Genomic DNA, 57,333 nt, shown 5'->3' on the forward strand with positions numbered 1-57,333 from the left:
CTAAGGAAATTAGAAAGATCATTACAACAGTTTAAACCTTTACTTTCTCTGAAGCACCAATTCCAGCTAAACCCTTTCCGGCAAGCAACAGTTCAGCTGTGATTGTTTTGGTGTAAGCTTTTATCTCCTCTTTAAAATCCTGCACAGAGGCCCCCGAACGAATTTCCTCCAGTCGCTTTTCCCAGCTGCCGGTTAATTCTGCCTGTGCGATTTTTTTGTCTTTAACCACTTCGTAAACGGCTAAACCTTTTTCAGACGGAACGAGGTTCTTTTTCTCGCGAACAATATATTCCCTTTTTATTAGCGTTTCAATAATAGAAGCCCGGGTGGCAGGAGTTCCAAGCCCACCGTCTTTCATCGCATAACGCAATTCTTCGTCCTCAATTTCCTTTCCAGCGGTTTCAAGAGCTTTTAATAAACTGGCTTCATTAAATAATGGTTTAGGTTTTGTTTGTTTCTCCAACAGGGCTTTGTTTTCTACAGGAAGCAGTTCTCCTTTTTCTACTTTCGGTAAAGTTGCATTTTCATCTTCCGTCTTCTCATCATCTGTTTCATTATAAACAGAACGCCAGCCAGCAGAACGAATTACATTTCCATTGGCCACAAACTTAGACCCAGACTCAATACTAATTTTGGTTAACTCTTTAATACACTCTTTATGGAAGGCTTCCAACATCCGGCCGATGACCATATTATAAACAGCCTGTTTATCTTCCGACAGATAATTTGGAGTCTCGCCTGTAGGTAAAATAGCATGGTGATCGGTTACTTTCTTCGCATTTACGCTTCTTTTGTTTAAAGGATTACCAGATAAAAATTCTGCGTGTTTTCCGAAATCCGGGTGATTACGAAGCTTTTCTATCAACGCTGGAACTCCTGCAAAGACATCATCGCCAATGTAACGACTTCCTGTACGCGGATAAGATATCAGCTTGCCCTCGTAAAGATTTTGGAGGATATTTAGTGTCTGGTCGGCAGTATACCCTTTACGTTTATTGGCTTCCTGTTGTAAACTACTTAAATCGTGCAATAATGGCGGCGGTTCCTTTTTCGTTTTGGCCTCTACATTAACAATCGTCCCACCTTTTGTATGCCCTGATGCAACGTCCAATACTCTATCAAATACAGCTTGTGCTTTTTCTTTATCCTTATAGTTCTCAACTGAAATGGCTTTAAATAGCTGACCATTTTTGGACAATTGAATACTAACCTGGTAAAAAAGTTGAGGAACAAAGTTTTTAGTTTCAAGATAGCGGGCACAAATCATTGCCAGTGTAGGGGTTTGAACTCTTCCCAGCGAAAGAACACTTCGGTTTCCGGCAGAAATACTTAGTGCCTGGGTAGCATTCATGCCTACCAGCCAGTCAGATTCTGAACGGCAATGAGCCGAATAAAATAAAGTGTCATAATCTGTACCCGGTTTAAGATTTCTGAAGCCTTCTTTAATCGCCTGATCAGTTTGTGAAGAAATCCATAATCTTCTGAAAGGTTTTTTACATTTAAGATAGTAGTAAATGTATCTGAATATTAATTCACCTTCACGCCCCGCATCCGTTGCCACAATAATTTCTGTAGCAGAATCAAATAACGTTTTGATGGTATCCAGTTGTTTCCGCACCGCAGGATCTTCAACTATGCCATCTTTGGTTTTTATTTTTCTTACAGCAAGTTTAAATTTTTGTGGAAGCATTGGCAGGTGTTGTGCCCGCCAGCCATAAAAACCATAATCCTGGGGTGGTGCAAGTTGTAATAAATGACCAAAAGCCCAGGTAAAAGAATAGTTTTTGCCTTCAATAAATCCATCCTTTTTTGTTGTAGCTCCAAATACTTTAGCGAGTTCACGTGCTACAGATGGTTTTTCAGCAATAACAACTTTCATACTCCGGTTCTGTCGGTTTTAAATTTGTAAATAATTAGGCTTAAAATAAAGAATACTGAGATTGAGTATTCTCAACTGGCCTGCCCTGGCTAATACTGATGCCAGTCGTCGCACCTATCTGATAAAGCTTTGATTCCACATATCTTGACGCAACAATGACTTCCGTATCACCAGCGTGCTGTGTAAATAGTCGCTTTACCAATTCAGGACAATTATTATCTTTTGAAAGGTGAGACAAGAGTAAATGGCTCATGAAAGAAGGTTTATGGCTGGTAAAAACTTCCAATGCCTGTTTATTTGAAAGATGCCCTTTTCCACCCCTGATCCGTTTTTTAAGATGATAAGGATAATTACCTCTCTCTAATAATTCTTCATCATAATTGGCCTCTAAAAAAGCAGCATGACATTGTTTAAAATGATTGGTCAAATGGTCACATACCGAACCGATATCAGTAAAAACACCAACATTAATATCATTATATCTGATAACAAAACTATGTGGCTCAGCGGCATCGTGAAACTTGGGAAAGGCTGAAACACAAAGGCCGCCAATCATAATGTCCTGGTATTCCTTAAATGGCCTTACCAAATGCGGTTCTAAAGTTAAACTTCCATGCTCTAAAGTACCCGAGGTAATATATACGGGGATTTGATATTTTTTTGCAAGAACAGGTACACCGCGAATATGATCATGATGTTCATGAGAAATAAAAATGGCTTTCACTTTTTCTAAAGATAAGCCCAGCCGGCTCATTCTTTTTTCAGTCTCGCGACAGGATATGCCTGCATCAATTAAGATTGCTTCTTGCTGATTAGCAACATAATAGCAATTACCATTGCTTCCGGAATTTAACGACGCGACATTTAAAAACATGAAGGTTAAAGATAAGGGAATTTGATAGTAATAGAGGGAAAATTATAAGTACTAGCGGCTCTTTTTATCAACAAAACCGTTTTGCTAAAAACATAATTTTAACAAATATTTAACATTAAATTTTGCAATAATTATAATTATGCATATCTTTAATTTCCAAACTAACCAAATACAACCTTGAGCCTTGTCAATCGACAAGGCTTTTTTATTTTCCGTCAACAATGAATCCGAAATGTTAAAGAAATGTTAAATCACTTTGTATTACTTTGCCAATATCACAACTGCTTTATATTTGTGCCAGGTTTATAATTGGTTAGTAAAAGTCTCCATTCTCCCCGTTTGGAGACTTTTTCATTTTAAGACCCGAGTTTTAACCATAAAGCTCGTAAATAGTAAAATTAAGGTCTGTTAAAATATTAAGCCAGAATTTTTCCGATACAATCTACCTCTTCCAAACAGTATTCGCCAAAAATTCCATTCTCCCTATTAAGCAAAGACTAATGTTAAAAAAATGTTAAATTTTGAATGACTGGCATGCCAATTTAATAATTGATCTATACCTGTGCCAGGTTTATAAATGGTTAGTTAAAAAAGTCTTCATTCTCCCCGTTTGAAGACTTTTTTCTTTTAAGCCTTTTTTATTTCTTTTTTTTGGAATTTAGCAACAATACAGCCTTCTAAACTGTTAACATATCACTTCTGTTAACTTATAAACTCTTCCAAATATTATGAGAACAAAAACATCCTATAAACACACTCGCCTAGAGGAATTAGGCTCACATAAAATTTCGGAAATTGATACAGAATATGATTTAAGGAACTTTGAAGTTCGGGATGGACATGAGAAAGAAATAGGACGAGTAATTGAATTATTGTTCGATATACAGTCTAAAAAACTCAGATACCTTGTAATTGAACTGCACAGTCAAAATACGGATGAAAATTTGAGGCAGATTCTTGCCCCCATTGGCACTGCAGAACTGCATGAAGAAGAGGACTATTTGTACATCCCCGCTTTAAATTCGGATTTAATAAATGCCCTGCCTGATTATGAAAAAGGATCAGTAAATCCGGGAGTTGAAAATATGGTACGACTGGCTTATGCAGGAGAAGACTTGCTGGCAGAAGGTTCGGGACTTACAGGAAATGATGTATTAAATGAAGAAGAAGATTTTTATAGTCACCTACATTTTGATTTAGGAAAATTCTTTGGGCGAAAAAAAATTGAGCCCCTATACGTTAAAACTATTTGCGGTGTATTTGATGATAGTCTTGAAGTTGAAAACACGATAAGCGACCTGATTAAAGAAGGGTTTAGCCAAGACGAGATTGAGGTTTCCTCATGCAATCAGGCGGATGGCGATTCTGGTATAGATGAAAATGTGAATGGTGGCGGGTCTGTTGTTTGTATAAAAATCCATGATGCTGAAGCAGCTTTCAGAGTTTCTGAAATTATGAATATTAATGGAAGTGTATCAGTTTATGAGACCACCGATTAGAACATATAAAATTTAATTTTCAGGGCCCCAAAAAAGATAATCCTTAATAATTCAAGAATTATCTTTTTGAACTTTGGCCTAAATAACTCCATGTAATGAAGCGCCTTTCACCCCCAGGCGCTCAATACTTTTTTCAACTTTCGGATCTTTTATAAGCTCGGGCGCATGATGTGGCTTTTTACGAGCATCAATAATTAAAGGCCCTTCACAGCCCCAATGCTTATTCTCCGTAAAACTATTTATCCCATAAATATCGTGAGATGGGTTACTGCGAGTAAATGTTACCCAAACCAAATTATTAATATTATCAGCTGTAAAACCTGCATCATCACATAAAACGATCAAAGCAATGTTGCCTGATTTATGAGATTTTAAGTTTTTATTTAAGATCTTAATTTGTTCAAGCGTTTCTGCTGCCGAGACATAGACCGGAGATTCTACAGCTACTACTCCAGGTAGCGCCAGTTTAAAATTATTAAATGGTCTGGGTAGTCCGAAAATTCCAGGTAGCTCTTTAATTAACTCCCTTTTCACATCACCTGCCGCTGCAAAAATCACTTTCGAACCCGAGTTTAAATCGCTGCCGCTATAGTCAAGTGTATCAATAGTTGTTTTTGTAAAAAAATGCAGATCGCGTGAAAAATCAATACGCTCAAGCATATGAATCAAAAAGCCTTCAATATTATGAGTATGAAGTTTAGGGTCATCCTCTTTAGCAGCAATAAATAAATATTTTGCAAGGCTTAACTGATTCTTGCCCAGAATATGATTTGCTATAGTTAAAATCTCCTGGGGCCTTCTTCCCGACAAATAAGGAGTATAACGTTCACTTCCGATGGCAAACAGAAGGGGGTGAACACCGGCCGCGTCTACAGCATTCACTTCATGTAATCCATTAATTTCTTTAGGAATAGCAGACCCGGTTATTTCATGAATCAATGCGCCAAAACTGGTATCTTCCTGCGGTGGCCTGCCTACTACAGTAAACGACCAGATTGGATCTTTCCGGTGATATACATTATGTACTTTCATTAAGGGGAAGGGATGTGTTAAACTATAATATCCCAAATGATCTCCAAATGGGCCTTCCGGCTTATTTTCATTCGGATACAAAGTTCCTGTGATGACAAAATCAGCATCTGCGGAAATGCAAAAACCTTCACTATCATAAAAATACCTGAATCGACGGTTTCCTAAAGCTCCTGCGAAAGTCATTTCTGACAAGCCTTCTGGCAATGGCATTACGGCCGCCAAGGGATGAGACGGTGGGCCTCCAACGAAAATACTTACTTTGAGCGGCTGCCCTTTTGCATTCGCTTTAGACTGGTGAACTCCTATTCCTCTATGCAATTGGTAATGCAAACCGATCTCCTGATTCTGTATATAATCGTTACCACTTAATTGAATGCGGTACATACCAAGATTGGCATTCATTGCGCCTGGTCTATCCGGATCTTCAGTATAAACCTGAGGCATCGTCACAAAAGGACCGCCATCCATGGGCCAGTTGACTATCTGGGGCAATTCTGAAATGGATGTTTTTCCGTAAAGGATAGGTGTGTTCCACTTTCCTTTAAGAGGAAGTGCAGACATTGCCGTTAACGCAACATTCAAATATTTAAATGGATTTTTAACCGCTTTTATAGGGTCGGATTTCAAATCAACCAGCACCTTTATTTTATCCAGAGTGTCCCGAAAAAGAAATTTCGAACGATCCAGGGTACCGAAAAGGTTGGATACTGCCGGAAACTTACTGCCCTTAATATTTTCAAATAAGAGTGCCGGCCCTTTATTTTCATAAACCTTTAGATGTATTGCGGCCATTTCGAGGTATGGATCAACTTCTTCTTTAATCCGAATTAGATTACCATGTTTCTCCAGGTCGCATACACATTCAGATAAACTTTTATATCCCATGCTTCAAATGTAAGAATAAAGATATTTTGATCGGACGAGTTATTCATCAGATATAATTCTGAATATTTTATGAGCCTGATTTATTTACTTAGTTAAAATCAATCAGTCACCTCAGGAGTTTGCTCAATTGAAGTATTAATCTCTTTTTTACTGTACAATTCTATTCTATTAAGAACTCTTATAGCAATAGTAAGCCATATTACTCCCATACAAAACCCTGCAATTACATCGCTGGCATAATGTACTCTCAAATAAATTCGGCTTAAACCAATCGAAAGAATGAAAATAACCAGCAATGAAATCAGTAGTATTTTAATGGAAGGTTTAATCTGTTTGCGATAAATAAAGTATATAATTAAACCGAAAAAAGTAGCACTCATCATGGCATGTCCGCTGGGAAAACTTAATCCCCGGGCTGGCTCCAATAAGGGAATAAGGGGCCTTGGCCGGTTAAATAAATTCTTGAGTATCGACATTAACAATACGCTGCTTAAAGATATAGCGGGAATTTTAATAGAGTACCATCTGTGTTTCCTGATAAAGAGAAAATAGCAGATTAACAAAAGATTTGCCGCTATCATCACCTGATAATTGCCAATAATACTTAAGAGCCACATGGCATTAGTCACATCATCTTTTATAAATGACTCAAGGAAAGTAAATGCAGCCAGATCGAATTCGTGTTTCTTATCCCAAAAAACATATTTAGCAACAGCTAAAAAAGCTATCAGTGACATCAGAAATAAGATAACTGTCAGTATAGTCTCGGCAGTGAACAGCATGATGCCCGCAATTCCACGACGATATATTTTTTTTACTTTTCTAAGCATTCCTTAATATTAATCAGAATCCCCTTTAGGTTTTAAACGGCTATTTTTTCGCATCAGCGGATGACCATTCTATTGACCGCGAAAAAGAAAATCTACCTGATTCTGCTGTGCCCTCTTTATACCTATATACAATTGAGACCTCCCCAACAGATGTTAATTCCTCTTGAACAACCATATTTTATATTAATTGAATAATGGTTTCGGGAATGAAAAGTTTTATCTACAAGAAAAAAGCACAATACTAATGCATTGTTTAACTTTGAAATGTTTGCTTCCTTATTTAAAATACAATTTAAAAAGTATCGGGAAAGCGTTAATATAAAGCTATGGATTTTAAATTAGGTGAATTTGTTCGGTTTGTTGAAGAAAAGCGTGAAGGATATATTACGAGGATTTTTGATGATGTAATGATTGGCGTGACAGGCGATGATGACTTTGAAATACCTGTACCAGCGAACAAAGTCACTCGGGTTCATGGACATGTATATAAGGGAGTAGAAAATCAGGCACTGGAAGAAGCCCCAATATCTTTAGGTGAATTCAAAACAAGTGGTGTTTATTTGGCGATAGCGCCTGACGCCGCCAAAGGTTCTGTTGTATACTTTCATCTGGTAAACGAAACTTCGTTTCAATTGCTTGCAAGCCTCAGTACAGAAAGAGACAATCTGATCAAGGGAATATATGCTGGTATTGTAGCACCCAAATCTGTCTCCAAAATTTACTCAGCCTCACTAACCGAATTAAGCAACTGGCCCAAATTCAACATTCAGGCCCTCTTTTATAGTGCAATGGAAATAAAACCTAAAGAGCCGCTGCAATATGGTATAAAATTTAATGCCAAAAACTTTTCGGGTGCAAAAAAGCACATTCAGATTTTGAAACAAGAAGCATGGAATTTTCAAATCGATAAAGAAGAGATTGTAATTGATGCTCAAAAACTAAAAGAAAGTTTTTTCAGTACAACTGAAGAAAAGAAGGAAATTGAGAAACCCTCAAAGGAAATCGATTTACATATTGAAAAACTCCGGGAGGATTACCAGTTTTTAAACAAAGAAGAGATTTTAAAAGTACAGCTTAATCATTTTCAAAAAGCACTAGATGCCGCCATAGTACATAAACTACCCTCAATAATCTTTATTCACGGAGTTGGAAACGGAACATTGAGATACGAAATTCAAAAAGTTATTAGCAAGCATCCGCAAGTTAAAACCTATATGGATGCTTATAAAGACAGGTACGGATATGGAGCGACAGAAGTTATTTTGAAATAATTAATCTTCTTCGGTTAAATTTGCCTGATATGACTTAAAAGCCTTGCTAACAGTTTCTTCCAGCTGCTTAATATTAAAAGGCTTTTGCAGGATATAATCTGCACCTGCCTTTTCTGCCAAAGCATCAATATCGTCGCTTGCAGTAAAATATATTACAGGAATCTCAGAATAATCCACATGGTTTTTAATTATTTGAGTCGCAATAACTCCACCTTCATCCGGTATTTTATGATCCATGAAAATGACTGAAGGATTTATCGACTCAATTTTTTCTATTATGTTATTACAATCAGGAATAGTATAAACTTCCCAATCAGCATCTGTTAACACCAGGGCAACTATTTCTGAAATATTAACATCATCATCACATACAAGGACTCTTCTCATTGGCTAATATTACTATTGAAGAAACACATCATAAAACGTTGTGTTTTGAAATTTAATCATTTATCTGCTACTCTTCAATCTATCTCTGTGAACCGATATAAGAATACCATGCCGCAACATAAACATTAATTTATCATTTATTTAATAAAAATAATCTGAGATGATCTTTATAGTATCATAAAATCACGGGTTAATATTAAAGCTCAATTTCATTGCGTTAATTTATATTTCTATATAAATTGAATAGATATGAAACGATCCGGAAGTGCTGATTTACCTCTTCATTACGGTCATGTACCAACATGGTTGGCAGAACGTATGGCAAAACTTGGACTGGCCATTACTGAGACTATAATTTCTGAATATGGGAAAACCGAGGTATTAAGGCGGCTCAGTGATCCTTTTTGGTTTCAAAGTTTAGGTGCAGTGATGGGAATGGACTGGCACTCTTCAGGAATCACTACATCAGTAATGGGAGCTTTGAAACGGGCAATTAATCCACATTCAAAAGAGTTCGGCATTTATATTTGCGGCGGTAAAGGAAAATCGTCCAGAGCTACTCCTAATGAATTAAGAGCTATAGCTGAACGTACAGGAGTGGATGCGGATTATCTTGTAAAATGTAGTAAACTTAGCGCAAAGGTAGATAACACAGCAATTCAGGATGGTTTTCAATTATATATGCACAGCTTTATTGTAAGCGATGAAGGTTTGTGGACAGTAGTTCAGCAAGGTATGAGTTCGACAAATTCTACCGCCCGGCGCTATCACTGGCATTCTGCCGGATTTGAATCTTTTGTTGAAGAACCGCATACCGGAATTTGTGGGATTAACCAGGGGAATATTCTTAATATGGTTGCCAGAGAAGCCAGTCCTTCCAGGATCGGAATCATGAATCTGACCATGGAAATGCCCAATAAAATGATTGATGAAGCTCAGAATTTAATTCTGCCTTCGCACCATGACGTGCGTTCTAAAGATGTTGATTTAAAAAGGTTAGGAAGCATGTTATGGCTGGCACACGAAAAGCAACCCGCTGACTTTGAAGAGTTATTGTTGCTGGATGGTATGGGTCCCCGTACACTCCAGTCACTTGCTTTAGTAAGCGAGGTTATTTACGGAACTCCTTCGAGATTCAAGGACCCCGCACGTTTTTCCTTTGCTCATGGTGGAAAAGACGGACATCCCTTCCCTGTTCCTGTTAAGGTTTATGATGAAACAATCGGTATTTTACAAACAGCTATTGAAAAATCAAAAATTGGAAACTCAGACAAACAACAGGCGATTAAAAAATTAACCGAAATTGCACAGCGGGCGGAGAAAGATTTTATCCCAAATACAAACTTTGATGAAGTAATACAAAAGGAGCGTGACAATTCATGGAAATATGGTGGAAGAACTGTTTTTGGAAAAGCTAAACAACCACAAAATAAGCAGTTAAAACTATTTTAAATTCTGGAAGCTGGCCTTCTCACTCAATAATTTTAAGAGCCTTTATCATCCTGTTCTTCCCTTGTAAATCTTTTTTAATTTCGGCTTTAAACCCCGTTTTTTCTAACAATCCAACAGTTTCATCCCCCAGATTTTCATTGATTTCCAGGAACAGGTATCCTCCCTGCGACAAATAATCTCCTGAGAATTTTGCAATCGCATCATAGAAAATCAGTGGGTTATTATCCGGGACAAATAAGGCATCGTGCGGATCATGATCCAATACATTGGGATGCATATGTTCCTTTTCTCTATGTGTTATGTATGGAGGATTACTCACAATAATATTAAATCCGGAACCGGGGATTTTAAAATTTGCATCTAGAATATCTCCCTCCAGTAAATTAATTTTTACCTGGTTAAGGATGCAATTTTCATGTGCTACTTTTAATGCATCAATTGAGATATCCATTGCAAAAATTTCAGATGCAGGAACATTTTTTTTCAAGGCAATTGGTATGCAACCACTGCCGGTTCCAATATCCAAAATTCTGTCAGGTAAAATTCCTTCTTTAATACTGCTTAGAATCCAGTCAACAAGTTCTTCAGTTTCTGGTCTGGGTACTAAAACCGCTGAATTCACTTTAAAACGCAACCCATAAAAATCAGCCACTCCCAAAACATGTTGTACAGGTTTGCCAAATCTGAGCTCATCCAGTATTCGGATAAGGGAAGTTTCCTGGGCGAGTAACAAATCGCGGTTTTTATGAAGATGGTAATAACTATTGCTGATATTACAGACATGCTGAACTGCTAAAGAGGCGATAGCTTTAATTTCTTCATGGTCATAAAAGCCCGGCATCTGGTCTAAATATATTTTTTCAATTTCTGCGAATGTCATACCACCTTTTTTTGGTTTTATCTTAAGGATTCAGCCCCTTAAGATATGATTTTTGCTAATTTAGCCCTTAATTGCATAACACATAAACCTTTAATTTTGTTAGGACACGAAAAATACATGCAGCGTTGCATAGAGCTCGCACAATTGGGAACCGGAAATGTTAGTCCTAACCCAATGGTGGGTGCTTTAATTGTTCACAATGATATAATTATTGGGGAAGGTTATCATGAAAAATTTGGACATGCACATGCCGAGGTAAATGCTATTAAGTCTGTACTGTCAAGATATGATGATGCTGAAACACTTTTAAAATCGTCAACTATTTATGTAACTCTTGAGCCCTGTTCTCATTTCGGTAAAACCCCTCCCTGCTCTGACTTAATCATCAAACATGGAATCCCGAAAGTAGTAATTGGCAGTTCCGACCCATTTGAAGAGGTAAACGGAAGAGGTGTCCGCAAACTCAAAGAAGCCGGAATCGAAGTTATATTAGGTGTGTTGAATAATGAATGCAACTTTTTAAATCGCAGATTTTTTACCCGGGTAAAAAAACAGAGACCTTATATTATATTAAAATGGGCACAAACTTCTGATCATTATTTTGCACCGGGGAATGGATCGCAGCAATGGATAAGTTCCCCTCCTGCTAAAATACTTACCCATCAGTGGAGAACAGAAGAGGATGCTATTCTAGTCGGAAAAAATACAGCTCTCATCGATAATCCTCAATTAAATGTTCGCGAAGTGGATGGTCGAAATCCGGTAAGAATTGTTATTGACCGTAACCTGGAACTTCCTACCCATTTATATCTTTTTGATTTCAGCCAGGAAACTATAGTATTTAATGCTAAAAAAACTGCTATAGACAGAAACATCAAATATCTTGAACTGGAAGATTTCGATAACATTCTGCCGCAGCTTATTTGTTATCAATTATTTCTGATGGATATTCAATCAATAATAATTGAAGGTGGCGCCAAAACTCTGAATTTATTTATAAACGCTGGCTTATGGGATGAAGCCCGGATATTTACCGCACCTGATAGGTGGGAAAAAGGAATAGAAGCTCCCGAAATACAAGGAGAAATATTGAATAAACAAAAGATAGGTACCGATACCTTGCAAATCTTAATGCAAACCAGTCCTGATAATAGATCAATAAATAAATAATTTGCCCATATCTTATGCCAGTTCTACATTATAAAAACGCCGAAGTTCAGTATCCCGCAAAGGGAATAGAAAGAAGACTCGTGCACCTTGAGAAATTGCTTACCGCTGTTCTCGACTTCAGCAACGGTCCGCAGTCAGAGCCTGATCCTATGCATTCGCATCCGCATGAACAAACCAGCTACATCGCTGAGGGTGAAGTAATGTTTTTTATGGAAGGGGAAGAATCTCAGCATTTAAAGCCCGGAGATATGTTCTACGTGCCTTCGAATAAAATGCATTGTATCCAATTACTAACCGAAAAAGCAAGATTAATTGATAGCTTTTCTCCGGTTAGGGAAGATTTTATAAAGCCCGTGAGCTAAAAGATTAAAGGCAATCTGAGTCGATGATTAATGAAAGTTAAAACCTTCCCGGCAAAATTTTGTCTTTTGATAAAATACATATTATGCAGGCTTTTAAAACCCACTTCCCGATAAAAGGTGTGAGAACCGATATAACGGTGACACCTGTTGAAGCAAATATGTTCGCTATTGAACTGGAAAGTGCTGATGCTTTCGAAGAAGACCGGAATCCCAGAAAGGAAACAGTTTCCAGTAAGAATCCGCCAAATATGATTGTGCAAAAAACAAAATCTCAAGATTGGATCATCCTGGACGAGGGCACCTTTAACCTCAGTCAGGAAGATCTGCAGGAGCTTGGAAAAGCAATTGAAAGCAACTCGCCGGGATTGTTGTAATTTTATTTATAAAAAACTTTTCAGCGCCAGCTCATAGCTTTGTAAACCAAAACCGGTAATGATACCCTTACAGTTTTTCGCCATTAACGAAACATGGCGATAGTTTTCTCTGGCATAAACATTAGAAATATGCACTTCTACCACAGGTGTATTTATAGCAGCAATAGCATCAGCAATACCGATAGAAGTGTGTGTATAAGCCCCGGCGTTCATTACCACTCCATCAAAATTAAAACCAACTTCGTGTAATTTATTTATCAGTTCTCCTTCTATATTACTTTGATAGTAATGCAGCTCAATGGAATTATATTTTCCTTTCAGTTCATTAAAAAATGGTTCAAAACCGCTTTCGCCATAAATTGATTTTTCTCTTGTACCAAGGAGATTTAAGTTTGGGCCGTTAATGATTTGTATATTCATCGCTTCAAACTTAACTTTTTTTAACTTTATTTACTCTGAAAATTTCAAATGGCCGACTGGAACTCAGCATTAAAAGGTTTTAAAAGTTATATACGCTTGGAGCGATCATTGTCTGATAATACCGTGGAGGCCTACTTACGTGATGTTGAGAAACTTTATCAGTATACAGAAACCATAGGAAGCAAGTCACCGGATAAAATTGAGACAGAAGATCTGAAAAAATTCATTATCTGGATAAATGAACTGGGGATGCTTCCACCCACCCAGTCGAGGGTAATCTCCGGGATAAAAGCTTTTTATAAATATTTAATCATTGAAAATATTATTTCAAATGACCCGGCAATTTTAATCGAGAGTCCAAAAATTTCCCGGAAACTACCAGACACCTTAAGTATCATTGATATAAATAACCTAATTGCAGCGATTGATCATTCAAAAGCAGAAGGAATGCGAAACAAGGCTATGCTTGAAGTGCTTTATGGTTGTGGGTTAAGGGTTTCTGAACTCATTAACCTCAAAATATCTAACCTTCACCTGAATATTGAATTCATAAAAGTTACGGGAAAAGGTGATAAAGAACGTCTGGTGCCTATCGGAGCAGAAGCAGTTAAATACCTGAACATTTACATGAATGAACAACGGGTGCATTTAGATATTAAGCCCGGAAAAGAGGATTATGTATTTTTAAACCGAAGGGGGGCACCGTTAAGCCGGGTTATGGTTTTTATCATCATAAAAGATCTGGCGCAAAATATAGGCCTTAAAAAAAACATCAGTCCGCATACTTTTCGCCATTCGTTTGCCACACATTTAATTGAAGGCGGAGCCGATTTACGAGCGGTACAAGAAATGCTGGGACATGAAAGTATTACTACCACCGAAATTTACACACATTTAGACAGGGATTTCCTGCGCAATACTATTATTCAATTCCACCCCAGAAGCTGAGACTGATTATGTCTACACCGTTTTCACATCTTTAGTGTCGTAATTTTCTATATCAGTAATATAATTATTTCTGATTAAAAATTCAAAAAGAGGCTTTGCTTCTTCAGATACCGGCATATTACGGGTCGTAACAATTTCATTTGAAACCTTATCCAGATAAGGGTATGCGTATAGTTTTACATTCTTACTAAAAAGATCACTAACATATGCCAGTAATTCGTCCGTATAATTATCAGGGAAACTTGAGGAATCGAATATCCGTTTAAGGTTAGCAATGTTAGTTGATATTCCCACGCTATTAGGCCTGCATCTGGAAAGATACTGAGCTAATTTATGGTTCCTGGTAAAATTCGATACAATTACATTATTTCCGGTAGCGGTAAGCTCTTCTGCCTTTTGTGCAAATTCCTCCAGATCTTCTGTACTCAACTCTTTTACTTCACCAAGCATATTCGACATCAGCACCTCAATCATCACCACAATATTATTATCTGTAATGTTTTGAGAATGTTTGAATTGTTCTACGGCACTATTAAATAGGTCAAAGTTAGGAATTGACTTTTGCTTATACTTAGTCCTTAATATCATGATATCTTTTTTGTAAAGAAGATCATTTGACTGACAGGCGCTGGCATTCTTATCAAAGATCGCTGCACTTGAAAATCCTTTGGCTATTAGGTACAAATTGACCAGTCTGTCGTTAGCTTTCTGAAAAACCGGTCCCCTCAGATTAATAACATCAATTTCTACCGATCCGAGTGAAAGGTTATCGACTAATGACTCTATCATCATTTGTACATCATGCCTTAAAAAGTATGCTCCGTAAACTAAATTAACACCAATTATTCCCAACACATTTTGCTGTAAGGTCGAATCGCTGTCTAATAAACGAACATGAAAAATAATGTCATTTGCCTCGCCCCCTGCGGAAGCCTGAAATCTGACACCCATCCAGCCATGAGGATCGTTGGTTTTATTGAAGTTTAAAGTAGTTACAGTATTAGCAAAGGCAAAAAAGCTTCTGCCTTTATATTTTTCATCTGTTAATCTTTCGGTAAGGAGTGAAAATTCATGGCTGAGCATTTTTTGTAAACGAGACTTGCTTACATATCGTCCCGATTCCTCGATTCCATAAATAGAATTACTAAAAACCATATCATAAGCCGACATCGTTTTCGCAACCGTTCCCGAAGCCGCCCCGGCAGTGAAAAAATTACGGGCAACTTCCTGGCCTGCACCTATTTCAGCAAATGTTCCATAAATATTTTCATCCAGATTGATTTTTAATGCCTTTCTTTTTGTTTCAGGAATTTCTCTAACCATGTCCAAACTTACAAAAATTGAAACAAGAGAAATAAAAAAAAGCGCTGTTTTCTTCCTAAAACAGCGCTTTTTTCGGCCAACAACCTATTTTATTTGATTGAGATTTCTCTTGTTAATGATTTAGCTTCTTCCTTTTTAGCTACTTTAATAGTTAAAATACCATCAGCATACTCAGCATTAATATTTTCCTGATCTGCTGTTTCAGGTAAAGTGAATGAGCGTACAAAAGAAGAGTAGCTGTATTCCCGTTTATTGTATCTTTTGCTTTCCTGAGTGTTTTCAGATTTCTTCTCAGCAGAAATACTTAACACATATTTATCCAGGTTAATTTTAAAGTCTTCTTTCTTTAAGCCGGGTGCAGCTAACTCAATATGAAAATCGTTTTCAGTTTCAGCAATATTAACTGCCGGAACCTTGGTTGTCAGACGGTCTGAAATAAATGAATCATTAAAAACCGATTCAAAAACATCATTAAATGGGTTTAAAACATTGCTTTTACCTCCATTTGAAAATTTCACAAGTGTCATTTTTAAATCCTCCTTTTAGTTTTTTATTGTTATCTATTCATAAAATATCAAGCTGTATACCAAAAACATATTCAGAAAAAAAACGTTAAGGATTAAGTCAGATTGACATTTACTAAGAATTATATACCGACAAAATTTCATTCAATGAACCTAGACCTTTTTCATTATAAGACATATATTCCTGTTCGTTTTGGAGATCTAAATGCCTTTGGCATTGTAAACAACAATATCTATCTGACTTATTTTGAAATTGCTCATACAGAATACTGGAAAAAAATAATTCAGTGGGAAAGTAAATCTAAAGGTCTGATTATCGGAAAAGCAGAAATCAATTATCTTAAGCCCATTGAGTTTAATGATGAAGTATATGCTTATGTCAGGACAGCGAGGATTGGCAACTGCAGTTTTGATGTGGAATATGCATTAATTAAATTGAAACCCGAGGGAGAGGTATTGTGTACCACCGGCAAAACAGTATGTATATTTTATGATTTTGCCGAAGGTAAGCCTGCCGCTATCCCTGAGGTTCAGCGAGAGAAAATGATTGCTTTTGAGGCACTAAGTGAGGAAAACATCTTGTACAAAATGTAATTGAACAAGCTCTTCATTAAATCTGGCCAAACGCTTTTTGCCGCCGGAAACTTCCAGTACGACGTGCATTTTACCTCCCTGTTTGGTAAGCTTCAAACGTTTAAAGTTAAGTTTATGGCCTTTTACAAGCTGTTCCAGATCTACCAGGCTGGTTAATAAATCGTCCTTGAATGTAATATTAAAGACCTTTCTTGTATAAAAAATATCGAGTAAAACTTCAAGCCAACTGAATAATGAAAGAACTCCGATTATAACAAGAGTTAAAATTATAGACAATGTAAAGTTGGCTATGCCAATAAGCATTCCCAAGGATGCAACTACCCATATTACAGACGCAGTAGTTAAACCTTTAACAGAAAGGCCATCCTTAAATATAACCCCTGCACCTATAAATCCGATTCCGGTTATAATATTCGCTGCAATTCTATCGTCGCTAAGATTACCCGCTTTTTGAGAGACAATAGTAAAAATGGTTGCTCCGAGGCAAATTAAGATCATGGTCCGGAGACCTGCAGATTTATTTTTATACTCCCGCTCAAAACCAACAATACTACCGCAGATTACCGATAAGCCAATTTTAATTAAATCGATGTTAACTAGATCCCAATGCAGCATCGCAATTTATTTTGTGAACAATCATTAAAAAATCTTCCCCGGATTAAGAATACCGTTCGGATCAAAAACTTGTTTTATTCCACGCATAATATTTAAGTGAACTTCAGAAAATTTAATCGGCATAAATTCTCTTTGAACCAGCCCTATTCCATGTTCACCCGAGATGGTTCCTCCAAGAGAAACGGTTAATTCAAAAATTTCACGAATCCCGTCTTTGAGCCTATTTGTCCAATCTTCATCACTCATACTTCCCTTTATAATATTTATATGAAGGTTTCCGTCTCCGGCATGACCGTAACAAATAGATTGAAAACCATATTTACCGCCAATTTCTTTAATTCCATGAATTAATTGAGGCAACTCGGCCCTTGGTACCACTGTGTCTTCTTCTTTATAAATTGAGTTCGATTTTACAGATACAGGCATAACTCTGCGAATACGCCATAGATCTTCTTTCTGAGCAGATGTATCCGCAAATAAAACATCAAGGCACCCATTCATCTCCAGAACTTCATTTATTTTCTCGCATTCAGAAAAAAGCACATCCATATTATTGCCGTCGACTTCTATTAAAAGAAAGGCTGCAGCACCTTCTTTTATGTCAAACTGAATATTGTCATACTCTGTAACCCACTCTACTCCTCTTCGTTCCATAAATTCTAAGGCCGAAGGGATAATGCCCGCTCTGAAAATGGCTGAAACTGCCGAACATGCCTGTTCATTGCTTGGAAACGCAGCCATCATCAAAACATCATGTGTAGGTCGTGGAATGAGTTTTACAACAATTTTTGTAATAATACCCAATGTACCCTCCGAGCCTATCATCAATTGAGTAAGGCTATAACCTGAGGCATTTTTAAGAGTATTGGCCCCTGTCCAGATTATCTCGCCCGAAGGCAGTACAACTTCTAAATTAAGCACATACTCACGTATTGTTCCATATTTAACCACCCGTGGACCACCGGAACCATGAGCCATATTTCCACCCATAAAACAACTTCCCTTACTGGAAGGATCTACCGGATAAAGAAGCCCTTTTTCTGCGACGGAATCCATAAAAACCTGCGTTATTACTCCTGGTTCTAAGGTCGCCTGTAAATTGCGCTCATCTATTTGTAAGATTTTATTCAACTTTTCCAGAGACAGTAAAACGCCGCCATGAACAGGGAGCGCCCCCCCGGATAAGCCAGTACCTCCTCCCCGCGCAGTAATGGGAATATTATGCCCGTTACAAAGCTTTAACAACAATGAAATTTGTTCGGGAGAATCAGGTTTTACTACAACCTCAGGATAAAACTGAAGGTCTTCTGTTTCATCATGGCTGTAATCTTCCATATCTGTCTGCAAAGCAATAATGTTTTCATTACCAACTATTGAAGATATTTGGAGGAGTATATTTTCAGATATTTTATTAAAAGTCATTATTTGGAATAGGTTAATTCTACCAATGAATTTTTCACTTCTCCTTTAACAGGAAGGTTTAATTTTCTTATGCTCACTTTAACAGTATCAGGCTGCGAAAACTCGGCAACAATCGTTTTTATAATCCGATGTGCAACAGTTTCTAAAAGTTTTTTAGGAGTCTTCATTTCAGCAGCAGTTATTTCAAAAAGGCGTTCATAATTCACTGTATCCGACAGCTCATCACTCAAGTTTTCCAAAACAGGCATTACAATTTCAACATCTACTATAAAATCATTCCCTACCTTTTGTTCCTCAGAATAATATCCATGGTAGGCAAAGAACCGAATGCCTTCTAATGCAACTTTTTGATTTATGTTAGACATGCAGCAAATTTAATTTTTTACATTAAACATTGAGATGTAATTACAAATATCCTTGTTTTTAACTCTTCGAAGCTATAGATTTGCACCATTCCATGTTTATCCGTCTTACAAGTATCTTGCTAATTTTTGTGTTGCTTTCGGCAAGCAGCACTCAGCTGGTATTTTTTGCCGGTTATCAACTAAATAAAGAATACATTTCAAAAGTTCTCTGCGAAAATAAGGCGAAGCCCAAGCTTCAGTGTAAAGGAAAGTGTTATCTCAGCAAAAAGATAAGTCAGGCAGAAGAAAAGGATCAGAAGCAAGGTGCAATTTCAAAAAACACATTGGAAGTTTTCATTACCCAACATTCTGATTTCCGCTGCTTTACGTTTCAAACAGAAGAATATCTTATATATCCTAATACTTCATATTGCTTTTTATCTGTTATCACGATATTTCAACCTCCCAGGGTTTAATTCAGTATCATTATTTACAAAGTCGTTTAAGCCCTTTCTCAAAAATCAAGAACTGACTGATTAATGAGGAAATAGTAACACATTTGCTGCTTAAACCAGACCTGTTGCAGTTTTTCTAAATAAACAATATAATCTTTTGTTAAGGAGACTAAATATTCTATTGAGTTAAAATTAAAAAAATGAATTATCTAAGATATACTATAATTAGCTTATTATTTTTAAATTCTACTTCTGCGTTCTCCTGTGATATTTGCGGATGTTTTATGGGAATCACCCCATATGATAATCAAAGTAACATCGGGGTATTGTACCGTTACCGTTCTTTCAATGGGTATGAAGGAATGAATCATGATCTCTTACCTTCAAACTCGAACTTCTTTATTCCTTCTGATGCAGACGGAACCGTACCTCACCATCATCACGGAGATCCGAGTGATTATGAAATTTTCAGAACCATGGAAATAAGGGGCCGTTATTTTATCCATCAACGCGTTGAATTAAACGCTATCGTTCCATACAATTCTAATTCATATAATTTTCATGGCAATACAACCACGCTTTCGGGCTTGGGAGATGTAAATGTCTATGGAGGATATCACCTAATTAGAAAACTTCAGGCTACCGGAATTAACCAGCGACTTATTGCAGGAGCGGGATTAAAAATACCTAGCGGGAAACATGATCTAAAGAATAATGCCGGTGACAGGTTTTTACTTTTAAATCAACCCGGAACTGGCAGTACAGATGGATTTATCTACCTGAATTATATGGTAGGATATAAGAAAATGGGCCTGAGCTGGAATGCTTCTTATAAATTCAACGGACAAAATAATTTAAACGAAAGCATTGCCAATAGCACGACACAATTTGTTAACCTATTTTATACTATGCCTATTGGGAAAAACTTTAAAGCCGTCCCCTCTATCCAAACTTTTTATGAATATTCAAAAGGTGAAAAGCTTAACAGCATTTTAACCGGAGAACATGAAATGAATAATTTAATGACAGGTTTAGGCTTAGACTTATTTTATAAAAACATAGCTTTGAACACGGGATTTCAATTAAACGCATATAGTGCCCCTACAGAACACCTTAAAAGTGCGGGAAAGGTACACTTTGGAATTACTTACAACTTCAATCAGCTCTATTACTTAATAAATAAAAAATGAAGATTAACCTTATTATAGCAGCCAGCTTTATTTTGCTGGCCGCTTGTAACACCTCAGAAAAACGTCTTCCTATTTTAGGCGAGCGCGAGCCTGTTGAAAAGATAATTGATGGTAAAACAGTTACAGATACTATTTATCAAACAATTCCTGATTTTAGATTCATAAACCAGGATAGTTCCATATTAACCCAAAAAGATTTTGAAGGAAAGATTTATGTAGCTGATTTCTTTTTCACTTCCTGTACCTCCATATGTCCGGTTATGCATAGAAATATGCTTAAAGTTTACGAAGAATTTAAAGGAAACAGTTCGGTAAAAATCCTTTCACACACTATCGATTTTAAATATGACACACCTTCCCGATTAAAAAACTACGCAAATAAGTTAGGAATAACAGGAGATCAATGGCAATTTGCTAAGGGATCAAAAGACTCTGTTTACACTCTTGCAGAAAAAAAATACCTTGTAGCTGTTTCAGAAGACAAAACTGCAACTGACGGATTCATTCATCAGGGTTGGTTTATTTTGGTTGATAAGGAAAGACGACTTCGGGGTGCTTACGATGGAACTAAATCTGACCAGGTTGATCAACTGATTCAAGATATGAAAACATTACTGGCAGAATACAATTAATGCGCAAATCAATTCTATTTTTCACCATCAGCCTGTTTGTTTGTGCTTTTATAACAGATTCCTGCCAAAGCGAACAGGAATTAAACTACGCACGTTATTATAGCAACGGCAAGCAGATTTACGAACAACATTGTCAGAATTGCCACGGTAATGATGGCAAAGGCTTAGCTAAATTATACCCGCCGTTAAACGATTCAATTTTCCTGAAAAACAACAAGTCAAAGCTGGCATGTATTATAAGATATGGCTCTGACGATACGATTTCTATAAATGGTATTGAATTTTCAAACAAAATGCCGGCCGAATCTCATCTCGCCGACATTGATATAGCAGCTGTAATAACCTATGTAACTAATTCTTTTGGAAACAAGCAAGGCTTTTATACTGTTTCTAATGCTGCATGTGACTTAAAGGCGTGCAAAGATCTGAATGGAGATAAGTAATGAAATTATAGGTTTGATCGCCGGTGTACTTACATCAACCGCAATGATTCCTCAGTTGGTAAAAACCATCAAAGAAAAAAATGCAGACCATATTTCGCCTTTAATGGTAATTATTTTAATACTTGGCACCGGGAGCTGGACTTATTATGGTGTTATAAAAGATGACCTACCGATAATTTTCACTAATGCATTTTCAGCCCTGGTAAATACTACGATGCTTTTTTTTAAAATAAAGTTCGCACAGAAAAATTGAAACACTATACTAAAAGCATGATTTCGCCCTTCCTCGGTTTAAGAAACCTTAATTACATAAAAGTTAAGACTTGTTTGAATTTCACAAACTTTTCAGCAATTTGCTGTTTTACATTAAACCAATTCAATATGAAAAATTTAAAAACACTTGCTATTGCAGCATCAATGTCACTAATGTTCGCATGCGGTGAAAAAACCGATGTTGTTGAGTCAGGCACCTACACCGGCACAATAAATGAAGTAGAAGCAGACAAGTCTGAAATTTATGTAAAAACAGATGACGGCAAACTATTGGAACTTTATTTTACAGATTCTACCAGCCTGACAAAAAATGATGAAAAGGTTGCTTTTGATCAGTTAGCCGAAGGCAAAAAAGTTGAAGTTGATGTTGAAAAAGTTGGCAATAAATTAGATCCTAAGGCGGTTAGAATTTTGGAATAAATGCCTGAATCGTTATTTGAGCGTGAAGAAATCTGGCACCCCTTAAGTGTACATTTCCCTGTTGCACTTTTACTTTTCGCGACCATAATTCATTTGATAGCTTTATTTTTAAAAGAGCGTCGAAAAGAAATGTGGGAATTTTCAGGGAGCCTGTTACTTTATAGCGGCTCCCTTCTTGCCTGGTTTTCAATTTATACCGGCGATATTGCAGACGGAGTTGTGGGCCGAACGATCTGTGATCCCACGGTGCTTAAAAGTCATGAAATTGCTGCTTTTACGATGGCATATCTGTTTACCTCGGCTTCCGTAGGGAATCTTTTACTTGTATTTGTTAAGTTGAATGAAAAATTGTTGCTACCTCTCAAATATTTAGTAGTTATCTTAACGCTTGCAGGCTCTGGATATCTTATATACACGGGTCATCTCGGTGCAAGCCTTGTTTACCAGCAGGGTGCAGGAGTAATTAAACCCTCATCAGATTGCAGTGACTTCTAAACTGATCAGATCTTTAATCAGCGCTTAAAATTCTTAACATTTAAAACAACACTACCAACTACTGGTTATACTTCGTATAAAACATTCACACAATCAAATCAAAAAATCAAATTGTTTTGAATCAATCAAGTACATATGAAATTAAATTATTTAAAAATCTCATTCCTTTCATTAACAACTCTATTTACAGCAAATGTAATTGGCCAGGAAAATGCGGGTAATTATGTTGCTCCTTTTTCTCCTGCCAGTTCATTTAGTACATGGTCGCTGGGAATAAATGCAGGAGCATTAGCGCCTATAGTCCCTTTTGGGAAAAATGACTTTACTAACTGGGAGACTGACCTCGGTTATGGAGCTTATATCAAAAAGCAATTAAGTCATACATTTAGTTTACAGGCTAATTTCCTTCGCGGTAAGCTACATGCAGACAATGAAAATAAGTTGGGAAATGGATCTACCCCAACCAGTCCAAATAAATCTTTTGAAACAGAAATACATGCAGCAGGAAGTTTAAATGCCAACCTAAGCATCGGTAATTTTTACTGGCTCAACAGAAAAAGTATGATAAGTCCCTATCTTACAGCAGGAGCAGGCCTAATGTCGTACAAACCGGTTATCACTTCTGCTGCCGGCGTAACTTCAGAATATAAACCCAATGATCCAATCGAAGAAGTATTTATTCCGGTTGGAGCAGGTGTAAAAATCGGCCTATCCCGTTCTGTTAATCTTGATTTAGCTTACACCATGAATTTTGTAGATGCAGATAATCTGGATGGCCAGCATAACGGTCCCCAAAACGATAAATTTTCTTACGCAAATGCAGGTCTTGAATTTGCTTTCGGAGCAAAATCCAAACCTCAGCTTGCAACATACAATCCTGCTGCAGCATTAGAATACGATTATATAAAACGTAATAAGGATCTGTCTGATCAGCTAAGTGCCGAGCGTGCGAATAGTGCTGCTCAACTTCAGCAAATGGCAACTGATTGGGCCAGATTTAAAAGTGATGAAGATAAAGACGGTGTTTCTGATTTCTTTGATAAATGTCCGGGGACACCAGCAGGAACTCAGGTTGATGGTGCAGGATGCCCGCTACAGGTAACTGTTAATAATCCTGTTCGGGTTATTGTAACCGAAGAAGACAGAAAAGTAGTTGCCGAGGCAATTAAAAATCTTGAATTCGATTTCGGAAAATCTACGATTCGCTCTTCCTCTTTCCCTAGTTTAAAAAGAGTTGCTGATTTGCTGGTAACAAAAAATTTCAGTTTAAAACTGGCCGGACATACCGATAATGTAGGCAGTGATGCTGCAAATCTTAAATTATCAAAAGACAGGGCAGAATCAGTTAAATCCTATTTAGTTAGTCAAGGAGCTAATCCTTCCCGTATTGAAGCTACTGGTTATGGAGAAAGCCAGCCGATTGAAACAAATGCTACAAATGCAGGCCGTCAGAAAAACAGACGCGTTGAATTCACTTTGTATTAAGAAGCCAATAGTATATAGATAAAAGAGAGGCTGTTTCAAATCGAAACAGCCTCTCTTTTTTTCCTGACAAATGCTGAACAGGAAAAATCAATGATTCTTCTTCTTATTCATTTTTGCTTTTAAACCAGAGCTGTAATTATAATCCTTAGAATTACTTGCCTTTTTTTCATGAAATGCTGCTCCCTTTTCTTCTACAGGACTTTGCACTTTTGTTGTCTTAGGCTTCTTACTCTCAGTATCCTTTGGCTCAACATCAATTATTAGATTTTCAGGCAATTCTGCAACCTGGATACGTTGGCCAATAGACTGTTCTATCTTTCGAACCATTGGCAGTTCAAGATCTGTAGTAAAAGTTATAGCAATTGTTTGATCATCAGAACTATTTTGCAAAATCCTGCTGATAAATTCTTCCTTCTCATGGGGTAATTCTGCCTGGATCATAAACGGAATTCCTGTCAGATTAAGATGGAGTTTTAACTCATTAGCAACAAGAAGAACCCGGACGGTTTCATTATCATAAAAATCGTCGATGCTGCTTACACCATGCGATTCAAAAAATATCGGATTCAGTATCGCCACCTCATCCTTAAGAGTCATCTTTAAATGATTATATACTTTTTCGGCGGTTAAACGAGTATTTACAAACACCACAGTTTTTGTAAATACCTCTGAATCATTTAGCAGCAAACTTAACAGGTTCACTTTGGTCCGAAAGTTGGGAACATGATATAAAAGCTGCTGATGTGTTTGTACTGCGGTTTCACCCAACTCTTCAATCTCGAGTATAAAAGGCTCTTTTATAAAAGGACTTATCATTTTATTCAGCCTTTCGTGCATTACTTCTGCAAATATTAAATGCTGACATTTGGTAATACTGTTAGCCAACTCTACCACCGGTAATTGCAAACCCTGTTTAACTATCACCTCTGCATCATCAACGACGAACATAATGATCTTATTAAGATTCAGACCCAGCTTGAGGTAAAGCGCCCTAGCTCTATCAGGAGTAGCTACAACAATATCGCATCCATCGGCCAGATCATTCATCTGGCTTTCAATACCAGGTGCGGCATATAAACCTACAATCCGTATAGTTTTATTTTTATTTAATAACTCAAATTGCTCTATTACAGAAAGAACCCTTTCTTTATCGGGAACCAGAATTAAAGCACGGGGGGCATCTTCAAAACCGTTTTTCAATTTGGTTAAAACCCCTAAGATATAGGTACTGGTTTTTCCGCAGCCTTCAGGCCCTATCGCAATTATGTCCTGTCCGCCTATAATGCGCGTCATTGTTTTAACCTGAACTTCTTTAGGAGTAATAAACCCGGCATCTGTTATAGAGCGTACTAATGATTTATTAAGCTTTAATTTTTCTAACCACACAACTTCAAAAATTTAAAATTTGTGCAATTTAAGTATAAGAAGTTCAGAAATCATTATTTATGTAGTATGATGGTATAATTACTATGCCATGTTACTTTATGGCGAAGCGATTTAATATTTGCATTAACTGACTTACATATGATTGTCCGAACAGGTTGATATGAATTAATGAGGGATATAAGTTCCATAAATCTAACCTCTCCTTCCACCCTTCCTTTAAAGGAAACATTTCATGGTACGCATCATAAAACGGCTGCTGAAATCCACCAAAAAGTGTGGTCATAGCTATATCCACCTCCCTGTGCCCATAAAAAATAGCGGGATCAATTAAAACCGGCTTGTTTAAATAATTGATTAAATAATTCCCGCTCCATAAATCGCCATGAAGCAGCGAGGGTATTTCCCGGGGAAAAAGACCATCCAGGTTTTTATAAAGTATTTCAAATTGTATTAAAACACTATTGCTCAGTAAATTTCGATTTCGTGCCATCTCCACCTGTGGTACTAACCGCTCGATAATAAAAAACTCCGACCACGAAGGACTTCTTTTATTCGATTGTACTAACGAACCCATATAATTGTCGTGATCCAATCCAAATTGTAATTGCGTGTTCATATGCAACTCAGCCAATCGTCTGCCCATCTCCGCCTGGGCGCATGCATCGTTTATTCCCTGTTCAATCCATTCTAGAACTAAAAACTGTTCATCGTTCGAAACTCCGTGACAAATTACTTTAGGTACCTGTATCGTGTTTGTTAAACCAATCTGCTTCAATCCTTCGGCTTCCGCTATAAACATACTTGGGAATTTAACCGAAGAATTAACTTTCAGAAAGAAAGACTCTTTGCCATACTCAATTTGGAAACACTTATTTATACTTCCACCGGAAACTGAGCTAAGCAGACCTAAGCTTCCATCATTATCAGAATACTCCTTAATTGCAATGCTGATCGCTTCACTTAATTGTTCGCTTAAAAACATTGTCAAATTTAACCTAAGCCATCAAATATCCCTTCAAAAAACTATCTTTGCGGTTCAAATGAAGCATATTCGTAATTTTTGCATAATTGCACATATCGATCACGGAAAGAGCACTTTAGCTGATCGTTTATTGGAATACACAAATACCATCACCCAGCGTGAATCGCAGGCCCAGTTGCTTGATGATATGGATTTGGAGCGTGAGCGGGGTATCACGATAAAAAGTCATGCTATCCAGATGAATTATCAACTGGATGGACAGGACTATGTTTTAAACCTTATTGATACACCCGGTCACGTTGATTTTTCTTACGAAGTTTCACGTTCTATTGCTGCCTGCGAAGGTGCATTACTAATTGTTGATGCGGCCCAGGGAATTCAGGCTCAAACTATTTCCAATCTTTATCTGGCTCTGGAACAAGATCTGGAGATCATTCCGATTTTAAACAAAATGGACCTTCCCGGTGCTATGCCCGAAGAAGTAAAAGACCAGATTGTTGAGCTGATTGGCTGTAAACGCGAAGAAATCATTCCTGCATCGGGTAAAACCGGAATGGGTGTTTATGATATTTTAAGAGCAATTATAGAACGTGTTCCTCCACCCAAAGGCAATCCAAATGGTGAATTACAGGCTTTGATTTTTGACTCTGTATATAATTCATTCCGTGGCATTGTTGCTTACTTTAAGGTTGTTCACGGAGAAATCCGCAAAGGCGATAAAGTAAAGTTTGTGGCTACGGGTAAAGAATATATTGCTGATGAAGTAGGCACATTAAAACTTCAGCAGCAACCTAAAGATGTTATTAAGACAGGTGATGTAGGATACATTATCTCGGGAATAAAAGAAGCCCGTGAAGTAAAAGTTGGCGATACCATTACTCATAAAGACAAACCGAGTAAAGAAGCAATTCAGGGATTCGAAGAGGTGAAACCAATGGTTTTTGCCGGAATTTACCCTGTAGACACAGATGAATTTGAGGAACTTAGGGAAAGCATGCATAAACTGCAGCTTAATGACGCTTCAATAGTGTTCGAACCCGAATCTTCTGCTGCCTTAGGCTTTGGGTTCCGTTGCGGATTCCTTGGAATGCTCCATATGGAAATTATCCAGGAGCGTCTGGAACGAGAATTCAATATGACGGTTATCACCACCGTTCCTAACGTATCTTATAAGGCATTTACAACCAGAGGCGAGGAAATCCTGGTAAATAATCCTTCTGATTTACCCGATCCGTCAAAAATTGATTTTGTTGAAGAACCTTATATAAAGGCGAATATTATTACAAAATCGGAGTTTGTGGGACCGGTAATGTCGCTTTGTATACAGAAACGAGGAATTATTGTTAATCAGTCATACCTTACTTCTGATAGGGTTGAGCTTGTTTTTGAATTGCCCATGGGCGAAATTGTATTCGATTTCTACGATCGTCTGAAAACGATTTCAAAAGGCTATGCATCTTTTGATTATCATCAGATAGGATATCGCCAATCAGATTTAGTACGATTGGATATCCGCCTGAATGCAGAACCTGTAGATGCGCTTTCTTCATTAATTCACAGAACCAATTCATATGATTTCGGAAAACGAATTTGTGAGAAGCTTAGAGAACTTATTCCCCGCCAGCAATTTGAAATTATAATTCAGGCATCCATAGGTGCCAAAATTATTGCCCGGGAAACTGTAAAAGCCTTGCGTAAAGATGTTACCGCCAAGTGTTACGGAGGAGATATTTCCCGTAAACGGAAACTATTGGAAAAACAAAAGAAAGGTAAGAAACGCATGCGCCAGGTGGGTAATGTAGAGATTCCACAATCGGCGTTTATGGCAGTACTAAAATTGGATTAAAATAGATTTGAGATATGAGACAATAGATTTGAGATCAGACAGACAAATCAAACTCATATCTCTTAAGTTAAATACAAATCATTATTAGGGCCTGGACTGATGTGAATCTATATCACATCACTTAATCTCATATCTAACATGCAGTTACTAGACGGAAAGTTCGTATCAGAAAAACTTAAGGAAGAAATCACGGCAGAAGCAGCTTCTGTTTTAGCAACAACCGGGCGTAAGCCTCATTTAGTAGCCATTTTAGTAGGCAATGACGGTGGTAGTGAAACCTACGTTGCAAGTAAAATGAAAAATTGCGAAAAGGTTGGATTTAAATCTAGTCTGTTTCGATATGATGAGTCTGTTTCTGAAGCGGAATTACTTGCAAAGATCAAAGAAATCAACAAAGATGAATTCGTTGACGGATTAATCGTTCAACTGCCTTTACCTAAACATATTGATCCTGAAAAAGTTACCGAAACTATTGACTACAGAAAAGATGTAGACGGCTTCCATCCTATTAACCTGGGCAGAATGATGCGAAATCTTCCATGCTTTATTCCTGCAACTCCTTACGGCATACTTTTAATGCTGAAAGAGTACCAAATTGAAACTGCAGGAAAGCATTGCGTAGTTGTAGGAAGAAGTAATATTGTTGGTAGTCCTATGAGTGTTTTAATGGCACGTAATGCAGTTCCTGGTAATTGTACAGTTACACTAACTCACAGCAAAACCAGAAACCTGGAAGAGATTGTACGCTCTGCTGATATTATAGTAGCAGCGATCGGTAAAAAGAACTTTATCACTGCAGATATGGTAAAAGACGGCGCTGTTATTATTGATGTAGGTATTAATCGTGAAATTTCTGAAACAACAAAATCAGGCTATAAATTATATGGTGATGTTGATTTTGAAAATGTAGCTCCAAAAGCATCTTGGATTACTCCGGTTCCGGGAGGTGTTGGATTAATGACTATTATCGGTTTGTTAAAAAACACATTAGCATCAGCAAAAAAAGAGATTTACAGTTGAGCTATTTTTTTCTTTTTGTTTATCTGATCTAAGATATAAAACATCGATAAAGCATAATTCGCGCGGGATCGCTTTAAAAGCTCATCTGCATCATTTGACTTTATGATTTTACTTAGAACCTTAACGTTCTTGTTTTTCCAGGTATAGGAAGCCGTGGAGGAAGAATAATTTACCGCTGCATTCTCACTGAAGGAAGTAAAGGACCCTATATTCATTCCAAAATACCGTGTATTTTCATTCTTTGTGGTTGTATCCAGCAAATTGTTTCCAATACTAAAATACCTGGCCTGGGACAATGAAAGGTTAAATATTGTGGGGAAAATATCTTTGTGAGAGGCAAAGCGTAAAGTGTTAACTGCTGCCTGTGGTTTATATTTTTCCGGAATATACATGTATAGCGGAACTCCCCTTTGCTGCAATTGATGAGCTTCATCAAAGTCGAAAAGCATTAAATTATTATGATCACCTGTCATAACTACAATAGTATTTTTTCCTAATTCCGAATTTTTAATTTTATCCAGAAAATCGCCTAAACTATTATTAGCGTACTGATAAGCATTCAAATTCTTAACTGCAAGTTCTTCGGTTACCAATAAGCGTTCTTTTAATGTATCATTTATTGCGATTTTAGATGGCTTATAATCTGACGGAAGCTCGAAAGGAGTATGGTTCGTTGTTGTTTGCACAAAAAAGAATTTAGGCTTATTATCTTTTTGTGACAATTCATCAAATACATAGTCAAACAAGTATTCATCATAAACTCCCCATTTATTTGCTTTGCAAGATTTATTTTGGGCTTGTATATGACTCATTCCTCTAACTACATCAAATCGCTGGTTAGCAGCAAACTCATCCATTGAGCGCCAATTCACCTTTCCTCCCGTAATAAAATTGGTTTGATATCCGGAATTTTTGAAAGGAATTGCCACTGATGAAGGAAGCTGCGTGCCACGATATTTCGTTTGGGATAAACTGACAGGTGAACTCACCATCAGGTATTCCAGACTTTGAATGGTGATATTACCGCTGGAAACAAAATTACGGAACAGCAAATCAGATTGAAAATGCTTCCTCAGGCTTCCCAGAAGATTCATTTGTTCCGAATCGAAATTCATATTATAATTACTCATACTCTCCATAAATACAAAAACCACGTTGGGTCTATTTTTTTCGAGTATGAGGTTTTTTGGCGTTCGGCTGAATAGTTTATCAAAAGCTTCAGAATCTGAAATAGCGGATAAAGAATCTTCTGAGAAATAATCCTGAGCAGCTTTTGCGGGGTTATTATAGCCTAATGATTGAAGGCTGCTTACTTCGTTCTCTATTATATTAAGGCTTTTTTTACGCTCAACATAAGAGTTTTTAAGAGCATAGATACCATTTATAGCTAAAAAATCAACAAATTTATTTTGAGAAACCTCATCATTATGAGAAAGTTCGGGAGTACTGTCAAAAGACTCTCTCATACCAAAAGAATACAATCCAAGGATCAGTACCAGGCTTACTACTTTTAATCCCGGATGAAATTTAAATGTGAACTCTCTGGAAGAATATAAGCGTTGAAGGAAATATTTAAACCCGAACAAAACACCTAGCCAAACCAGGAAAATCCTGATTAGCGGATAGTCGGTCCAAACAGAACTCATTACTGTTTGCGAATCATCATCAGCAAGGCCAAAAATGATTACGCTGATGTGAGTTTGAAAATAATTATAATAATATTGGTCTACAAAAAGAATTATTAATGTTATAGCCAGACTTACTCCCGAATACCATGCGATAAATAATTCTGATTTTCGTGAAAATTCTTTATTCTTAATGAAAATTCCTGCAAAATAAACGAGTAACGGCACCAGGAGAATATAACAGATTACCAAGGTATCGATTTGCATGCCGCGCATGAACGCAATAAGAATGTCAAAAGGAGTTTTTACCAGTTCATTAAAATCACCGAGTCTTACAAAAAACCAGAATCTGAATAAGGTAAACACCGCCAGAAAAAAAGTATAAATCTTAATCAGGCGATAAAAATTATTAAAAAATCGATTAATTTGATGGTCCATACTAATTTCGCTGCAAATTAACGCATTATTAATTAATTGTAAAAATAACATCTCAATGCATATCTTAATAGTAAACAATACCCAGATTCCGGCTCATCAATACGGGGGAACAGAACGTGTGATCTGGTGGCTGGGGAAGGAATTGGTTAAAAAAGGCCACCGGGTTAGTTTCCTTGTTCAGGAGGGTTCAAGTTGTGATTTTGCTGAGATCATACCTTACGATTTCAACAAAACAGTCGAGAACCAAACCCCGGAGGACGTAGACCTGGTTCACTTTTTCTATGGATTTGATGAAAAACATACCAAGCCATCAATTTATACCCTTGAAGGTAATCATGGCTATGGCCAGGCACTTCCTTTGAACACTGTTTTCGTTTCTAAAAATCATGCCGAGCGATTTGGAAGCAAAATATATGTTCACAATGGATTGGATTTTAATGATTATGGCGATCCCGGACTTGATAACAAAAGGGAATATTATCATTTCCTGGCCAAGGCAGCCTGGAGGGTAAAAAATGTGAAAGGCGCCATTGAAATAATCAATAAGTGCAAGGAAAAACTAGTGGTACTTGGCGGAACCCGCATAAATTTAAAAATGGGTTTAAGAATCACCCCCTATTTAAACATTAAATTTAAAGGGATGATTGGCGGGGAGAGAAAAAACGAAGTACTGAGACACTCAAAAGGATTGATTTTTCCGGTTTTGTGGCACGAACCCTTTGGAATAGCTATTACTGAAAGCCTATATTTCGGCTGCCCAGTGTTTGGTACCCCGTATGGATCATTGCCCGAGTTGGTACCTTCTAACGTTGGCTTTCTTTCGGTCTCAATAACTGAATTGATAGATAAAATAAAGAACAATGATTTTGATGCGAAAACCTGCCATGATTATGTTGTTGAAAATTTCAGCTCGGAGCTGATGACAGAGAGGTATCTTGGCCTTTATCAAAAGGTATTGAATGGCGAACATTTAAATTCTGTTGAGCCCTCACTTCAGATTCAACAAACTGAAAAATTTCTGCCTTTTTATACGTAAGGTATTCCAGGCTCATAGAATTTTTGTTAAACAAAGTAACTTCAGATAACTACCATTCTCTGGAAGATTACCCTATTTCAGATTGGGTAAACGAAGTTGCCGAAGGCAAAGCCGTGTATCAAACAAAACGAAGCCGCCAGAGCTCTAAAAAAGAATTCTTTGATTCAAAGAAATGAAAGTATTTCTTGACGCTAACATTCTCATTTCTGTACTAAACAAGGAATATCCCGTTTTCCCTATTACATCACGAATTTTAAGCCTTTCTGATACCGATAAATTCGAATTATACACCTCACCTTTTTGTCTTGCAATAGCTTTCTATTTCGCTGAAAAAAACATCGTTCTGTAAAAGCAAAGCAAAAGATTGGAATATTATGTGAGCATCTGTCCATTGCTGCAAATACTCCGGATTCGGTTTTAAAAACTTTACAACACAAAGCCATTGACGATTTTGAAGACGGACTAGAATATTATTCTGTTATAGAGTATGATTGCAGCTGCATTATCACAGAGGATAAAAATGATTTTTATTTTTCTGACATAGAAATTTTAAACAGTAGCGAATTCTGCAGCAAATATTTAGTACGCTACGCTAAATAGGCTTCAGGAATTAAAAGCTCATCCTTCTCATCATTCCATAGCATCGAAACAATTTTCCAACTGCCATCTATAAGAATGAACTGAATATAATTTACGCCTCTCTTCCATGGCTGAGTGGTTTCGGCTGTAAATGAATACTCGTAAACACTTATCCTCTGAGCTGTTTTCCCAAAAACTTCTGTAACATCAGATATTTCCTGCTGAGAATAGAAAGTTGCATTTCCATCATCAATCTGGTGCATTATAGCCTGGATATAACTTTGCACAGTAAATTCCAGAGGATGGTCAAAATTGCCGTTCATCAGCTTTCCATCTCCGTAAAACAGCTCCTGTAAATGATCATAGCGGGGATAATGCTCCTGACTAAAGCAGATACATTCATAAAACTCGCGGGTAATTTTATCAATTTCTTGGACAGTCATAATCTCTTAACAGATATTTCCTGATATTGATTGCTCTAAATCATACAAAGCTCTCATTTATTTAAAGAGCATTTTGAAAAGATTAAAGCCTTCCGGCAAACCCACATACACTCCGTCGGGCCTAATCTCAGAAGGATGAATATCGATATAATCGCCCTGCCCTGGTGCTCCTCGCCCCGTTTTTAAATCGTATTCATACCTGTGAAATGGGCAAATGAGCTTATCATCCTTACACCAGCCACCGCTCAGACCGGCACCCGCATGCGGACAATAAGGCTGAGTGAAAAAGAAATTGTCGCCAGATTTTATTGCACAAAGCTTTTTCCCGTTTACAGTAATTGCTATTATAAAATCACTATGCTGCACTATTTCAGAATCAAAAACTTTGAACCACTTCATTGATTTAGATATGAGATTTGAGATGTCAGATATGTGACACGGATTTTCATAATTCGTCAATATATGGCGTTTCTGTGAAATTCAACGCTCAAATTTTATGTAAGTTTGCAGCCAATTTAAGAAATGTCACATCAAGTACCAGAAGACGGAACTTTACTTCCTTTAATGGAAGAATTCTACACCATACAGGGCGAGGGTTATAATACCGGTAAAGCGGCTTATTTTATACGCCTTGGCGGATGTGATGTCGGCTGCCACTGGTGTGATGTAAAAGAGAGCTGGAATGCTGATTTACACCCCCTTACCTCTGCCGACCAGATCGTTGCCAATGCCGAAAAATTTCCTGGTAAAGCAGTTGTAATTACCGGAGGTGAACCTCTTATATATAATCTTGATTATTTAACCGCAGAGTTACAATCGAGGGGAATAAAAACATTTATAGAAACTTCAGGTGCCTACCCTTTATCCGGGAGTTGGGATTGGATATGTCTGTCGCCAAAAAAATTTAAAGCACCCTTACCAGGACTAGCATCTGTTGCCGGCGAGTTAAAAGTAATTGTATTTAATAAAAGCGATTTTGAATTTGCTGAAAAGTATGCTGAGCTGGTGTCATCCGGATGCAAACTCTACCTTCAACCTGAATGGTCAAAAGCAAAAGAAGTAACTCCTATGATTATCGAGTATGTTATGGCAAACCCTAAATGGGAAATATCCTTGCAAACTCACAAATTTCTAAATATTCCGTAACTTCTTACGTTATATTCCGAATACCTGTACCTATGAAAAGTGTGTTAGTTCTTCTACTATGCTGTTGCTGTTCTATGGTATACAGCCAAAAGGATATTAAATCTGCTAATAGGCAAGCTCAAAAGAAATATGAACAAGGAAGAGCGGACTTAGCCTATGGCTTACATAACAAAGCGCTTGAAGAGTTTAATGATGCTGTTAAAATTGACCCTAAATTTGCAGCTGCTTATCAGCAATCCGCCGATATTAATAAAACGTTAAAAAACTACGAGCAAGCCAAATTGAATTATAAAAAAGTTCTTGAAATTGATCCTGAATTTCACCCTCTAACTTTTCTTGGTTTAGCTGAAAGTGAATTAAGCACAGGAGAATACACTTATGCATTGCAGCATTTTAAGAAATACGATTCGATGCCAGGTGTTTCTGAAAACAACAGGAAACAGGTAGCAAAATATATTGCTGACTGTAATTTCAGTATCGAAGCCGTTAAGAAACCATATCCTTTTAAACCGGTAAACCTAGGGGCAGCCCTTAACACCGAAAAGAACGAGTATTTGCCGGTAGTTACCGCTGATGAGGAGGCAATAATCTTTACCCGCGTAACTAATAACAATGAAGATTTTTATACAAGCATAAAAACCGGTGACAAGTGGAACAAGTCAGTTTACCTGAGTCCTATTATCAATACTGATACTTTTAATGAAGGTGCGCAATGCATATCACCTGATGGGATGTATCTGTTTTTTACCGGTTGCAACCGGCCGGATGGAAATGGCAGATGTGATATATATGTGAGTAAACGGGAAGGGAAAGACTGGAGCAAGCCTTTCAATATAGGTGCTCCGGTGAATACTTCTGCATGGGAATCGCAGCCATCCATCAGTGCTGATGGACGTACATTATATTTTGTCAGCGACAGGGCTGGTGGCCTAGGAGCACATGATATCTGGAAAACAGAGCTACAAACCGGTGGAGCCTGGTCAAACCCTATAAATCTTGGCCCCAACATTAACACTAAGTATGATGAAATCTCTCCATTTATACATCATGATGGCCAAACTCTTTACTTTTCATCGAATGGCTGGCCAGGACTTGGGTCCAAAGATTTATTTGTAAGCAGAAAAAGCAACTCTCAAACCTTTCAAAAACCATTAAATTTAGGCTATCCTATTAATACATGGGGTGAAGAAAGTGGCTTGACTGTTAGCAGCGACGGAAAAACAGCATTTTTCTCATCAAATATGAAAGGAGGCTTTGGGGCAATGGACATTTATTCTTTTGAACTTCCACAGACAATACGCCCTGATGTGGTTACCTATGTTAAAGGCAAAGTATTTGACGCTATAACTAAAGAGCCTTTGGATGCTAATGTAAAAATAACAGGATTATTAATAAACACCATAGTTTTTGAGGATCTGAGCGATTATGAAACAGGTGATTTTTTAGCTACCATGCCTGCATCCGGGAAATCTTTTGGACTTAGCGTTGATAAAAAAGGGTATTTGTTTTATTCTGAAAACTTTGCGCTTGAAAAGCCCGAATCAGCAAGCAAGCCTTATAAAATTTCAATACCGCTGCATAAAATCGAAGCAGGCAAGATGGTAGTTTTAAAAAATATCTTCTTTGAAACGAATAAATTTGAACTTTTGCCCGAATCAAAAACAGAACTTCAGGAAATATTAAGTTTTTTAAACAATAATCCAACAGTGACTATTGAAATTGCCGGATATACTGATAATGTAGGCGATGATAAGGTGAATCAAACCCTTTCCGAAAATCGGGCGAACACTGTTTATAAATACCTTATAGCCAATAAAATACACCCATCAAGATTAAGCTTTAAAGGACTTGGAGAAACTGTTCCTATCGCGGATAATACGAGTGATGAAGGAAGGCAGAAAAACAGGAGAACAGAGTTTAAGATTGTGAAGTTATAATTTAGTCATCCGATGAAAAAGTAAAAAATTTCATCGGATGAGTTTGATGGAACTAACTAATAAATTCCCTGGCTTTTTCCAGTGCTCTATCAATTCCTGCGCTATCTTTTCCACCTGCTGTAGCATAGAAAGGCTGGCCACCACCGCCTCCATTTATTTCTTTGGCAAGCACGCGGATAATATTTCCGGCATGCAGATCCTTTTGCTCCACAAGACTCTCAGAAATCATTACGGTTAATCCCGGTTTACCATCTGTATCGGTAGCCAGAACCATAAATAAATCATCAAGCATATTTTTCAAAGAGTAAGCAAGATTTTTCACTGCTTCAGCGGAAGACAGATCTACTCTGGCAGCGATAAAATTCATGCCATTTATATTTTCCGCTTTTGCTGCTAAGTCATCCTTTAATCCGGACGCTTTGGCATTAACCGCTTTCTCCAACTCCTTTTTTAGCTTCGAGTTTTCCTCTAATAAAGATTCAACAGATTTAGCCAGATCTTTGGGGTTTTTCAACAGGCTTTTTAACTCGCTTACCAGGTTATTCTGAGTATTGATATAAGCTTCCGCAGCTTCGCCGGTTATGGCCTCGATACGCCTTACTCCTGCCGCCACAGCACTTTCGGATATAATTTTGAAGTATCCGATTTGACCGGTTGATTTCACATGGGTACCACCACAAAGTTCTACCGAGTAATTTTCATCAAATGTAATTATCCGCACAACATCGCCATATTTTTCGCCGAATAAGGCAGTTACACCCCGATTTATCGCATCCTGGTAAGGCACACTCCGCTCCTCTTTTAATTGAATATTCTCACGGATTTTACGGTTAACAATGGCTTCAACTTTTGCGATTTCCTCATCGGTTAATTTTGAAAAATGCGAAAAATCAAATCGAAGATAATCTGCATTAACCAGAGAGCCTTTTTGCTGAACATGGGTTCCTACAACCTGGCGCAATGCGGCCTGAAGTAAATGTGTTACCGAGTGATTGTTTTCTGTTTGACCCCGACGATTTTTATCGACTATACTCTTTAAAGTTTGCTGAAAGTTAAAGCCTTCAGGAATTTCATCCGAAAAGTGAACAATAAGAGCATTCTCCTTTTTTGTATCAGTAATCCTTAGGGTTTCATCGCTACCAATTAACAATCCGGTATCTCCAACCTGACCGCCGCTTTCTGCATAAAATGGAGTTTTATCCAATACCAGTTGATATTGCTCTTTAGCTTTTGAGGTTACCTTACGATATTTTAAAATCTTTGATTCAGTTTCTAAAGAATCATATCCGACAAATTCGTTTTCATCGCCTGGATTTACAACAACCCAATCGCCGGTATCTACAGCGGTAGCAGCACGCGAGCGACTTTTTTGTTGTTCAAGGGCTTTGTTAAAACCATCCATGTCTACTGCAAGGCCTTTTTCACGGGCCATAAGCTCAGTTAAATCTATCGGAAATCCAAAAGTATCATATAATTCAAATGCAAAATCGCCATCCACTGAACTTGCCTCTGCAGCATAACGCTCAAACCGCTGTATACCCGTTGCCAGCGTTCGTAAGAAAGAAATCTCCTCTTCCAAAATTACTTTCTGAACGAAATCCTGCTGCGCGAGCAATTCAGGGAAAACCCCATCAAACTGATGGGCAAGGACAGGCACAAGTTTATTGAAAAATGGCTCTTTAAATCCCAGGAAGGTATATGCATAACGAACTGCCCTGCGTAAAATCCTGCGAATTACATAACCTGCTTTATTATTTGATGGTAACTGTCCGTCTGCAATTGCAAAAGCTATTGCCCGAATATGATCGGACATGACCCGCATAGCGACGTCGGTTTTAGCCTGGCTTTCACCCAAATTATAAGGTATACCACATTCCTTTGAAATGAATTGAATAAGTGGTTGAAAGGTATCCGTATCATAGTTTGATGATTTACCCTGCAGTACACGAACCAAACGTTCATGACCCATTCCTGTATCAACATGCTGTGCAGGTAAAGGCTGTAAAGAACCGTCTTTCAAACGGTTAAATTGCATAAATACATTATTCCAGATTTCTATAACCTGGGGATCATCGTTATTTACCAAAATTTTCCCATCTACTTTAACACGTTGCTCATCCGGACGGCAATCCACGTGGATTTCAGAACAAGGCCCGCAAGGACCGGTATCCCCCATTTCCCAGAAATTATCCTTCTTGTTGCCTAAAAGGATGCGATCTTCATCTATCCAGTTTTTCCAGAAATCATATGCTTCCTGATCTTTGGGAAGCCCTTCTTTTTCATCACCTTCAAAAACGGTAACATATAGCCTGTCTTTAGGAATTCCATACACTATATGCAGCAATTCCCAGCTCCATGCGATGGCTTCTTCTTTAAAATAATCGCCGAAACTCCAGTTACCCAGCATCTCGAACATAGTATGATGATACGTATCAATACCAACCTCTTCCAAATCATTATGCTTCCCGGAAACCCGTAAACAACGCTGAGTATCGGCTACCCGAGAATACTTAACAGGCGCCTCTCCAAGAAAAATATCTTTAAACTGATTCATTCCTGCGTTGGTGAACATCAAAGTTGGATCGTTCTTCACCACAATGGGTGCTGAAGGAACAATCTGATGTCCTTTACTGGCAAAAAAATCTAAAAAAGCTTTCCTGATCTCGTTCGTTGTCATCATCAAAATATTAGAGTTTGCAAAGTTAACAGGAGATTTGAGATTTGAGACAGTAGATTGAAGATTGATGGCTGGGAAACTACTACGAATCTTTGAGATTTGCCGATACACCTGAAACGATATTCTTAACCTTTTCTTTTAGTTCAGCCGGTTTGATAATTTTTGCTTCATCACCAAACATCATAAACCATCTGGCAAACCATTCAATATGTGGAGTAAAAAAGTTCATTATCACATATTTTCCCTCGTGTGTTTCAGACACAAATCCATTATAATATTTCTGTTCATCTAAATACTTATGAACCTCTTTATCAACCCGGATTATAATTTCCAGCAGATCTTTCGTCGTCTTTTCTTTTTTCAGATACTCTTTTAAACTTGGATGTTGATGTAAAAAGTTTTCATCGGTTACGGTTAGTTTAGAGATCCGGTCCATTCGAAAGTCTCTGATGGAATTCCGCATGAGACAAAAAGCGATCAGGTGCCAATAGCCTTCAAGGAAAAAAACTCCAATCGGTTCAATACAACGATCAGACTTTTCTTGTCGGTAATGTGTGAAATAGGTTATATTAATGGCCCGTCGCTCTGAAATTGCCGACAGTATATTCGGCAGAAGTTTCAAATCTGAGGGATTCTGTAATTGCCTTCTGGATTTCAAAACTTCTATATGAGAATCCATATTCTCTAAATAATCCTTTTCAGTGGTACGCAGAACGGATTTTATTTTATACATGGCAGATTTATAATCTGAAGTGATTGCCGTATCGGTCAGACGCTCTACCAACTTCTCTGCGGTTAAAAAAGCCGTTGCCTCTTCTCTGGTAAACATGACCGGTGGCAATCTGTATCCTTCTACCAAAGAATATCCAACTCCGGCTTCTCCAATTACCGGAATACCGGCTTCCTCCAATGCTTTAACGTCACGATAAACAGTTCGTAAGCTTATCTCAAACCGATTAGCAATTTCCTGAGCTTTAACAACCCGCTGAGATTGTAACTGAAATAAAATAGCAGATAACCTGTCAATACGATTCATTACATATATGTGGGGGGAATAATAATTATTTCAAATTACATAATTGGTATAAGACTCGGCACGAACCCGATCTTCGCTAAAACAATTACAGTACCCGGCTTCTAACGGATAGATTTCAAGTATGCAATTAACTGTGTATTGCTAATTTCCTTATTAATACTGATGAAATCCGGATAGGTTATCACTTCAGAACCAATCAAAAAACTGGGTTTTATTTGAAAAGTAACCATTACCTTTTTCTCTGTATTAGTGGATAAAAATCCAGCAACCGCCTGTTGATTTTCTTGATTAGAAAGTAGGGGAAAAACATCCTTATCTACTTTAAGGGGTATAATACTTGATCCGGCCGGATCGATAGAGATTTTTTCAGTGACAAAACCGCTTAAAAGTTCTGTTTCCCTGATCAGTATTTTATATTCAAAAGCATTGATTCCTGCTGTCTGATTTCCGGGATTTGTGATTTTCACCTGAAGAATTGCTTTAACCGGAATGCGTTGACGTAAATATGCAAAAGCAAGTTGCGGCGCTTGAAGTAAATTCAACCCTTCACTGGTAATTAAATTATTCACCTCAGTGCCCGCAATGTATACACTGTCTGCCGAAATGATCTCATAAGTACACTTTTCGAGTGCCTGCAACTGGTCGGCCTGATCTTTAACTCCACAAGCTGTAAATAAAATTGGGGCAAGCATTGCCAGAAGATATCTTTTCATCTCGTTTATAACGGTAAAATTGATTTAATAATTTGTGTCAACAGAAAATAAGGGAAACCGGACTGATTTATGCATGTCTCACTGTATTTATGGCTAAAACCCATTGATTATGATTGCAAACCGGGCAGTTTTGGGCTTCTGCTATTTCTTCTGTATTTCCGCAGTAAGCACAAGCATATAAACCAGGTATAGGAATTTTCTCGTCTTTTTTAAGATAAAGGTCTGGGTATAAAGGTAAACCTGGTTGTACTTCTTTATCTTCATAATATAGCAGACTAATTGAACCTGAGGTTTCAATTATGGCGTTTCGTACTTGCCCCAGATGCTCAACATTATTAATTCTTAATTCGGCAAAAAACTCATCCTGAGATAGATCCTCCTTATCAAAATCTGCAATAGAAAACTTTCCGTTTCTTACTAAATAAATTGGTCTGCCTTCAATTAGTTGTTCAAACGGCAAGTATTTCCCGCTCAGCCAGGTCACTGTACGATAGAGTCCGATAACAATAATAAAAACAATCAGGGCTGGTAAAATTCCCACCTCTTTATAAAACATAGGATCGCCGGCCGCAGACCCTAAGCCTATAATGATGACCAATTCAAAAATTGAAAGCTGTTTGATACCACGTTTGCCAGATGTTCGCAGAGCGATAAGGATAAAACAAAACATGATAACAGTGCGGAGAAAAACTTCAAAAAGAAATTCTACAGGTTCGTCACCAAAAAAGAGACTATTAAATTCTATACCTTTCATTAATGTGTAAACAATTACTTTACCAACAGACTCAGGCCGCTTTTAGCAATTTCACTCCCGGGGAACTCCTCAAGGGTTATTTCGTAATATTCTTTTGCCTTAATTGCGTCGCCCAACTGACTATAACAAAGAGCAATGTTTGTTAATGACATTTCTCTATAGCTCATTGAGGACGAACTCAAGAGGGTTATATAGCGATATTTATCAACCCAGTTATACCGGGTAAAAAATGTATAGCTTTTTTCAAAACAGGGAATCGCCTCAGCAAACTTATCCTTTTTAACATATCTCATACCTTTATTGTGGCTATGAGGAATAATTGTTCTCACACTGAAAGAAATGATAAGATAAGTTACCAAGCCATAAAAAGGCGGATCTGGAAAACGCAGCTGGTGATAAATGAATATTAATACTAATGCAAAAAGGAATTGGGGAATTAAAGCAAGCCATGCTATTTGGCGCACTACAGAGACATTCGAACTCATTGATTGATTTTTATTTAACAATAATAGCATTCTTTTTTAACAAGATATCAGCAAGCTTAGTTCAATTAAAAATCAACCGGGTAAAATGTTTTAATTTTTCCGGCTTTGATTAATTGATGAATAATTTTCACCTGAATAGAAACATATATACCTTTGTTTAATGCAAGAACCATTTGATATAGAGCTGGCAGGAGTTACCTATTCTATTTTTCCTGAAGAAGAAGAGACCTTTACAATTTTTAAGGAAGGCGTTGAATATATAAAAATTCAAAAAGACACTGATGAACATTGGTTAAAACTTGATGAAGAGACTGATCTTCCGTTATTTAGTGAAGATGCAGAAGTAAACGAATTAGGACGGGCAATTTCGGATCACAAGGCTTAAATTCTCGCATTAGGTTTTGAACTTTTTAGGTTCAAAACCATAATTTAAGAAGGCTGGTTACAATACTGATCAGAATGCTTTTGAAGAACTCATAGAATCCTTAAAATTATTCCATGAACGGCAGAAACCGTCTCTCTTTAAAAATTCTAAAAATCTATCTCTCCATGCTTTCCCCTTGTAAATTCATCGCCGGTTAGGGCAGAACCAAGGATACCCATAAAACGTACCATGCTATTAGAATTGCTATCCCAATATTCAGCATGTGTAGGATGAACTTTTAACAATGCTAATTTAGGATCGTTCAATCCTTCGGGAAAGAAAGTCTTTACCATAGAATTAAAAAGTTTCTTCATCCTCAGCGGATCATTCACAACTGCAGCTAAACCATTAACGGAAACATAAGTACCATTATCGTGGTCGGTGTAGCACAAGGTAACCTTTTGATTATTTCCGACTTCATTAACTTTGGGTGAATGTTCGTTCGTAAAAAACCAAATATTTCCTTCTTCATCAATATCTGAGGTCACCATGGGCCGGCTATGTATATTATCTGCCTGTAAAGAACATAGCATAGCTACATCGCCGTTATTAATAAAATTTTTTAGTTTCTCGAGGCCGGAATGTTGGGAAGTTTCCATAATAAAAGCTTTTAATTCAAACATATATACAGAGTTAAGGTTTGAGTAAATAAGTCAAGATTAAGAGTTTAAAGTTTGATTCGTATAAAATTTACATCATTAAACTATTTCTTCATATTCATTATGCTAAGTGTCATTGTTTCAGTGTGTAATGAGGTTACCGATAAGCAATATCGCTAATAGAAAATAATCATATTTATCGCTTAACACTTTATAGAAACAATAATTATATAGGGTGAAATATCTTTTGAGAAGAACAAAAATGGACCAAAAAGAAAGAATGTTAGCAGGTCTTCCTTATAAAGCCTGGATGGATGGTCTGGCAGAAGAAAACCTGGAAAACAAAGAAAGACTGTACGATTTTAACCATTGCAGACCCAGGGAAACCGAGAAAACCAATGAACTTATCCGAAGTATTCTGGGAAAATCTGGAAATAATATTAATATAATTGCCCCTTTTCATTGCGATTATGGCAAAAATATTGAAGTTGGAAACAATTTCATGGCGAACTACAACTGCATTATTCTGGATGTAGGGAAAGTGGTAATCGGTGATAATGTTCTGTTTGGTCCAAATGTTTCCATCGTAACTGCCGGACATCCAGTCCATCCTGACTCAAGAAATTCCGGCTATGAATATGGTATTGCAATCACGATTGGCCATAATGTATGGATTGGAGCGAACTCTGTGGTCAATCCAGGAGTCCACATAGGTAATAATGTGGTAATCGGATCAGGGAGTGTTGTGACGAAAAATATTCCCGACAATGTGATTGCTGTTGGCAATCCTTGTAAAATTCTACGGGAGATTTCTGAAAAAGACAGGGAATATTATTATAAAGACAAAAAATTTGATATCCAGGATTATTGAAATCAGCCCCTGAGTTTAGTTTTAAATTCATGGTCGGCTTATAAATTTATTTCCTTTAATATAGAAGCGCCAGGGTATACTTTTGTAAGGCTCTGCTATATTTAAACCAATGCGCGGACAAGCAATGATGTCTTCAGGAGGTATTTCAAAAGGATTATCTTCAATCCATATTTCTTTACTTATAAGCGACGTTCCATTGTGGCTTTTTTTTAAGCCCAGTGCCTGGGCCAAAGCACCCGGACCTTTGCACAACCGTCTGTCATCATTCGCTATCCCTCTTCTTATCCGCATTACTTCTAATCCTACCATTGGCTCTATAGCTCTGATTAAGATTGCGTGAGAATCGCCTTCTAAGCCGGTAACAATATTTAACATATCATGTATCCCGTAACAGATATACATATAAATTACCCCACCCTGGGTGTACATAACTTCGTTTCGTGGCGTCCGACGATGATTATAAGCATGAGATCCCAAATCCTCAGGCCCACGGTAAGCTTCGGTTTCAACGATAATTCCGCCGGTTACTTCACCTTCCAGGTGGGTAAATAGCTGTTTACCTAATAATTTAGCCGATAAGGATACCACATCATCACTTTGATAAAACGATATTGGAAGTTTCATAATTCTGAGGAATAACAATTCCGAGGCTATTCTGTTGATTTGTCTGGATAATTTAAACAAAAAACCGCCATATTTATTAACTTATCAGTGAATTGAAATCTGTGTAACCCACGGTAATATTTTTTTTTAACGTAATGCATTTGTTAAATTTAACTATGAGATATAGAAACCTATTTTTTTCGGCGCTAAGCATCGGATGCTTAAATATAAGCCAGCCAACGGTTTTTGCACAGACAAAGTCAGACACAAAACCTTTTACTGTTACCGCAGAAGCTTTCGCTGATCTGCAAATACTGCGTTACCAGGTTCCTGGATTTGACGAACTGAGTCTTCAACAGAAAAAACTGGCTTATTATCTTTCAGAAGCGGCCTTATCGGGACGGGACATCATTTACGATCAGAGTGGAAAATATAATCTTTTGGTGCGTAAAACTATTGAGAATATATACAGCTCATACAAAGGCGACCGCACCTCGCAAGACTGGCAAAAATTCAAAACGTATGCCGGACGTTTCTGGTTCAGTAATGGCATGCATCATCATTATGGTAACGAAAAATTCATCCCGGAGCATTCCTTCGCGTATTTTAACAAGCTGGTTTTAAATTCCAACTTAAAGGCCTTTCCGCTCAATAAATCAGAAACAGTTGCTGCATTCCTTAGCAGAATACGCCCCATTATTTTCGATCCTAAATTCCAACCCAAATTAGTTGATTTATCTCCCAATACAGATAACGTCGTAGCTTCTTCCAATAACTTCTATGAAGGAGTGAGCCAAAAGGAAGTAGAACATTACTATGCTCAGTTTGATACTAAAGGCAATGCACCATCATGGGGGCTGAACACTAAAGTTCTTAAGCAAAATGGTAAGGTTATAGAGAAAACATGGAAAATTGGAGGGATGTACAGTTCGGCGATAGAAAAAATTGTGTACTGGCTTGAAAAAGCTATACCTGTTGCAGAAAATGCAGAGCAAAAGGATGCCTTGCAAAAACTTGTTAAATATTACCGGTCGGGCGATTTAAAAGATTTTGATGAGTACAGCATCGCATGGGTAAATGACACAAAATCCCGTTTAGATGTTGTAAACGGCTTTATAGAGGTTTATAAAGATGCTATAGGTAAAAAAGGCAGTTTTGAAAGTGTAGTATCCTTAAAAGATATCGAGGCAACTAAACGGTTAGAAGCCATTGCCAAAGAAGCCCAGTGGTTTGAAGATAATTCCCCACTTAAGCCAGAACACAAAAAGAAACAAGTCAAAGGAATTACGGCCAAAGCTATAACAGTTATTATGGAATCCGGTGATGCCTCTCCCTCTACTCCTATTGGGATTAATCTTCCCAATGCTGATTGGATACGTAAAGAACACGGATCCAAATCTGTGTCGTTAAGTAATATTGTACATGCATACAATCTAAGCAGTGCAAATAGCGGAGTTTTAGATGAATTTGCCTTCGATCCGGCTGTAAAGAGCCGTATACGCCAGTATGGAAATCTGTCTTCCGATTTACATACAGATATGCATGAATGTATCGGGCATGCATCAGGACAAATAAATCCTGGTGTGCAGAATCCCGACAAGACCCTTAAAAATTATGCTTCAGCACTTGAAGAGGCTCGTGCAGATTTAGTAGCTCTCTATTATATAATGGATCCTAAACTAATAGAAATAGGTGTAATGCCTACTCTGGAAGTGGGGAAAGCAGAATACGACAGTTATATTATGAACGGGTTAATTACGCAGCTTACCCGGTTAAAACCGGGTGATAATCTGGAAGAAGCGCATATGCGTAACCGCCAGCTAAATGCCATGTGGGTTTATGAAAAAGGGAAAGCAGAAAAGGTAATTGAGTTTGTAAAACAAAACGGTAAAACCTATACTAAGATTAACGATTATAATAAGCTGCGTACACTGTTTGGTGATCTGTTACGTGAAATACAACGGGTTAAATCTGAAGGCGATTTTGAAGCAGGCAAAAGCCTGATCGAAACTTATGGTGTAAAGGTAGATCAGGAATTATTAAAAGAGGTGCTTGCCCGGTATGCAAAATTAAACGTAAAACCGTATAAAGGATTTATTCAGCCAAAACTGATTCCTGTTTTGAAGGGAACAGAAATTACGGACGTTAAGGTAACTTACCCTACATCCTTCTATCAACAAATGATGGAATATGGAAAAAATTATTCATACCTGCCTGTAATGAATTAGCACAAGTAATAAATAAAAAAAGTATGGTTTGTATCGTGGCCCCCAAAATTTAGACACGTATTGGGGGCATTTTTTATTTTATTAGCCCCAATGAAGGCTATCGGGCATTAATTATAGTAATATTCAATTTACATAATATCTATTAATTATTACCTTATTTTAGACGCATAAAAAATCCTTATGAGGAAATCAATTATAATTCCTGTTACATTTTTAGTAACTAGTTTTCTGATATCATGCACCGCATCAAAATACAAAAAGCCACTAAAGGTTTTGCTTATAACAAGTGGATGTTGCCATAATTATCCTTTGCAAACCCAGGCATTGAAAGATGGCTTGTCCAAACATACTCAAGCTGACTGGACGGTAGTAAATGAAGGTGGTACCGGAACTCAGGCAATGCTGAGTCTCTATGATAATCCTGATTGGGCCAAGGCCTATGATGTTGTCGTTCACAATGAATGTTTCGCCGATACTAAAACCCCTGAGTACATCCGCCAGATTACCAAAGCACATTTTGCCGGTGTTCCGGCAGTTGTTATTCACTGCGCTATGCACACCTACCGGGCTACAGATGTGGATGATTGGAGAGAATTTCTTGGAGTAACCAGCCGACGTCACGATCATCAAAGTAATTACCCTGTTAAAAAAGCGGACAACAACCATCCCATACTTAAAGACATGCCTGACAACTGGGTCACTCCTAAGGATGAGCTATATATTATAGAAAAGATTTGGCCAAATACAAAAGTTCTTGCCAATTCGGTAAGCGAACGCGATGGGAAAACATATCCGGTAATTTGGACTAATAAATTTGGAAACGCCCGTGTTTTTGGCACAACCTTCGGCCATTCGGACAGCACTTTTTCGGACCCTGTATTTATCAATGTCGTTTCTAAGGGAATACTCTGGTCATCGGGAAGATTGAACTAAAGGGAACATTATTCTAGTTCACCCTTTTGATAACCGCCCATACAATCAAGGCAGGCGTTGGCATAGTAATTATAATCTTCGTAGGCCGCGCCTGGCTTGCCATAAAGTGTTATAACCCTATCAATTCGAATGGATTCACCTGAATCTAATTTAATAAAAACACCTTCTCCACTTATATCCTCTAATTTTACAATTCTGCCTTTTGAGTCTCTAATCACATCCTCATCATTGAAATAAAAGATCGTTCCATTAGTCTCCTTGGCTATCTCTTCCTCAACAATTTCTCTATATACCCATTGCACCGGTAAATAAGACGTTTCCATAATCTTTCAATTTATAATGATAACATCCATAAAATTAAAAGGTGTGATTTAGTGTATCTAAAGTTTTATTTCAATCTTCTCTAAGCCCTCTTTATCATAACAAAGCCTTCCGGTAAAAACGCATGGTAATCGATTGTGCGGATCGCTCCCCCCTCAGTCCATCTCTTATAATGGAAAGCATATTTTAGTCGCCTCACCATATAGATCCAAGCCTGAAAATGATAATGGTGCCACAACACCCAACGTTCAGGTGGAAAAACTTATTTGAGAAACATAAAAGAAAAGCTACAGAAATGAAGATAGTTCGGGGAAAAATTGCGAAATATGAAGCAGTAAAAGGTGTGTATTCTAAACCTTTTACACCGGAAGGCATAAGATATACTGGACCCCGGTTATATTTCTATTAAAAAAAAACTCCAAGTAAAATAAAAGGGAACCCCATTGAGTTCCCTTTTTTGTTTTATCTAAGAGGTTTTATTTAACCGCTTCAATTATTGCTTTGAAAGCTTCTGGCTCGTTCATTGCAAGATCTGCTAAAACTTTACGGTTTAAACCGATTCCGCTTTTAGTTAATTTACCCATAAACTGTGAGTAAGACAAACCATGGTGACGAGCACCCGCATTGATACGCTGAATCCATAATGCTCTGAATTCTCTCTTTTTTGCTTTACGATCGCGGTAAGCATATTGCAAACCTTTTTCAACCGTATTTTTAGCAATAGTAAAAACTTTACTTCTTGATCCGTAATAACCTCTGGCTAATTTTAAGATCTTTTTTCTTCTTCTTCTTGACGCTACTGCGTTAACCGAACGTGGCATGTTGTGTTGATTTTTGACTGGCGGCGCTCCATTTAAGGAAACTTAATACCGGAAGCCTGGTTAAACTAATTTAATTACTTACCGATGCAAAGCATACGTTTTACGTTACCCATATCAGCATCTGAAACCAGACTTGTCTGACTTAGGTTACGCTTACGCTTAGTAGACATCTTGGTTAAGATGTGACTCATGAAAGCATTTTTTCTTTTGATTTTACCTGTTCCAGTAAGCTTAAAACGCTTTTTAGCACTGGAATTGGTTTTCATTTTTGGCATGATCCTGTTTATTTACGATTTATTGAATTAAGATTTACGATTGTATGCTCCCAATAGCTGCACCTTAGCACATTTATTACACATCAATCTTATTTTTTTCCTGCCTTAGGCGCAACGGTTAAAAACATACGCTTACCTTCTAATTTAGGCAACTGCTCTACCTTACCCACATCTTCTAAAGCCTGTGCAAATTTAAGAAGCAAAATTTCACCTTGTTCCTTATAAACAATAGCTCTACCCTTAAAATGAACATATGCTCTAACTTTCTCGCCACTCTCTAAAAAGCTGATCGCATGTTTCAGCTTAAATTGAAAATCGTGATCGTTAGTATTTGGTCCGAAACGGATCTCTTTAATTACCGTTTGTTTTGCATTTGATTTTATCTCCTTAAGCTTTTTCTTTTGCTCATAGATAAATTTATTATAATCAACTACTTTACAAACCGGAGGTACTGCGTTTGGAGATATTTCAACTAAATCCAACTCCTGTTCTTCGGCTATTGCCAAAGCATCTCTCAAGGACATCACACCCTGTTCAACATTATCTCCAACAAGGCGTATTTGCTGAGCTGTAATTAACTCATTAATTTTATGCTCTGCCTCTTTCTTCTTAAAGGGAGGTCTTGGGCCGCGGGGCCCTTTGTTAAAACCCGGTCTTCCTAATGCCAAATTTAAATTTTATTTAAATGGTTATTTGTGTAATCAATTGATTTTTAAACTCTTCAGACCCCATGCTACCTAAATCACCTTCTCCATGCTTCCGAACTGAAACCAATCCTTCTGCCATCTCTTTTTCACCTATGATAAGCATATAGGGGATTTTCTTGACTTCGGCATCTCTAATCTTTCGGCCAATCTTCTCGTCCCGCAAGTCAATCAAGCCGCGAATATCGGAATTATTCAACGATTCTAAAACTTTTTTTGCATATTCTTCATACTTTTCGGATATAGGAAGAACGATAAATTGTTCAGGAGTTAGCCATAAGGGGAAGTTACCCGCGCAATGTTCTATTAATACGGCTATAAATCGCTCAAGAGATCCAAACGGAGCCCGGTGAATCATTACCGGACGATGCTTCGCATTATCGCTGCCGGTATATTCCAACTCAAATCGCTCGGGCAAATTATAATCGACCTGAATGGTTCCCAGCTGCCATTTTCTTCCTAAGGCATCCTTTACCATAAAATCGAGCTTAGGACCATAAAAAGCAGCTTCACCTAATTCTACAACTGTACGTAAGCCTTTTTCTTCAGCAGCCTCTATAATCGCCGATTCTGCTAATTGCCAGTTTTCATCAGTGCCAATGTATTTTGTTTTATTCTGAGGATCGCGAAGAGAAACCTGTGCGGTATAATCGGTAAATCCTAAGGCGTTAAATACATACAATACCAGATCAATAACCTTTTTGAACTCGTCTTTTACCTGATCAGGCCGGCAAAATAAATGCGCATCATCTTGTGTAAATCCGCGAACGCGGGTTAATCCATGTAACTCTCCGCTTTGTTCGTAACGATAAACAGTACCGAATTCTGCATACCGAACCGGCAGATCCTTATAAGAACGCGGCTTTGTTTTATAGATCTCGCAGTGGTGCGGACAATTCATCGGTTTTAAGAAGAACTCCTCTCCTTCCTGAGGCGTTTTTATAGGCTGAAAAGAATCAGCGCCATATTTTTCGTAATGACCCGAAGTGATATACAGGTTTTTATGGCCTATATGAGGGGTTACAACTTGTTCATAACCTGCTTTAACCTGAGCTCTTTGCAGGAAATTGACGAGTTTTTCGCGTAAAGCAGTTCCTTTAGGCAACCATAAAGGTAATCCCATGCCTACTTTTTCAGAAAAAGCGAATAGTTCTAATTCTTTACCGAGTTTCCGGTGATCACGCTTCTTAGCTTCTTCTATCATTTTCAGATAGTCTGTTAACTCGCTTTGCTTCGGAAAAGTAACACCATAAATACGCGTTAACTGCTTTCTGCTTTCATCGCCGCGCCAGTATGCACCTGCAACGTTAGTGAGTTTTACAGCTTTTATAAAACCGGTATTAGGGATATGGGGACCACGACATAAATCGGTAAAGTTTCCCTGGGTATAAAAAGTAATGGAACCATCTGCCAGATCCTTTATCAGATCAAGTTTATATTCATCTCCTTTTTCGCTAAAATATTTCTCGGCATCAGCTTTACTAACCGCGGTTCTAACATATTCCGACTTGGCACGGGCAAGTTCGAGAATTTTGTCTTCTATTTGCTTAAAGTTGTCGGATGAAAACTCACGGTCTCCAAAATCAACATCATAATAAAATCCTGTTTCAATAGCCGGGCCAATACCAAACTTTGTTCCAGGGTACAGGGCTTCAAGAGCCTCCGCCATTAAATGCGCAGAAGAGTGCCAGAACGTTGCTTTAGCTGTCGTATCGTTCCAGGTAAGAAGTTTCACACTTGAATCAGCCTCAAGAGGCCGGTTAGCATCCCAAACTTCGCCATTCACTTCAGCGGCCAAAACATTTCTTGCTAAACCTTCAGAGATTGATAAAGCTATCTGATAAGATGAGGTTCCTTTTTCATATTGCCTGGTAGAACCATCAGGCAGAGTTATATTAATCATTTACAAACATGATTTTTGCCTTTCGGCGATTAAAGAAAAGTATTTAAATAATCACCTACAATGTGATTAGGGATGCAAAAGTAAGATTTTATACTGAAAGCTGTTATCAGAAATTAAACATTACCCCAACCGTGTGAAAGCACATCCGCAATGTGCATGGTTTTTATCGGAAGCTGGTTTTTATCAATATACCCTTGCAGATGCAATAGACAGGAAGCATCGGTTGAAATGATATATTCTGCATCGACGGCTAAGGCATTATCTACTTTTTGCTGAGCCATGGCGCTTGAGATACCATCAAATTTAACGGCAAATGTTCCGCCAAAACCGCAGCAGGTATCATTATCTTTAAGCTCTATCAAATCCAAACCGTGAACTTTTGCCAGTAATGCTCTGGGTTCATCTTTTATTTTGCATTCTCTTAAACCCGCACAAGAATCATGGTATACCGCCCTACCCTCCAGTTCAGCTCCGAAATAGTCCTTTTTTATTACATTGATTAAAAAATCTGACAGTTCAAAAATATTACTTTGGATGGTACGGCATTTATTATGGACAGTAGTGTTAGTAAATAAATCATTATAATAATTCTTCACCATCCCTGTACATGAAGCTGAAGGGGAAACAATGTAATTGGCTTCAGAAAAGTCATTAAGAAACTTACTTCCCACAGCTTTTGCTTCATCCCAAAACCCGGCATTAAATGCTGGTTGTCCGCAGCATGTTTGCTGTGAATTATATATTACTTTACATCCTGCTTTTTCTAAAACTTTTATAGTATTAAATGCTGTTTCAGGATAAAGCTGATCTATAAAGCAGGGAATAAAAAGTTCAACTGTCATAATTGAGGCCAAAGGTAAAAGCTTAAAGGTTAAATCATGAAGTTTTTAACAAAACCTTCATGATTTTAATCAACAACCTTTTGGGGTTTTGTTTTTAACACCACAAATAACATAACAAACCCAACTATGAAAAACAGGGTTAAAGTAAGCGCTGAATTCCTGATATTTGAATGCTCCTCAATAAAAGCAAAGGTGGCTAAGCCTATAACAATCGCTACTTTTTCGGTAACATCATAAAAACTAAAAAATGAAGCCGTATCATGGGTATTTTCCGGCAACAGCTTAGAGTACGTTGAACGTGAAAGAGACTGAATCCCTCCCATTATTAAACCCACCAAACCAGCCAGCACAAAGAACTGATACTTACTTTGGATAAAGTAAGCAACGATGCAAACCCCAACCCAAACCGAAACGACCATCATCAGGACTTTGATATTGCCGATTTTTTTAGCCAGTAAAGACATCAGGTTAGCTCCTGCGATGGCTACCAATTGGATGATTAAAATTGTGGCGATCAGTTCGCTGGTTTCCATTTTTAAAACTTTCGCTCCAAAAGCGGTAGCTACCAGCATGATAGTTTGAACACCAACAGAATAAAAGAAGAACGCATATAAAAAACGATGAAGCACATTAACGGCTTTCAGCTGTTTCCAAACCTTGCCCAATTCCTGATAACCGCTTTTTAAACTATTCGATGATGATTTTTCAAGTGCTGGCGTACCCTTGGGCAGGATATTAAAAGGGATTTGGGCAAAACCTATCCACCAGATTCCTACCAGTAAAAAGGATAATCTTGCAGGGAAAGATGCATCTGTAATACCAAAAAGCTCTGGCTTCAAAACAAAAACAAAACAAATTATCTGTAACAATACACTCCCGATATAACCATAAGAAAATCCATGTGCGCTTATTTTATCCTGCTGATCTATAGTAGCAATCTCCGGAAGGTATGAGTTACTGAACATTACTCCGCCTATGTATCCGGTTGCCGCAATAACGGAGCATATTACCCCCAATTCAAGTGTATCGGAGTTAAAAAAGAACAATCCGATGCAGGCAAGCGAACCTAACCATGTAAAAAATTTCATAAAAGCTTTTTTATTACCCCGGGCATCTGCAATCCCTGATAAAACCGGCAACAGAATCGCCATAATGAGATATGCAACCGATAGGGAATAATTAGCTAAAGCTGTATTCACAAAGCTAAACCCAAAAAAATCCACTTTGTCGCCGTATTCTTTCGTGGTTGTGATAATGGTATAGTATGCGGGAAATATGGTAGATGTGATTACTAGGTTGTAAGCTGAATTTGCCCAATCGAACATAGCCCATGCTTTGATTGTGCGTTTGTTGTTTTTTTCTTGCATAAGGTTGGTCGAAAATAGGGAATTTGTAAGAAAAAAGATGAATTGTCTAAAATGAGGTTGACTGTACTAAAACAAGAGATGGTTGGCCGAGGTGGTAAGTATTGATTAAGCGATATGAAACCAGGTATTTCAAATCATAAATGATGGATACGTTAAACAAAAGCCGACTAATTCATGTTATGGGCTTAAAACTATAATTATGAAAAGCACATTCTTCATCTTTCTGTCGGCGATTATTTTAAGCAGTTGCTCACGACCTGCAAAGGATTTGGCTACTGTAGAAATTGGTATGACCAAGACAGAAGTAACTCAAATTGTAGGAGAACCGAAAAAGAAAAACGTTATTAATAAAACTGAAATATGGGATTATCCGGACTCCAACCGGACCATTGTTTTTAGAATGGATACAGTGTATTCGGTTATGACTTCAGCCAGGGCGCGACTGGATTCGATTAGTATTTGGATGGATAGCACAAATACTAAAGTAAAAAAAGGCTTCGGAAAAATTGGAGATAAGCTTGAGAACGCTGGTGACAAAATTCGGGAGAAAGTAAAGAAAGATTCTTCAAAAGCCGAATAATCAACCCAAAAAAAGCTCTGTATAAACGGAATAGCGAAAATACAGAGCTTTTCTATTAAACAACCAGAGGCATCTATTTCAAACGATAAGTCATTGCCATTCCACTAAAGCCATCACCCATAAGAGGCTGAACACTTAATCCCTGAACCATATTCTTATTTTTGTGAAAATGCGGCACCAAAATACCGGTAGCAGCACCTATGCCATAACCGAGTAGATTATCGCTTAAAAAGTGCTGACCAGCTTTTAAACGCATGTATGCTACGCTGGCCGGTAAAATAGCAGCAGCAGCCCATACGTAAGGCCTAGCTTTAGAATTTGGGTTAAAATCACTGAATACTTTTGCGGTAAAAAAGGAGGCAGCAGCCGTTGCAGCGGTATGTCCGGCATAAAATGAACGCTGAGAATTCTTACTTTGGCGTTTAGACATTGGAGCATCGGAGCTGTAAACCAAGGGGCGGGGTCTGTTTATTCCACCTGCAGATAAGGTAAATAGCGCACCTGTAGTTGCCATAGTTTCGAGATATAATACAAATACCTGACCCGCTTTCTTTCCTATATTTTTATTTAACAATGCAACTACAGGCATAGCAAATGAAGCGTAAAACGGAAGATAACTATCATCATTTGCTTTATCTGAAAAGTATCCGGCACTAAATCTGTCGAAACCATTCACATCATTTTTATCCAGGGCTAATACCTCTCCTTCTGTAAGAGGATCTTTATTTTGAACCATACTTAAGCCTAAAACCGACAAACCCAATCCGGCACCGATTATAGGACCATCAACTACAAACCGTGTTGTGTAGGGTGAACTATTCCGACCGTTCGAAGTAGAAGCGGTAGAATCTGTTTGTGCATAGGCACCATTTAAAAGCTTAATTAGAAAAAGTAGTGTAAGTGTGTATTTCATAACAATTTTTATTTAAAGCTTAACACCACTTTAATAAAATTGTTTAATTGCTGCTTTTCAGAACTTCTCTTCAATGCCTAAGCCAAACAATGCAAAATCATATTTAACAGGGTCATCTGGGTCAAATTCACGAAGGCGTTGGGTTAACTCAAGCGCGGTCTGCCAATCGGTTTGTTTGCGGGAGATAAGATTTAATTTACGGGCAACTCTATCCACATGCACATCACATGGGCAAATTAGTTGCGATGGTTTTAACTTGCTCCATAATCCAAAATCAACGCCTTTATCATCTTTTCGTACCATCCAACGTAAAAACATATTTAAACGTTTACATGTAGATTTCTGAGCTGGGGAACTTACATGTTTGATTGTTCTTCGCGGGTAATCGGGCAGACTAAAGAAGTATGAACGAAAATAATTCAGATTGGATTCGATATTCCGAGTAGTTGTATTCCCGGAAATCAATAATTCGTCAATATAGCAAGCTGGCGAGGTCAATTCAACAAATGACCTGTCTCCAATAAATTCCTCCAAATATTCATCTCTGAAAACATGATCTTTCGACTTAGGAATAAAGGCATCTTCGAGCGAATTATACCTCATGTAATGATTTTGAAAGAATTGCATAAAATACAAAAGATCAGTATCATTAAATGTTCTGTGCTTAAATCCAAGCAAGGCTTTCAAATCGGTGTCTTTATGATTTTTAACAAACTCATATGGTGTTTTATCCATTCGTGATGATAGCTCATTGCATTTATTGATAATGGTTTTTCGCTGGCCCCAGGCTAACATCGCTGCAAAGAAACCCATGATCTCAATATCCTGTTGAACAGAAAACTGGTGAGGAATTACAATCGGATCATTCTCTATAAAATCCGGGCGATTGTACTGCTCAACTTTTGAATCGAGAAAGACTTTAAGGTTTTTGATCATCGCACAGATTTTACATCGATTAAACAGTTAGATTTTAAAAGCTTAATTAGATATATCTAAAGCTATACATTATCTAATGCCCGCCGTAAATCATCTAAAAGATCTTCTATATCCTCTACGCCTACACTTAAACGAAGCATATTATCAGTTACTCCAACAGCCTCGCGTATTTCTTTCGGGATAGATCCATGTGTCATGCTCACGGGGTGATTAATTAAGGATTCGACCCCTCCTAATGATTCTGCAAGGGTAAATAATTTGAATCTTGAAGCTAGTTCAAAAGTGGTTTTTAAATCGGCATCTTTAAGTGTGAACGAAATCATTCCCCCAAAATCGCGCATTTGCTTTTTAGCTATAGCATGATTTGGGTGATCTTCGAAGCCTGGCCAGTAAATCTTATCGATCGCAGCATGCTCCTTTAAAAAAAATGCG

At 37.6% G+C, this 57,333-nt stretch carries 61 protein-coding genes (1 of these 61 cut by a window edge); 27 read left to right on the forward strand and 34 right to left on the reverse strand.

Going from position 1 to position 57,333, the window contains the following annotated elements:
* Positions 1–31 precede the first annotated feature (31 nt).
* Together WG906_RS06810 and WG906_RS06815 are read right to left on the reverse strand one after the other, a co-directional pair.
* Positions 32–1,879: a DNA topoisomerase 3 gene (locus WG906_RS06810; RefSeq protein WP_339991800.1), complete on the reverse strand. Its 1,848-nt coding sequence runs from the start codon at positions 1,877–1,879 to the stop codon at positions 32–34.
* A 40-nt stretch (positions 1,880–1,919) separates the two neighbouring features.
* On the reverse strand, positions 1,920–2,753 hold the full coding sequence (locus WG906_RS06815; RefSeq protein ID WP_339991801.1) for an MBL fold metallo-hydrolase: 834 nt from the start codon (positions 2,751–2,753) through the stop codon (positions 1,920–1,922).
* Between the two features lie 728 nt (positions 2,754–3,481).
* On the opposite strand from WG906_RS06815, the gene WG906_RS06820 reads away from it, so the two are divergent.
* Positions 3,482–4,252 (forward strand): PRC-barrel domain-containing protein, encoded by a 771-nt coding sequence (locus tag WG906_RS06820; RefSeq protein WP_339991802.1) that lies wholly within the window; start codon positions 3,482–3,484, stop codon positions 4,250–4,252.
* A 78-nt stretch (positions 4,253–4,330) separates the two neighbouring features.
* Here WG906_RS06820 and WG906_RS06825 read toward each other — a convergent pair whose 3' ends face one another.
* Both WG906_RS06825 and WG906_RS06830 read right to left on the reverse strand, forming a co-directional pair.
* The gene (locus WG906_RS06825; protein ID WP_339991803.1) at positions 4,331–6,169 is read right to left on the reverse strand and encodes a UbiD family decarboxylase; all 1,839 of its coding nucleotides are present in this window, start codon (positions 6,167–6,169) and stop codon (positions 4,331–4,333) included.
* Positions 6,170–6,267: 98 nt separating this feature from the next.
* Entirely contained in the window at positions 6,268–6,999 is a 732-nt protein-coding gene (locus WG906_RS06830; protein ID WP_339991804.1) for a phosphatase PAP2 family protein, read from the reverse strand.
* 326 nt (positions 7,000–7,325) lie between these two features.
* Here WG906_RS06830 and WG906_RS06835 point away from each other — a divergent pair, with 326 nt between their 5' ends.
* Positions 7,326–8,270 (forward strand): Smr/MutS family protein, encoded by a 945-nt coding sequence (locus WG906_RS06835; RefSeq protein WP_339991805.1) that lies wholly within the window; start codon positions 7,326–7,328, stop codon positions 8,268–8,270.
* Here the strand turns inward: WG906_RS06835 and WG906_RS06840 are convergent, their stop codons facing one another.
* Positions 8,271–8,657 carry a response regulator gene (locus WG906_RS06840; RefSeq protein WP_339991806.1) on the reverse strand — a complete coding sequence of 129 codons (387 nt, stop codon included), beginning with the start codon at positions 8,655–8,657 and terminating at the stop codon, positions 8,271–8,273. It lies immediately after the preceding gene.
* A 249-nt stretch (positions 8,658–8,906) separates the two neighbouring features.
* On the opposite strand from WG906_RS06840, the gene WG906_RS06845 reads away from it, so the two are divergent.
* Entirely contained in the window at positions 8,907–10,109 is a 1,203-nt protein-coding gene (locus WG906_RS06845; RefSeq protein ID WP_339991807.1) for a DUF763 domain-containing protein, read from the forward strand.
* 19 nt (positions 10,110–10,128) lie between these two features.
* On the opposite strand, the gene prmC is transcribed toward WG906_RS06845, so the two are convergent.
* Positions 10,129–10,989: a peptide chain release factor N(5)-glutamine methyltransferase gene (gene prmC / locus WG906_RS06850; RefSeq protein ID WP_339991808.1), complete on the reverse strand. Its 861-nt coding sequence runs from the start codon at positions 10,987–10,989 to the stop codon at positions 10,129–10,131.
* A 117-nt stretch (positions 10,990–11,106) separates the two neighbouring features.
* On the opposite strand from prmC, the gene ribD reads away from it, so the two are divergent.
* From ribD to WG906_RS06865, 3 genes are all read left to right on the forward strand, one after another.
* Complete coding sequence (ribD, locus tag WG906_RS06855; RefSeq protein WP_431844471.1) at positions 11,107–12,159, forward strand: bifunctional diaminohydroxyphosphoribosylaminopyrimidine deaminase/5-amino-6-(5-phosphoribosylamino)uracil reductase RibD; 1,053 nt, start codon at positions 11,107–11,109, stop codon at positions 12,157–12,159.
* Between the two features lie 14 nt (positions 12,160–12,173).
* On the forward strand, positions 12,174–12,521 hold the full coding sequence (locus tag WG906_RS06860) for a cupin domain-containing protein (protein WP_339991810.1): 348 nt from the start codon (positions 12,174–12,176) through the stop codon (positions 12,519–12,521).
* Between the two features lie 83 nt (positions 12,522–12,604).
* On the forward strand, positions 12,605–12,895 hold the full coding sequence (locus WG906_RS06865) for a hypothetical protein (protein WP_339991811.1): 291 nt from the start codon (positions 12,605–12,607) through the stop codon (positions 12,893–12,895).
* Positions 12,896–12,901: 6 nt separating this feature from the next.
* Here WG906_RS06865 and WG906_RS06870 read toward each other — a convergent pair whose 3' ends face one another.
* Positions 12,902–13,315, reverse strand: coding sequence for a type II 3-dehydroquinate dehydratase (locus WG906_RS06870; protein WP_339991812.1), 414 nt, complete (start codon positions 13,313–13,315; stop codon positions 12,902–12,904).
* A gap of 48 nt (positions 13,316–13,363) precedes the next feature.
* On the opposite strand from WG906_RS06870, the gene xerD reads away from it, so the two are divergent.
* Entirely contained in the window at positions 13,364–14,263 is a 900-nt protein-coding gene (xerD, locus tag WG906_RS06875; RefSeq protein WP_339991813.1) for a site-specific tyrosine recombinase XerD, read from the forward strand.
* Between the two features lie 12 nt (positions 14,264–14,275).
* Here xerD and WG906_RS06880 read toward each other — a convergent pair whose 3' ends face one another.
* Complete coding sequence (locus WG906_RS06880; RefSeq protein ID WP_339991814.1) at positions 14,276–15,586, reverse strand: nicotinamide mononucleotide adenylyltransferase; 1,311 nt, start codon at positions 15,584–15,586, stop codon at positions 14,276–14,278.
* An 89-nt stretch (positions 15,587–15,675) separates the two neighbouring features.
* On the reverse strand, positions 15,676–16,113 hold the full coding sequence (locus tag WG906_RS06885) for an Hsp20/alpha crystallin family protein (protein WP_339991815.1): 438 nt from the start codon (positions 16,111–16,113) through the stop codon (positions 15,676–15,678).
* Between the two features lie 144 nt (positions 16,114–16,257).
* Here WG906_RS06885 and WG906_RS06890 point away from each other — a divergent pair, with 144 nt between their 5' ends.
* Entirely contained in the window at positions 16,258–16,704 is a 447-nt protein-coding gene (locus WG906_RS06890) for an acyl-CoA thioesterase (RefSeq protein WP_339991816.1), read from the forward strand.
* Here WG906_RS06890 and WG906_RS06895 read toward each other — a convergent pair.
* From WG906_RS06895 to folB, 3 genes are read right to left on the reverse strand one after another with little or no spacing between them, the layout of a single operon-like run.
* Positions 16,672–17,319 carry an MgtC/SapB family protein gene (locus tag WG906_RS06895; RefSeq protein ID WP_339991817.1) on the reverse strand — a complete coding sequence of 216 codons (648 nt, stop codon included), beginning with the start codon at positions 17,317–17,319 and terminating at the stop codon, positions 16,672–16,674. The genes WG906_RS06890 and WG906_RS06895 overlap by 33 nt on opposite strands.
* A 24-nt stretch (positions 17,320–17,343) precedes the next feature.
* Positions 17,344–18,741, reverse strand: a complete 1,398-nt coding sequence (locus WG906_RS06900) for an FAD-binding oxidoreductase (RefSeq protein WP_339991819.1) — start codon at positions 18,739–18,741, stop codon at positions 17,344–17,346.
* Entirely contained in the window at positions 18,741–19,106 is a 366-nt protein-coding gene (folB, locus tag WG906_RS06905; RefSeq protein ID WP_339991820.1) for a dihydroneopterin aldolase, read from the reverse strand. The genes WG906_RS06900 and folB overlap by 1 nt, the downstream gene beginning before the upstream one ends.
* Positions 19,107–19,356: 250 nt before the next feature.
* Here folB and WG906_RS19445 point away from each other — a divergent pair, with 250 nt between their 5' ends.
* The 8 genes from WG906_RS19445 (at position 19,357) to WG906_RS06940 (ending at position 24,478) form a co-directional block, all read left to right on the forward strand.
* Positions 19,357–19,458: a hypothetical protein gene (locus WG906_RS19445; protein WP_431844465.1), complete on the forward strand. Its 102-nt coding sequence runs from the start codon at positions 19,357–19,359 to the stop codon at positions 19,456–19,458.
* A 282-nt stretch (positions 19,459–19,740) separates the two neighbouring features.
* Positions 19,741–20,730, forward strand: coding sequence for a hypothetical protein (locus tag WG906_RS06910; protein WP_339991821.1), 990 nt, complete (start codon positions 19,741–19,743; stop codon positions 20,728–20,730).
* Positions 20,727–21,362, forward strand: a complete 636-nt coding sequence (locus WG906_RS06915; RefSeq protein ID WP_339991822.1) for an SCO family protein — start codon at positions 20,727–20,729, stop codon at positions 21,360–21,362. Before WG906_RS06910 ends, WG906_RS06915 begins: the two co-directional genes overlap by 4 nt.
* Complete coding sequence (locus WG906_RS06920; protein ID WP_339991823.1) at positions 21,362–21,805, forward strand: c-type cytochrome; 444 nt, start codon at positions 21,362–21,364, stop codon at positions 21,803–21,805. Before WG906_RS06915 ends, WG906_RS06920 begins: the two co-directional genes overlap by 1 nt.
* A complete protein-coding gene (locus WG906_RS06925; protein WP_339991824.1) occupies positions 21,792–22,058 on the forward strand; it encodes a SemiSWEET family sugar transporter in 267 nt (88 codons plus the stop codon). Before WG906_RS06920 ends, WG906_RS06925 begins: the two co-directional genes overlap by 14 nt.
* A gap of 128 nt (positions 22,059–22,186) precedes the next feature.
* The gene (locus WG906_RS06930; protein ID WP_339991825.1) at positions 22,187–22,498 is read left to right on the forward strand and encodes a hypothetical protein; all 312 of its coding nucleotides are present in this window, start codon (positions 22,187–22,189) and stop codon (positions 22,496–22,498) included.
* Positions 22,499–22,993, forward strand: coding sequence for a DUF2231 domain-containing protein (locus WG906_RS06935; RefSeq protein ID WP_339991826.1), 495 nt, complete (start codon positions 22,499–22,501; stop codon positions 22,991–22,993). It abuts the gene before it with no gap.
* Positions 22,994–23,128: 135 nt separating this feature from the next.
* Positions 23,129–24,478 carry a DUF6089 family protein gene (locus tag WG906_RS06940; RefSeq protein ID WP_339991827.1) on the forward strand — a complete coding sequence of 450 codons (1,350 nt, stop codon included), beginning with the start codon at positions 23,129–23,131 and terminating at the stop codon, positions 24,476–24,478.
* 87 nt (positions 24,479–24,565) lie between these two features.
* Here WG906_RS06940 and WG906_RS06945 read toward each other — a convergent pair whose 3' ends face one another.
* The gene (locus WG906_RS06945; protein WP_339991828.1) at positions 24,566–25,864 is read right to left on the reverse strand and encodes a DEAD/DEAH box helicase; all 1,299 of its coding nucleotides are present in this window, start codon (positions 25,862–25,864) and stop codon (positions 24,566–24,568) included.
* A 91-nt stretch (positions 25,865–25,955) separates the two neighbouring features.
* A complete protein-coding gene (locus tag WG906_RS06950) occupies positions 25,956–26,846 on the reverse strand; it encodes a fructosamine kinase family protein (protein ID WP_339991829.1) in 891 nt (296 codons plus the stop codon).
* A gap of 58 nt (positions 26,847–26,904) precedes the next feature.
* Here WG906_RS06950 and lepA point away from each other — a divergent pair, with 58 nt between their 5' ends.
* Both lepA and WG906_RS06960 read left to right on the forward strand, forming a co-directional pair.
* Positions 26,905–28,692: a translation elongation factor 4 gene (gene lepA, locus WG906_RS06955; RefSeq protein WP_339991830.1), complete on the forward strand. Its 1,788-nt coding sequence runs from the start codon at positions 26,905–26,907 to the stop codon at positions 28,690–28,692.
* Between the two features lie 138 nt (positions 28,693–28,830).
* Positions 28,831–29,712 carry a bifunctional 5,10-methylenetetrahydrofolate dehydrogenase/5,10-methenyltetrahydrofolate cyclohydrolase gene (locus tag WG906_RS06960; RefSeq protein WP_339991831.1) on the forward strand — a complete coding sequence of 294 codons (882 nt, stop codon included), beginning with the start codon at positions 28,831–28,833 and terminating at the stop codon, positions 29,710–29,712.
* Here the strand turns inward: WG906_RS06960 and WG906_RS06965 are convergent.
* Positions 29,703–31,775: an LTA synthase family protein gene (locus WG906_RS06965; protein WP_339991832.1), complete on the reverse strand. Its 2,073-nt coding sequence runs from the start codon at positions 31,773–31,775 to the stop codon at positions 29,703–29,705. The two genes, WG906_RS06960 and WG906_RS06965, sit on opposite strands and share 10 nt — an antisense overlap.
* Before the next feature lie 55 nt (positions 31,776–31,830).
* Between WG906_RS06965 and WG906_RS06970 the strand changes: the two genes are divergently transcribed.
* Positions 31,831–32,811: a glycosyltransferase gene (locus WG906_RS06970; protein ID WP_339991833.1), complete on the forward strand. Its 981-nt coding sequence runs from the start codon at positions 31,831–31,833 to the stop codon at positions 32,809–32,811.
* A 172-nt stretch (positions 32,812–32,983) separates the two neighbouring features.
* Positions 32,984–33,160 carry a hypothetical protein gene (locus WG906_RS06975; protein ID WP_339991834.1) on the forward strand — a complete coding sequence of 59 codons (177 nt, stop codon included), beginning with the start codon at positions 32,984–32,986 and terminating at the stop codon, positions 33,158–33,160.
* Between the two features lie 238 nt (positions 33,161–33,398).
* On the opposite strand, the gene WG906_RS06980 is transcribed toward WG906_RS06975, so the two are convergent.
* Together WG906_RS06980 and WG906_RS06985 are read right to left on the reverse strand one after the other, a co-directional pair.
* Positions 33,399–33,833 (reverse strand): hypothetical protein, encoded by a 435-nt coding sequence (locus WG906_RS06980; protein ID WP_339991835.1) that lies wholly within the window; start codon positions 33,831–33,833, stop codon positions 33,399–33,401.
* Between the two features lie 57 nt (positions 33,834–33,890).
* Positions 33,891–34,232, reverse strand: a complete 342-nt coding sequence (locus tag WG906_RS06985) for a Rieske (2Fe-2S) protein (protein WP_339991836.1) — start codon at positions 34,230–34,232, stop codon at positions 33,891–33,893.
* Between the two features lie 123 nt (positions 34,233–34,355).
* Here WG906_RS06985 and WG906_RS06990 point away from each other — a divergent pair, with 123 nt between their 5' ends.
* Both WG906_RS06990 and WG906_RS06995 read left to right on the forward strand, forming a co-directional pair.
* The gene (locus tag WG906_RS06990) at positions 34,356–34,979 is read left to right on the forward strand and encodes a 7-carboxy-7-deazaguanine synthase QueE (protein ID WP_339991837.1); all 624 of its coding nucleotides are present in this window, start codon (positions 34,356–34,358) and stop codon (positions 34,977–34,979) included.
* A 74-nt stretch (positions 34,980–35,053) separates the two neighbouring features.
* A complete protein-coding gene (locus WG906_RS06995; protein WP_339991838.1) occupies positions 35,054–36,916 on the forward strand; it encodes an OmpA family protein in 1,863 nt (620 codons plus the stop codon).
* A 52-nt stretch (positions 36,917–36,968) separates the two neighbouring features.
* Here the strand turns inward: WG906_RS06995 and alaS are convergent, their stop codons facing one another.
* From alaS to WG906_RS07020, 5 genes are all read right to left on the reverse strand, one after another.
* Positions 36,969–39,593: an alanine--tRNA ligase gene (alaS, locus tag WG906_RS07000; protein WP_339992258.1), complete on the reverse strand. Its 2,625-nt coding sequence runs from the start codon at positions 39,591–39,593 to the stop codon at positions 36,969–36,971.
* A gap of 82 nt (positions 39,594–39,675) precedes the next feature.
* Positions 39,676–40,629: a helix-turn-helix transcriptional regulator gene (locus tag WG906_RS07005; protein WP_339991839.1), complete on the reverse strand. Its 954-nt coding sequence runs from the start codon at positions 40,627–40,629 to the stop codon at positions 39,676–39,678.
* Positions 40,630–40,730: 101 nt separating this feature from the next.
* Positions 40,731–41,342, reverse strand: a complete 612-nt coding sequence (locus tag WG906_RS07010; protein WP_339991840.1) for a hypothetical protein — start codon at positions 41,340–41,342, stop codon at positions 40,731–40,733.
* A 67-nt stretch (positions 41,343–41,409) separates the two neighbouring features.
* Positions 41,410–42,096, reverse strand: coding sequence for a DUF421 domain-containing protein (locus WG906_RS07015; RefSeq protein ID WP_339991841.1), 687 nt, complete (start codon positions 42,094–42,096; stop codon positions 41,410–41,412).
* A 14-nt stretch (positions 42,097–42,110) separates the two neighbouring features.
* Positions 42,111–42,581: a tetratricopeptide repeat protein gene (locus WG906_RS07020; protein ID WP_339991842.1), complete on the reverse strand. Its 471-nt coding sequence runs from the start codon at positions 42,579–42,581 to the stop codon at positions 42,111–42,113.
* Positions 42,582–42,741: 160 nt separating this feature from the next.
* Between WG906_RS07020 and WG906_RS07025 the strand changes: the two genes are divergently transcribed.
* Positions 42,742–42,966 carry a hypothetical protein gene (locus WG906_RS07025; RefSeq protein ID WP_339991843.1) on the forward strand — a complete coding sequence of 75 codons (225 nt, stop codon included), beginning with the start codon at positions 42,742–42,744 and terminating at the stop codon, positions 42,964–42,966.
* Between the two features lie 146 nt (positions 42,967–43,112).
* Here the strand turns inward: WG906_RS07025 and WG906_RS07030 are convergent, their stop codons facing one another.
* Positions 43,113–43,604, reverse strand: a complete 492-nt coding sequence (locus WG906_RS07030) for a pyridoxamine 5'-phosphate oxidase family protein (protein ID WP_339991844.1) — start codon at positions 43,602–43,604, stop codon at positions 43,113–43,115.
* 262 nt (positions 43,605–43,866) lie between these two features.
* Here WG906_RS07030 and WG906_RS07035 point away from each other — a divergent pair, with 262 nt between their 5' ends.
* The gene (locus WG906_RS07035; RefSeq protein ID WP_339991845.1) at positions 43,867–44,475 is read left to right on the forward strand and encodes a sugar O-acetyltransferase; all 609 of its coding nucleotides are present in this window, start codon (positions 43,867–43,869) and stop codon (positions 44,473–44,475) included.
* A 27-nt stretch (positions 44,476–44,502) separates the two neighbouring features.
* On the opposite strand, the gene WG906_RS07040 is transcribed toward WG906_RS07035, so the two are convergent.
* Positions 44,503–45,099 carry a DNA-3-methyladenine glycosylase gene (locus tag WG906_RS07040; RefSeq protein ID WP_339991846.1) on the reverse strand — a complete coding sequence of 199 codons (597 nt, stop codon included), beginning with the start codon at positions 45,097–45,099 and terminating at the stop codon, positions 44,503–44,505.
* 155 nt (positions 45,100–45,254) lie between these two features.
* On the opposite strand from WG906_RS07040, the gene WG906_RS07045 reads away from it, so the two are divergent.
* Positions 45,255–47,306: a dipeptidyl-peptidase 3 family protein gene (locus tag WG906_RS07045; protein WP_339991847.1), complete on the forward strand. Its 2,052-nt coding sequence runs from the start codon at positions 45,255–45,257 to the stop codon at positions 47,304–47,306.
* Between the two features lie 180 nt (positions 47,307–47,486).
* Complete coding sequence (locus tag WG906_RS07050) at positions 47,487–48,239, forward strand: ThuA domain-containing protein (protein WP_339991848.1); 753 nt, start codon at positions 47,487–47,489, stop codon at positions 48,237–48,239.
* Positions 48,240–48,247: 8 nt separating this feature from the next.
* Here WG906_RS07050 and WG906_RS07055 read toward each other — a convergent pair whose 3' ends face one another.
* From WG906_RS07055 to WG906_RS07085, 7 genes are all read right to left on the reverse strand, one after another.
* The gene (locus WG906_RS07055) at positions 48,248–48,562 is read right to left on the reverse strand and encodes a hypothetical protein (RefSeq protein ID WP_339991849.1); all 315 of its coding nucleotides are present in this window, start codon (positions 48,560–48,562) and stop codon (positions 48,248–48,250) included.
* Between the two features lie 474 nt (positions 48,563–49,036).
* A complete protein-coding gene (gene rplT, locus WG906_RS07060) occupies positions 49,037–49,381 on the reverse strand; it encodes a 50S ribosomal protein L20 (protein ID WP_339991850.1) in 345 nt (114 codons plus the stop codon).
* Positions 49,382–49,455: 74 nt separating this feature from the next.
* The gene (gene rpmI, locus WG906_RS07065) at positions 49,456–49,656 is read right to left on the reverse strand and encodes a 50S ribosomal protein L35 (protein ID WP_339991851.1); all 201 of its coding nucleotides are present in this window, start codon (positions 49,654–49,656) and stop codon (positions 49,456–49,458) included.
* Positions 49,657–49,745: 89 nt separating this feature from the next.
* On the reverse strand, positions 49,746–50,324 hold the full coding sequence (gene infC, locus WG906_RS07070; protein WP_339991852.1) for a translation initiation factor IF-3: 579 nt from the start codon (positions 50,322–50,324) through the stop codon (positions 49,746–49,748).
* A 13-nt stretch (positions 50,325–50,337) separates the two neighbouring features.
* The gene (gene thrS / locus WG906_RS07075; RefSeq protein WP_339991854.1) at positions 50,338–52,263 is read right to left on the reverse strand and encodes a threonine--tRNA ligase; all 1,926 of its coding nucleotides are present in this window, start codon (positions 52,261–52,263) and stop codon (positions 50,338–50,340) included.
* Positions 52,264–52,376: 113 nt separating this feature from the next.
* A complete protein-coding gene (locus WG906_RS07080; RefSeq protein ID WP_339991856.1) occupies positions 52,377–53,105 on the reverse strand; it encodes a (Fe-S)-binding protein in 729 nt (242 codons plus the stop codon).
* A gap of 65 nt (positions 53,106–53,170) precedes the next feature.
* Positions 53,171–54,472 carry an MFS transporter gene (locus WG906_RS07085; protein ID WP_339991857.1) on the reverse strand — a complete coding sequence of 434 codons (1,302 nt, stop codon included), beginning with the start codon at positions 54,470–54,472 and terminating at the stop codon, positions 53,171–53,173.
* Between the two features lie 199 nt (positions 54,473–54,671).
* On the opposite strand from WG906_RS07085, the gene bamE reads away from it, so the two are divergent.
* On the forward strand, positions 54,672–55,052 hold the full coding sequence (gene bamE, locus WG906_RS07090; RefSeq protein ID WP_339991858.1) for an outer membrane protein assembly factor BamE domain-containing protein: 381 nt from the start codon (positions 54,672–54,674) through the stop codon (positions 55,050–55,052).
* Between the two features lie 73 nt (positions 55,053–55,125).
* Here bamE and WG906_RS07095 read toward each other — a convergent pair whose 3' ends face one another.
* The 3 genes from WG906_RS07095 to WG906_RS07105 form a co-directional block, all read right to left on the reverse strand.
* Positions 55,126–55,965 (reverse strand): phosphatase PAP2 family protein, encoded by an 840-nt coding sequence (locus WG906_RS07095; protein WP_339991859.1) that lies wholly within the window; start codon positions 55,963–55,965, stop codon positions 55,126–55,128.
* A 57-nt stretch (positions 55,966–56,022) separates the two neighbouring features.
* On the reverse strand, positions 56,023–56,901 hold the full coding sequence (locus tag WG906_RS07100; RefSeq protein WP_339991860.1) for a TIGR02757 family protein: 879 nt from the start codon (positions 56,899–56,901) through the stop codon (positions 56,023–56,025).
* Positions 56,902–56,963: 62 nt separating this feature from the next.
* Positions 56,964–57,333 carry the final stretch of a cystathionine gamma-synthase gene (locus WG906_RS07105; protein WP_339991861.1) on the reverse strand. 776 nt of this gene lie beyond the right edge of the window, so 370 of the gene's 1,146 nt are visible here — the last part of the coding sequence; its start codon lies beyond the right edge, outside the window; the stop codon is at positions 56,964–56,966.

The sequence above is a fragment of the Pedobacter superstes genome (genome assembly GCF_037622515.1).
Lineage (GTDB): Bacteria > Bacteroidota > Bacteroidia > Sphingobacteriales > Sphingobacteriaceae > Paradesertivirga > Paradesertivirga superstes.

Excerpts from the sequence above, each read along its gene's own strand:
- WG906_RS06950 (WP_339991829.1), bottom strand. The coding sequence starts at position 26,846 with ATGTTTTTAAGCGAACAATTAAGTGAAGCGATCAGCATTGCAATTAAG.
- WG906_RS07020 (WP_339991842.1), bottom strand. The coding sequence starts at position 42,581 with ATGAGTTCGAATGTCTCTGTAGTGCGCCAAATAGCATGGCTTGCTTTA.
- WG906_RS06940 (WP_339991827.1), top strand. The coding sequence starts at position 23,129 with ATGAAATTAAATTATTTAAAAATCTCATTCCTTTCATTAACAACTCTA.
- WG906_RS06880 (WP_339991814.1), bottom strand. The coding sequence starts at position 15,586 with ATGGTTAGAGAAATTCCTGAAACAAAAAGAAAGGCATTAAAAATCAAT.
- WG906_RS06890 (WP_339991816.1), top strand. The coding sequence starts at position 16,258 with ATGAACCTAGACCTTTTTCATTATAAGACATATATTCCTGTTCGTTTT.
- WG906_RS07035 (WP_339991845.1), top strand. The coding sequence starts at position 43,867 with ATGGACCAAAAAGAAAGAATGTTAGCAGGTCTTCCTTATAAAGCCTGG.
- WG906_RS07050 (WP_339991848.1), top strand. The coding sequence starts at position 47,487 with ATGAGGAAATCAATTATAATTCCTGTTACATTTTTAGTAACTAGTTTT.
- rplT (WP_339991850.1), bottom strand. The coding sequence starts at position 49,381 with ATGCCACGTTCGGTTAACGCAGTAGCGTCAAGAAGAAGAAGAAAAAAG.
- WG906_RS06915 (WP_339991822.1), top strand. The coding sequence starts at position 20,727 with ATGAAGATTAACCTTATTATAGCAGCCAGCTTTATTTTGCTGGCCGCT.
- WG906_RS06930 (WP_339991825.1), top strand. The coding sequence starts at position 22,187 with ATGAAAAATTTAAAAACACTTGCTATTGCAGCATCAATGTCACTAATG.
- WG906_RS06910 (WP_339991821.1), top strand. The coding sequence starts at position 19,741 with ATGAATTATCTAAGATATACTATAATTAGCTTATTATTTTTAAATTCT.
- folB (WP_339991820.1), bottom strand. The coding sequence starts at position 19,106 with ATGTCTAACATAAATCAAAAAGTTGCATTAGAAGGCATTCGGTTCTTT.
- WG906_RS06995 (WP_339991838.1), top strand. The coding sequence starts at position 35,054 with ATGGTATACAGCCAAAAGGATATTAAATCTGCTAATAGGCAAGCTCAA.
- WG906_RS06900 (WP_339991819.1), bottom strand. The coding sequence starts at position 18,741 with ATGACTTTTAATAAAATATCTGAAAATATACTCCTCCAAATATCTTCA.
- WG906_RS06830 (WP_339991804.1), bottom strand. The coding sequence starts at position 6,999 with ATGCTTAGAAAAGTAAAAAAAATATATCGTCGTGGAATTGCGGGCATC.
- prmC (WP_339991808.1), bottom strand. The coding sequence starts at position 10,989 with ATGACATTCGCAGAAATTGAAAAAATATATTTAGACCAGATGCCGGGC.
- alaS (WP_339992258.1), bottom strand. The coding sequence starts at position 39,593 with ATGACAACGAACGAGATCAGGAAAGCTTTTTTAGATTTTTTTGCCAGT.
- WG906_RS06990 (WP_339991837.1), top strand. The coding sequence starts at position 34,356 with ATGTCACATCAAGTACCAGAAGACGGAACTTTACTTCCTTTAATGGAA.
- WG906_RS07085 (WP_339991857.1), bottom strand. The coding sequence starts at position 54,472 with ATGCAAGAAAAAAACAACAAACGCACAATCAAAGCATGGGCTATGTTC.
- WG906_RS07045 (WP_339991847.1), top strand. The coding sequence starts at position 45,255 with ATGAGATATAGAAACCTATTTTTTTCGGCGCTAAGCATCGGATGCTTA.
- WG906_RS07030 (WP_339991844.1), bottom strand. The coding sequence starts at position 43,604 with ATGGAAACTTCCCAACATTCCGGCCTCGAGAAACTAAAAAATTTTATT.
- WG906_RS06810 (WP_339991800.1), bottom strand. The coding sequence starts at position 1,879 with ATGAAAGTTGTTATTGCTGAAAAACCATCTGTAGCACGTGAACTCGCT.
- WG906_RS06845 (WP_339991807.1), top strand. The coding sequence starts at position 8,907 with ATGAAACGATCCGGAAGTGCTGATTTACCTCTTCATTACGGTCATGTA.
- WG906_RS07040 (WP_339991846.1), bottom strand. The coding sequence starts at position 45,099 with ATGAAACTTCCAATATCGTTTTATCAAAGTGATGATGTGGTATCCTTA.
- WG906_RS06960 (WP_339991831.1), top strand. The coding sequence starts at position 28,831 with ATGCAGTTACTAGACGGAAAGTTCGTATCAGAAAAACTTAAGGAAGAA.
- WG906_RS06825 (WP_339991803.1), bottom strand. The coding sequence starts at position 6,169 with ATGGGATATAAAAGTTTATCTGAATGTGTATGCGACCTGGAGAAACAT.
- WG906_RS06975 (WP_339991834.1), top strand. The coding sequence starts at position 32,984 with ATGAAAGTATTTCTTGACGCTAACATTCTCATTTCTGTACTAAACAAG.
- WG906_RS07080 (WP_339991856.1), bottom strand. The coding sequence starts at position 53,105 with ATGACAGTTGAACTTTTTATTCCCTGCTTTATAGATCAGCTTTATCCT.
- WG906_RS06895 (WP_339991817.1), bottom strand. The coding sequence starts at position 17,319 with ATGCTGCATTGGGATCTAGTTAACATCGATTTAATTAAAATTGGCTTA.
- WG906_RS06860 (WP_339991810.1), top strand. The coding sequence starts at position 12,174 with ATGCCAGTTCTACATTATAAAAACGCCGAAGTTCAGTATCCCGCAAAG.
- WG906_RS06970 (WP_339991833.1), top strand. The coding sequence starts at position 31,831 with ATGCATATCTTAATAGTAAACAATACCCAGATTCCGGCTCATCAATAC.
- lepA (WP_339991830.1), top strand. The coding sequence starts at position 26,905 with ATGAAGCATATTCGTAATTTTTGCATAATTGCACATATCGATCACGGA.
- bamE (WP_339991858.1), top strand. The coding sequence starts at position 54,672 with ATGAAAAGCACATTCTTCATCTTTCTGTCGGCGATTATTTTAAGCAGT.
- xerD (WP_339991813.1), top strand. The coding sequence starts at position 13,364 with ATGGCCGACTGGAACTCAGCATTAAAAGGTTTTAAAAGTTATATACGC.
- WG906_RS07095 (WP_339991859.1), bottom strand. The coding sequence starts at position 55,965 with ATGAAATACACACTTACACTACTTTTTCTAATTAAGCTTTTAAATGGT.
- WG906_RS07025 (WP_339991843.1), top strand. The coding sequence starts at position 42,742 with ATGCAAGAACCATTTGATATAGAGCTGGCAGGAGTTACCTATTCTATT.
- WG906_RS06885 (WP_339991815.1), bottom strand. The coding sequence starts at position 16,113 with ATGACACTTGTGAAATTTTCAAATGGAGGTAAAAGCAATGTTTTAAAC.
- WG906_RS06840 (WP_339991806.1), bottom strand. The coding sequence starts at position 8,657 with ATGAGAAGAGTCCTTGTATGTGATGATGATGTTAATATTTCAGAAATA.
- WG906_RS07015 (WP_339991841.1), bottom strand. The coding sequence starts at position 42,096 with ATGAAAGGTATAGAATTTAATAGTCTCTTTTTTGGTGACGAACCTGTA.
- WG906_RS06985 (WP_339991836.1), bottom strand. The coding sequence starts at position 34,232 with ATGAAGTGGTTCAAAGTTTTTGATTCTGAAATAGTGCAGCATAGTGAT.
- WG906_RS06965 (WP_339991832.1), bottom strand. The coding sequence starts at position 31,775 with ATGGACCATCAAATTAATCGATTTTTTAATAATTTTTATCGCCTGATT.
- WG906_RS07100 (WP_339991860.1), bottom strand. The coding sequence starts at position 56,901 with ATGATCAAAAACCTTAAAGTCTTTCTCGATTCAAAAGTTGAGCAGTAC.
- WG906_RS06980 (WP_339991835.1), bottom strand. The coding sequence starts at position 33,833 with ATGACTGTCCAAGAAATTGATAAAATTACCCGCGAGTTTTATGAATGT.
- WG906_RS06835 (WP_339991805.1), top strand. The coding sequence starts at position 7,326 with ATGGATTTTAAATTAGGTGAATTTGTTCGGTTTGTTGAAGAAAAGCGT.
- thrS (WP_339991854.1), bottom strand. The coding sequence starts at position 52,263 with ATGATTAATATAACTCTGCCTGATGGTTCTACCAGGCAATATGAAAAA.
- WG906_RS07010 (WP_339991840.1), bottom strand. The coding sequence starts at position 41,342 with ATGAAAAGATATCTTCTGGCAATGCTTGCCCCAATTTTATTTACAGCT.
- ribD (WP_431844471.1), top strand. The coding sequence starts at position 11,107 with ATGCAGCGTTGCATAGAGCTCGCACAATTGGGAACCGGAAATGTTAGT.
- WG906_RS06925 (WP_339991824.1), top strand. The coding sequence starts at position 21,792 with ATGGAGATAAGTAATGAAATTATAGGTTTGATCGCCGGTGTACTTACA.
- rpmI (WP_339991851.1), bottom strand. The coding sequence starts at position 49,656 with ATGCCAAAAATGAAAACCAATTCCAGTGCTAAAAAGCGTTTTAAGCTT.
- WG906_RS06820 (WP_339991802.1), top strand. The coding sequence starts at position 3,482 with ATGAGAACAAAAACATCCTATAAACACACTCGCCTAGAGGAATTAGGC.
- WG906_RS06935 (WP_339991826.1), top strand. The coding sequence starts at position 22,499 with ATGCCTGAATCGTTATTTGAGCGTGAAGAAATCTGGCACCCCTTAAGT.
- WG906_RS06920 (WP_339991823.1), top strand. The coding sequence starts at position 21,362 with ATGCGCAAATCAATTCTATTTTTCACCATCAGCCTGTTTGTTTGTGCT.
- WG906_RS06815 (WP_339991801.1), bottom strand. The coding sequence starts at position 2,753 with ATGTTTTTAAATGTCGCGTCGTTAAATTCCGGAAGCAATGGTAATTGC.
- WG906_RS06870 (WP_339991812.1), bottom strand. The coding sequence starts at position 13,315 with ATGAATATACAAATCATTAACGGCCCAAACTTAAATCTCCTTGGTACA.
- WG906_RS07055 (WP_339991849.1), bottom strand. The coding sequence starts at position 48,562 with ATGGAAACGTCTTATTTACCGGTGCAATGGGTATATAGAGAAATTGTT.
- WG906_RS07005 (WP_339991839.1), bottom strand. The coding sequence starts at position 40,629 with ATGAATCGTATTGACAGGTTATCTGCTATTTTATTTCAGTTACAATCT.
- WG906_RS06865 (WP_339991811.1), top strand. The coding sequence starts at position 12,605 with ATGCAGGCTTTTAAAACCCACTTCCCGATAAAAGGTGTGAGAACCGAT.